The sequence below is a fragment of the Rhizobium sp. ZPR4 genome, from assembly GCF_040215725.1.
Classification (GTDB): domain Bacteria; phylum Pseudomonadota; class Alphaproteobacteria; order Rhizobiales; family Rhizobiaceae; genus Rhizobium; species Rhizobium rhizogenes_D.
The window spans coordinates 1368925-1426595 of sequence record NZ_CP157968.1 but is presented as its reverse complement, the minus strand read 5'-3'; the positions used below and the strand labels follow the sequence as shown (position 1 = coordinate 1426595).

Annotated in this window: 53 protein-coding genes (2 of these 53 only partly in view); 25 read left to right on the top strand and 28 right to left on the bottom strand. The window is 59.4% G+C overall.

Annotation, left to right across the window (positions count from 1 at the left end; genetic code table 11):
• The 7 genes from ABOK31_RS26160 to ABOK31_RS26130 form a co-directional block, all read right to left on the bottom strand.
• Positions 1–222, bottom strand: partial view of an ABC transporter substrate-binding protein gene (locus ABOK31_RS26160; protein WP_349961318.1) — the 5' end (the start) only. Its footprint begins 678 nt before the window's first position; only the first 222 of its 900 coding nucleotides appear in the window; its start codon is at positions 220–222; its stop codon lies beyond the left edge, outside the window.
• 116 nt (positions 223–338) lie between these two features.
• Positions 339–1283, bottom strand: coding sequence for an ABC transporter substrate-binding protein (locus ABOK31_RS26155; RefSeq protein WP_174173083.1), 945 nt, complete (start codon positions 1281–1283; stop codon positions 339–341).
• 92 nt (positions 1284–1375) lie between these two features.
• Positions 1376–3157, bottom strand: coding sequence for an amino acid ABC transporter permease/ATP-binding protein (locus ABOK31_RS26150; protein WP_349959648.1), 1782 nt, complete (start codon positions 3155–3157; stop codon positions 1376–1378).
• Positions 3158–3197: 40 nt separating this feature from the next.
• Entirely contained in the window at positions 3198–3758 is a 561-nt protein-coding gene (locus ABOK31_RS26145; protein ID WP_349959646.1) for a GNAT family N-acetyltransferase, read from the bottom strand.
• Positions 3755–4954 carry a M20 aminoacylase family protein gene (locus ABOK31_RS26140; RefSeq protein ID WP_349959644.1) on the bottom strand — a complete coding sequence of 400 codons (1200 nt, stop codon included), beginning with the start codon at positions 4952–4954 and terminating at the stop codon, positions 3755–3757. The genes ABOK31_RS26145 and ABOK31_RS26140 overlap by 4 nt, the downstream gene beginning before the upstream one ends.
• 15 nt (positions 4955–4969) lie before the next feature.
• The gene (locus ABOK31_RS26135) at positions 4970–6319 is read right to left on the bottom strand and encodes an LLM class flavin-dependent oxidoreductase (protein WP_349959642.1); all 1350 of its coding nucleotides are present in this window, start codon (positions 6317–6319) and stop codon (positions 4970–4972) included.
• A gap of 22 nt (positions 6320–6341) precedes the next feature.
• Positions 6342–7334: an LLM class flavin-dependent oxidoreductase gene (locus ABOK31_RS26130; protein WP_349959641.1), complete on the bottom strand. Its 993-nt coding sequence runs from the start codon at positions 7332–7334 to the stop codon at positions 6342–6344.
• A gap of 391 nt (positions 7335–7725) precedes the next feature.
• Between ABOK31_RS26130 and ABOK31_RS26125 the strand changes: the two genes are divergently transcribed.
• On the top strand, positions 7726–7935 hold the full coding sequence (locus tag ABOK31_RS26125; RefSeq protein ID WP_349959639.1) for a hypothetical protein: 210 nt from the start codon (positions 7726–7728) through the stop codon (positions 7933–7935).
• On the opposite strand, the gene ABOK31_RS26120 is transcribed toward ABOK31_RS26125, so the two are convergent.
• Positions 7932–8231, bottom strand: a complete 300-nt coding sequence (locus ABOK31_RS26120) for a hypothetical protein (protein ID WP_349959638.1) — start codon at positions 8229–8231, stop codon at positions 7932–7934. The genes ABOK31_RS26125 and ABOK31_RS26120 overlap by 4 nt on opposite strands.
• 3 nt (positions 8232–8234) lie before the next feature.
• On the opposite strand from ABOK31_RS26120, the gene ABOK31_RS26115 reads away from it, so the two are divergent.
• From ABOK31_RS26115 to ABOK31_RS26080, 8 genes are all read left to right on the top strand, one after another.
• Entirely contained in the window at positions 8235–8426 is a 192-nt protein-coding gene (locus ABOK31_RS26115) for a hypothetical protein (protein ID WP_174172941.1), read from the top strand.
• A gap of 268 nt (positions 8427–8694) precedes the next feature.
• On the top strand, positions 8695–9708 hold the full coding sequence (tauA, locus tag ABOK31_RS26110; protein WP_174173090.1) for a taurine ABC transporter substrate-binding protein: 1014 nt from the start codon (positions 8695–8697) through the stop codon (positions 9706–9708).
• Between the two features lie 55 nt (positions 9709–9763).
• On the top strand, positions 9764–10552 hold the full coding sequence (locus ABOK31_RS26105) for an ABC transporter ATP-binding protein (protein ID WP_174173091.1): 789 nt from the start codon (positions 9764–9766) through the stop codon (positions 10550–10552).
• Entirely contained in the window at positions 10549–11403 is an 855-nt protein-coding gene (locus ABOK31_RS26100; protein ID WP_349959635.1) for an ABC transporter permease subunit, read from the top strand. The genes ABOK31_RS26105 and ABOK31_RS26100 overlap by 4 nt, the downstream gene beginning before the upstream one ends.
• Positions 11404–11490: 87 nt before the next feature.
• The gene (locus ABOK31_RS26095; RefSeq protein WP_349959633.1) at positions 11491–12561 is read left to right on the top strand and encodes an LLM class flavin-dependent oxidoreductase; all 1071 of its coding nucleotides are present in this window, start codon (positions 11491–11493) and stop codon (positions 12559–12561) included.
• Positions 12562–12713: 152 nt separating this feature from the next.
• A complete protein-coding gene (gene mntR / locus ABOK31_RS26090) occupies positions 12714–13163 on the top strand; it encodes a manganese-binding transcriptional regulator MntR (protein ID WP_349959631.1) in 450 nt (149 codons plus the stop codon).
• Positions 13164–13380: 217 nt separating this feature from the next.
• Positions 13381–14850 (top strand): sensor domain-containing diguanylate cyclase, encoded by a 1470-nt coding sequence (locus tag ABOK31_RS26085; RefSeq protein WP_349959629.1) that lies wholly within the window; start codon positions 13381–13383, stop codon positions 14848–14850.
• 120 nt (positions 14851–14970) lie between these two features.
• On the top strand, positions 14971–15810 hold the full coding sequence (locus ABOK31_RS26080; protein ID WP_174173095.1) for a mechanosensitive ion channel domain-containing protein: 840 nt from the start codon (positions 14971–14973) through the stop codon (positions 15808–15810).
• A gap of 162 nt (positions 15811–15972) precedes the next feature.
• On the opposite strand, the gene ABOK31_RS26075 is transcribed toward ABOK31_RS26080, so the two are convergent.
• From ABOK31_RS26075 to ABOK31_RS26060, 4 genes are all read right to left on the bottom strand, one after another.
• On the bottom strand, positions 15973–16635 hold the full coding sequence (locus tag ABOK31_RS26075) for a hypothetical protein (RefSeq protein WP_174173096.1): 663 nt from the start codon (positions 16633–16635) through the stop codon (positions 15973–15975).
• A 417-nt stretch (positions 16636–17052) separates the two neighbouring features.
• Entirely contained in the window at positions 17053–18144 is a 1092-nt protein-coding gene (locus tag ABOK31_RS26070) for an LLM class flavin-dependent oxidoreductase (RefSeq protein WP_349959627.1), read from the bottom strand.
• Positions 18145–18272: 128 nt separating this feature from the next.
• Positions 18273–19022, bottom strand: coding sequence for a nucleotidyltransferase domain-containing protein (locus tag ABOK31_RS26065; RefSeq protein ID WP_349959626.1), 750 nt, complete (start codon positions 19020–19022; stop codon positions 18273–18275).
• Between the two features lie 129 nt (positions 19023–19151).
• Positions 19152–19622, bottom strand: coding sequence for an Lrp/AsnC family transcriptional regulator (locus tag ABOK31_RS26060; protein WP_349959624.1), 471 nt, complete (start codon positions 19620–19622; stop codon positions 19152–19154).
• 127 nt (positions 19623–19749) lie between these two features.
• Between ABOK31_RS26060 and ABOK31_RS26055 the strand changes: the two genes are divergently transcribed.
• Together ABOK31_RS26055 and ABOK31_RS26050 are read left to right on the top strand one after the other, a co-directional pair.
• Positions 19750–20976: an argininosuccinate synthase gene (locus tag ABOK31_RS26055; RefSeq protein WP_349959623.1), complete on the top strand. Its 1227-nt coding sequence runs from the start codon at positions 19750–19752 to the stop codon at positions 20974–20976.
• Positions 20977–21131: 155 nt separating this feature from the next.
• Positions 21132–22049 carry an ornithine cyclodeaminase family protein gene (locus ABOK31_RS26050; protein ID WP_349959622.1) on the top strand — a complete coding sequence of 306 codons (918 nt, stop codon included), beginning with the start codon at positions 21132–21134 and terminating at the stop codon, positions 22047–22049.
• Positions 22050–22086: 37 nt separating this feature from the next.
• On the opposite strand, the gene ABOK31_RS26045 is transcribed toward ABOK31_RS26050, so the two are convergent.
• The 3 genes from ABOK31_RS26045 to ABOK31_RS26035 all read right to left on the bottom strand — a co-directional run bounded on the left by ABOK31_RS26045 (position 22087) and on the right by ABOK31_RS26035 (position 24447).
• Entirely contained in the window at positions 22087–22692 is a 606-nt protein-coding gene (locus ABOK31_RS26045) for a nucleotidyltransferase family protein (RefSeq protein WP_350019287.1), read from the bottom strand.
• A gap of 81 nt (positions 22693–22773) precedes the next feature.
• Positions 22774–23343: an AAA family ATPase gene (locus ABOK31_RS26040; protein ID WP_174173103.1), complete on the bottom strand. Its 570-nt coding sequence runs from the start codon at positions 23341–23343 to the stop codon at positions 22774–22776.
• Positions 23344–23526: 183 nt separating this feature from the next.
• Positions 23527–24447, bottom strand: coding sequence for a LysR family transcriptional regulator (locus ABOK31_RS26035; protein WP_349959620.1), 921 nt, complete (start codon positions 24445–24447; stop codon positions 23527–23529).
• Positions 24448–24551: 104 nt separating this feature from the next.
• On the opposite strand from ABOK31_RS26035, the gene ABOK31_RS26030 reads away from it, so the two are divergent.
• From ABOK31_RS26030 to ABOK31_RS26015, 4 genes are all read left to right on the top strand, one after another.
• The gene (locus tag ABOK31_RS26030) at positions 24552–25946 is read left to right on the top strand and encodes a VOC family protein (RefSeq protein WP_349959617.1); all 1395 of its coding nucleotides are present in this window, start codon (positions 24552–24554) and stop codon (positions 25944–25946) included.
• A 57-nt stretch (positions 25947–26003) separates the two neighbouring features.
• Positions 26004–27536 (top strand): aldehyde dehydrogenase family protein, encoded by a 1533-nt coding sequence (locus ABOK31_RS26025; RefSeq protein ID WP_174173106.1) that lies wholly within the window; start codon positions 26004–26006, stop codon positions 27534–27536.
• A 5-nt stretch (positions 27537–27541) separates the two neighbouring features.
• Positions 27542–28777, top strand: a complete 1236-nt coding sequence (locus ABOK31_RS26020) for a pyridoxal phosphate-dependent aminotransferase (protein WP_349959615.1) — start codon at positions 27542–27544, stop codon at positions 28775–28777.
• Between the two features lie 135 nt (positions 28778–28912).
• Positions 28913–31948, top strand: a complete 3036-nt coding sequence (locus ABOK31_RS26015; RefSeq protein ID WP_349959613.1) for an FAD-binding and (Fe-S)-binding domain-containing protein — start codon at positions 28913–28915, stop codon at positions 31946–31948.
• An 83-nt stretch (positions 31949–32031) separates the two neighbouring features.
• Here the strand turns inward: ABOK31_RS26015 and ABOK31_RS26010 are convergent, their stop codons facing one another.
• Positions 32032–33135 carry a saccharopine dehydrogenase family protein gene (locus ABOK31_RS26010; protein WP_174173109.1) on the bottom strand — a complete coding sequence of 368 codons (1104 nt, stop codon included), beginning with the start codon at positions 33133–33135 and terminating at the stop codon, positions 32032–32034.
• A gap of 138 nt (positions 33136–33273) precedes the next feature.
• Between ABOK31_RS26010 and ABOK31_RS26005 the strand changes: the two genes are divergently transcribed.
• The gene (locus tag ABOK31_RS26005) at positions 33274–33705 is read left to right on the top strand and encodes an Lrp/AsnC family transcriptional regulator (RefSeq protein ID WP_349959612.1); all 432 of its coding nucleotides are present in this window, start codon (positions 33274–33276) and stop codon (positions 33703–33705) included.
• Between the two features lie 10 nt (positions 33706–33715).
• Here ABOK31_RS26005 and ABOK31_RS26000 read toward each other — a convergent pair whose 3' ends face one another.
• The 8 genes from ABOK31_RS26000 to ABOK31_RS25965 all read right to left on the bottom strand — a co-directional run bounded on the left by ABOK31_RS26000 (position 33716) and on the right by ABOK31_RS25965 (position 42938).
• Positions 33716–34540, bottom strand: coding sequence for an ABC transporter ATP-binding protein (locus tag ABOK31_RS26000; RefSeq protein ID WP_349959610.1), 825 nt, complete (start codon positions 34538–34540; stop codon positions 33716–33718).
• A complete protein-coding gene (locus tag ABOK31_RS25995) occupies positions 34537–35526 on the bottom strand; it encodes an ABC transporter ATP-binding protein (RefSeq protein ID WP_349959609.1) in 990 nt (329 codons plus the stop codon). The genes ABOK31_RS26000 and ABOK31_RS25995 overlap by 4 nt, the downstream gene beginning before the upstream one ends.
• A gap of 2 nt (positions 35527–35528) precedes the next feature.
• Positions 35529–36386: an ABC transporter permease gene (locus ABOK31_RS25990; RefSeq protein WP_349959608.1), complete on the bottom strand. Its 858-nt coding sequence runs from the start codon at positions 36384–36386 to the stop codon at positions 35529–35531.
• Positions 36387–36389: 3 nt separating this feature from the next.
• Positions 36390–37394: an ABC transporter permease gene (locus tag ABOK31_RS25985; RefSeq protein WP_113344779.1), complete on the bottom strand. Its 1005-nt coding sequence runs from the start codon at positions 37392–37394 to the stop codon at positions 36390–36392.
• A 117-nt stretch (positions 37395–37511) separates the two neighbouring features.
• Positions 37512–39410: an ABC transporter substrate-binding protein gene (locus ABOK31_RS25980; protein ID WP_349959607.1), complete on the bottom strand. Its 1899-nt coding sequence runs from the start codon at positions 39408–39410 to the stop codon at positions 37512–37514.
• Positions 39411–39598: 188 nt separating this feature from the next.
• A complete protein-coding gene (locus ABOK31_RS25975) occupies positions 39599–41107 on the bottom strand; it encodes an alpha-N-arabinofuranosidase (protein WP_349959605.1) in 1509 nt (502 codons plus the stop codon).
• A gap of 219 nt (positions 41108–41326) precedes the next feature.
• Positions 41327–42256 carry an ArsR family transcriptional regulator gene (locus tag ABOK31_RS25970; RefSeq protein ID WP_174173117.1) on the bottom strand — a complete coding sequence of 310 codons (930 nt, stop codon included), beginning with the start codon at positions 42254–42256 and terminating at the stop codon, positions 41327–41329.
• Positions 42257–42437: 181 nt separating this feature from the next.
• Positions 42438–42938 carry an invasion associated locus B family protein gene (locus ABOK31_RS25965; RefSeq protein ID WP_349959603.1) on the bottom strand — a complete coding sequence of 167 codons (501 nt, stop codon included), beginning with the start codon at positions 42936–42938 and terminating at the stop codon, positions 42438–42440.
• Between the two features lie 160 nt (positions 42939–43098).
• Here ABOK31_RS25965 and ABOK31_RS25960 point away from each other — a divergent pair, with 160 nt between their 5' ends.
• Both ABOK31_RS25960 and ABOK31_RS25955 read left to right on the top strand, forming a co-directional pair.
• Positions 43099–43521, top strand: a complete 423-nt coding sequence (locus ABOK31_RS25960) for a GNAT family N-acetyltransferase (RefSeq protein WP_349959602.1) — start codon at positions 43099–43101, stop codon at positions 43519–43521.
• Between the two features lie 283 nt (positions 43522–43804).
• Positions 43805–44827, top strand: coding sequence for an LLM class flavin-dependent oxidoreductase (locus tag ABOK31_RS25955; protein WP_174173120.1), 1023 nt, complete (start codon positions 43805–43807; stop codon positions 44825–44827).
• Between the two features lie 85 nt (positions 44828–44912).
• Here the strand turns inward: ABOK31_RS25955 and cml are convergent, their stop codons facing one another.
• Positions 44913–46115 carry a CmlA/FloR family chloramphenicol efflux MFS transporter gene (gene cml / locus ABOK31_RS25950; RefSeq protein WP_349959600.1) on the bottom strand — a complete coding sequence of 401 codons (1203 nt, stop codon included), beginning with the start codon at positions 46113–46115 and terminating at the stop codon, positions 44913–44915.
• A 337-nt stretch (positions 46116–46452) separates the two neighbouring features.
• On the opposite strand from cml, the gene ABOK31_RS25945 reads away from it, so the two are divergent.
• Positions 46453–47955, top strand: a complete 1503-nt coding sequence (locus ABOK31_RS25945) for a globin-coupled sensor protein (protein ID WP_349959598.1) — start codon at positions 46453–46455, stop codon at positions 47953–47955.
• 89 nt (positions 47956–48044) lie between these two features.
• Here ABOK31_RS25945 and ABOK31_RS25940 read toward each other — a convergent pair whose 3' ends face one another.
• The gene (locus tag ABOK31_RS25940) at positions 48045–48923 is read right to left on the bottom strand and encodes a LysR family transcriptional regulator (RefSeq protein ID WP_349959596.1); all 879 of its coding nucleotides are present in this window, start codon (positions 48921–48923) and stop codon (positions 48045–48047) included.
• Between the two features lie 170 nt (positions 48924–49093).
• On the opposite strand from ABOK31_RS25940, the gene bla reads away from it, so the two are divergent.
• Both bla and ampC read left to right on the top strand, forming a co-directional pair.
• Entirely contained in the window at positions 49094–49987 is an 894-nt protein-coding gene (gene bla, locus ABOK31_RS25935) for a class A beta-lactamase (protein WP_174173124.1), read from the top strand.
• Positions 49988–50081: 94 nt separating this feature from the next.
• Positions 50082–51275 carry a class C beta-lactamase gene (gene ampC, locus ABOK31_RS25930; protein WP_350019286.1) on the top strand — a complete coding sequence of 398 codons (1194 nt, stop codon included), beginning with the start codon at positions 50082–50084 and terminating at the stop codon, positions 51273–51275.
• A gap of 181 nt (positions 51276–51456) precedes the next feature.
• Here the strand turns inward: ampC and ABOK31_RS25925 are convergent, their stop codons facing one another.
• Positions 51457–52377, bottom strand: coding sequence for a dihydrodipicolinate synthase family protein (locus tag ABOK31_RS25925; RefSeq protein ID WP_349959594.1), 921 nt, complete (start codon positions 52375–52377; stop codon positions 51457–51459).
• 87 nt (positions 52378–52464) lie between these two features.
• A complete protein-coding gene (locus tag ABOK31_RS25920; protein WP_349961313.1) occupies positions 52465–53178 on the bottom strand; it encodes a FadR/GntR family transcriptional regulator in 714 nt (237 codons plus the stop codon).
• A gap of 219 nt (positions 53179–53397) precedes the next feature.
• On the opposite strand from ABOK31_RS25920, the gene ABOK31_RS25915 reads away from it, so the two are divergent.
• The 4 genes from ABOK31_RS25915 to ABOK31_RS25900 all read left to right on the top strand — a co-directional run.
• Positions 53398–55344 (top strand): ABC transporter substrate-binding protein, encoded by a 1947-nt coding sequence (locus ABOK31_RS25915; protein ID WP_174173127.1) that lies wholly within the window; start codon positions 53398–53400, stop codon positions 55342–55344.
• 86 nt (positions 55345–55430) lie between these two features.
• The gene (locus ABOK31_RS25910) at positions 55431–56417 is read left to right on the top strand and encodes an ABC transporter permease (RefSeq protein ID WP_113231102.1); all 987 of its coding nucleotides are present in this window, start codon (positions 55431–55433) and stop codon (positions 56415–56417) included.
• Between the two features lie 9 nt (positions 56418–56426).
• Positions 56427–57548, top strand: a complete 1122-nt coding sequence (locus ABOK31_RS25905) for an ABC transporter permease (protein WP_174173128.1) — start codon at positions 56427–56429, stop codon at positions 57546–57548.
• A 7-nt stretch (positions 57549–57555) separates the two neighbouring features.
• A protein-coding gene (locus tag ABOK31_RS25900; RefSeq protein WP_349959592.1) for an ABC transporter ATP-binding protein crosses the window boundary here: on the top strand, positions 57556–57671 show its 5' end (the start). Its footprint extends 1606 nt past the window's final position; only the first 116 of its 1722 coding nucleotides appear in the window; its start codon is at positions 57556–57558; its stop codon lies off the right edge, out of view.

Below are 57671 nucleotides of genomic sequence, written 5' to 3'. Positions count from 1 at the left end.
CACGACAGTCCTGGCATCCGTCGCATAGGTCGCAAGCGGCGGACCGCCTGGCGCAACCGCCACGGTGAACGTGCCGGGCGTGACGAACTTGAAATCCTTTGGAATAGCGACGATCGCCGCTTCGTCTTTCGCAGCGCGGATGCGTCCGGGCTGTTCCGGGCTCAGGTCGAAGTCTTCAGCTGCCATTGCCGGAGCAAAGCCTGTCAAGGCAATCGCCACCATGGCGGCAAGCGTAGTTCTGAAAATAGTAGGGATCGTCACGGAAACTGTATCTCCATTTGAGATGGACGGGAGCGGACCGGCGCGGGCCCCACCGGCACCGGTCCGCTCGACCAACTTTACGAACCGCTCTTTGGCAGGCCCGGTGGGTTGGTCTTGGATTGATCGACCCCTTCGGCAGTCAGGCTCCAGTGCTTCAGCACTTCGCCATACTTGCCGTCCTTGATACGATCATTGATGGCGAGCGTGAGGGCGTCGGCAAGGCCAGCACCCTTCTTCGTCGTGACGGCGATTTCGGCCGTCAGTGGCCAGCCGCCGGAGACGGTGCCGACAAGCTTCCTGGTGCCGTTGATGGCGGCCTTATAGGCTTGCGTCGCATTCGGATTGAATTCGACGTCGGCGCGACCGGACTGCAGCGCGAGATCAGCGGCGGCACGATCGTCGTAATACTGTATGTCGATCGGCTTCAAACCGGCCGCCACGTTCTGCCGGTCCCATTCGAGAATGATCTTCTCCTGGTTGGTGCCGGCGCCCGTGATCACCTTGAGACCAGCGACATCCTTGGGCTCCTTGATCGAGGTGATCTTGCTGTCGGCCTTCACGTAGAAGCCGAGCACGTCCCTGCGATAGGTGGAGAAATCGAATTTCAACTTGCGCTCTTCCGTGACTGTCACGTTGGAGATGACGGCGTCATATTTGCCGGAGGAGACGCCGAGCGGCCAGTCTTCCCAGGCGACCGGAACCAGCTCGAGCTGCAGGCCGAGGGAGTCGGCAAGCAACTGCGCGATATCGGGATCGGCGCCCACGACGGTCTTCGCATCGGTCGCATAAGTCGCAATCGGCGGGTCCCATGGATTGATGGCCACGGTGAACTTGCCGGGATTGACGAATTTGAAGCCCGGTGCGATCGCCTTGATCGCCGCCTCATCCTTTTCCGCCCTGACGCGATTGGACGTATCCGGGCTCAGGTTGAACTTCTCGGCCGCGTTCGTCGGTGTCCAACTGATCGCTACCGCCGTCAGAACGCCGGCAACAAGATACTTTGCTCTCTCAATGAATGTCATTTCCCTTCTCCATTTCAATTATAGGTTGTTTATGTTGTTATGATGGTCCGAACGCCTGCTGCCTCAGAGCGTCGAATGCATGCCTGCGACTGCTAGAGAACCTTTGCGAGGAAAGCGCGCGTTCGCGGATGTCTCGCATCATTGAGGATCTGTGTTGGTGAGCCTGCTTCGATAACGTGGCCGCCCTCCATGAAGACGATGCTATCGGCGACCTCACGCGCAAAGCCGATCTCGTGGGTGACGATGACGAGCGTCGTGCCGGTTCGGGCAAGTTCCTTGATCACATCGAGCACTTCGCCGACAAGTTCAGGATCGAGTGCTGAGGTCGGCTCGTCGAAGAGAAGGACTTTCGGTCGCAGCGCCAGGGCGCGAGCGATGGCGACGCGCTGCTGCTGGCCGCCGGAAAGCTGACGGGGATAGGCATCAATCTTGTCGCTGAGACCGACACGGGCGAGCAATTCCCTGGCGAAGACGATAGCTTCGTCCCGGCCTAATCCCCGCACCTGTATAGGCGCCTCGATAATGTTTTCCAAAACAGTGAGGTGTGGGAACAAGTTAAAGTTCTGAAAGACCATACCGATATCGGTCCGGCGCTTCAGAATGTCCTTTTCCTTGAGCTCATAGAGCACCTCGCCCCTTTGCGTGTAGCCGACGAGTTCGCCGTCCACGGAGATGAAGCCGCTATCGACACGCTCGAGATGATTGATGGCGCGCAGCAGGGTCGATTTCCCAGAGCCCGATGGGCCGATGATGGCCGTGACGCTGCCGGCAGGCAGGTTGAGCTCGATATCGTCGAGAACCTTCAGCGCGCCGAAGCTCTTCGAAATGCCATGGATACGCACCGCTCCGCCCTTGGCACGAAGATCTGTCACGCTGCGAAAAGCGGCGAGTGCTCCGGTGTCCGATCTACCGTCTGCCGTAGCGGGCAGCGGCCGATGGAAGCGGCGGAAGAATGCCTGAAATGGCAACGGCGTCGGATTGCGCACCGCGCCCTTGGAGAAATAGCGCTCGATATAATGCTGGGCGATCGACAGCACGGTCATGATGACGAGATACCAGACGGTTGCCACCATCAGCAGCGGAATGACTTCCAGATTGCGGCGATAGATGACCTGTACCGTATAGAAAAGCTCCGGCAGGGCCAGCACGTAGACCATGGACGTGCTTTTGGCGAGGCCGATGATCTCGTTGAAGCCCGTGGGAAGGATGGAGCGCATCGCCTGCGGCAGAACGATGCGGAACGCCTGGCGGCGGCGAGACAGGCCGAGGGATGCGGCCGCTTCCAGCTGACCTTGATCGACCGACAAAATGCCGCCGCGCACGATTTCGGCAAAGAAAGCGGACTGGTTCAGCGTCAGGCCGAGAAAGGCCGCCGCGAACGGCGTCAGGAGCTGCGTGGTCGGGTAATCGAACAGCACTTTATTCGTAAAGGGAACACCGATACTAATAGTTTCATAGAGATAGCCGAGATTGTTGAGAACCAGCAGCAACACGATCATTGGGATCGAACGCAGCAGCCAGATGTAACCCCAGGAGAGACTGGCAAGCAGCGGTGACTTCGATACGCGCGCCAGCGCCAATGCCGTTCCGAGGATGGAGCCTGACACCGCTGCAAGCGCTGTCAGAAGCAACGTCCTGCCAAGTCCCACAAGCACCGGCTCCGCAAAGAACCATTCGGCAAAGACACCCCAGCCCCAACGCGGATTGGTGAAGGTGGAGTAGAGGACGATCGCTATGACGAGCGCGGCAAAGATCGTGCCGGCCGCGCGTCCGGGGTGCCTCGCCGGCACGATGCGATAGCGTGAATAGTCAGTCTTGGCCTCGGTAGTTGTCGTGCCCGGATCGATACCCGCGAAATCTGTCGTTAGCGCCATGATGCTTACCCCTTATGATTGTCGTTGCTCCGGCTCGCCATTACCTGCCGGCGGCGACCAGACGTTGCCGGGAGCCCGAGACGTCAACGACATCGCGCAAAGCCAGATGACTGACATCCTTCTCGAAAGGCAGGATTTTATGGACTTCCGGATCGACCGAAGTATCGAAGAGCGCCGTGTAGCCATTATTGAGATAAAGACCGACGGCTTCCGGTTGGCGAAAGCCCGTCGTCAGATAGATGCGCCGATAGCCTTGCCGCACTGCTTGCGCCTCCAGTTCGACGAGGACCGCACGCGCCAGTCCCTGCCGGCGCAGGTCATGCCGTGTCCAGATGCGTTTGAACTCGGCTGTCCGATCGTCGTAGTGCTTGAACGCGCCGCCGCCGATCGCCTCGCCATTACGCAACAGGAGCAGGAAGTTGCCATGCGGCGGCGCAAAGGCTTCCGGCGGATAGCGATTGAGTTCGGCCGCAGCCCCCTCGGTACTGAAATAGCTGCCGTAGCGGCTGTCGTATTCATAGATCAGCTCGTCGATCAACGGCTTGGCGCGCGGGTCCAGCGTGGTCGTGTAAAGAAACGTGTCGCTCATGTCGTTCGTCACCCGTTGTCGTTCGCAAGGAAAGCTTCGGCGAGCCGCACCCAGTAGCGGGCTGCGGGCGCTATGATGGCGTCGTTGAAATCGTAGCGGGCGCTGTGCAGCGGCGCGCTGTCGCCATTGCCGACGAAGAGATAGCTTCCGGGCTTGGCCTGCAGCAGGAAGGCAAAGTCTTCGCTCGCCGTCCGCGGCCGGAAATCCGCCTCGACGGCAGAGGGCCCAAGCGCCTGCAAGGCGACATTGCGGGCGAATTCGGTTTCTTCGGCATGATTGAAGAGTGCGGGAAAACCGAGACGGTAGTCGACTTCGGCCGCAGCACCGAAACTTTCCGCCTGCGCCCGCGCCAAAGCAGGAATTCGTTCCTGCAGCCTGGTACGGACGGCCTCATTGTAGGCCCGCATGGTCAGCTTCATCTCCACGCTTTCCGGGATGACGTTGGACGCCGAACCGGCATGAATGGAACCAACCGTTGCGACCGCCATCTCCTGAGGATCGATATTGCGCGAGACAACGCTTTGCAGGGCCGTGATGAATGAGGCCGAGGCCAGCACCGGATCGACCGCACGATGCGGCTCGGCACCATGCCCGCCCTTTCCGACGATCTTGATGACCGCCTTGTCGACGGAAGCCATCGCCGGGCCGGCAACGAACCCCAACTGCCCCGTCGGCACGCCGGGCCAATTGTGCAGGCCGAAGACCGCATCGACCGGGAAGCGATCGAAAAGTCCCTCCGACAACATCTTGCGCGCACCTGCGCCAATCTCTTCGGCCGGCTGGAATATCAGCCGCAGGGTGCCGCTGAAATTGCCGCTTTCGGCAAGATAACGGGCAGCCGCCAGCAGGATCGATGTATGTCCGTCGTGTCCGCAGGCATGCATGACGCCGGGATTGGCACTCTGATACTCGAGCCCGGTCGCCTCCTCGATCGGCAAGGCATCCATGTCGGCGCGGATGCCGATACTGCGGTTGCCATTGCCCCGCCTCAGGGTTGCGACTACGCCGGTACCGGCGATACCTGTTGCGACTTCATAGCCCCATTCCGCAAGCAGCGAGGCCACCTTCTTGGCGGTGCGATGCTCTTGAAAGGCGAGTTCGGGATATTGGTGCAGATCGTGCCTGAGCGCGATGATCTCATCGAGATAGGCGGCGATCCCTGCCTCGATTTGATCTGCGGCTGAAGGGGTCTTGATGATGGCGTTCATGGTGATCGTCCTGGCTCAGGCGCCGACGGCCCGTGCGGGCTCGATGCCTTCGGCCTCCGCTGCATGGCGGCTTTCGCGGAACGGCAGGCCAAGGTGATCGCGCAGCGTCTCGCCTTTCAGCGCCGGATCGAAATAGCCGCGCTCCGTCAAGATCGGCAGGACATGCCTGGAGAAATCGTTAAAGCCTTCGCCGATGACCGGGAAGCCGAGGATGAAGCCGTCCGCGCCCTCTTCATCCACCCAGCGGATGATTTCGTCGGCAATGTGCCCGGCCGTGCCGATGAAGGAGGTGCGCGGCGTGGCTGCATCGAGCGCGACTTCACGTAAAGTCAGTCCCTTCTCACGTGCGGTCTTCTTGATGCGGTCGGTCGTGGCGCGGAAATTATTGCGACCGATGTCGCCGAGATCGGGAAACTGTTCATCCAGCGGATAGGCGCTGAAATCGTGATGATCGAAGAAACGGCCGAGATAGGCGAGCGCCTCCTCGATGGTGACGAGACCGCGGATCGCCTGATATTTGGCCTCCGCCTCCTCCTGCGTCGCGCCGACGATCGGGCCGATACCGGGGAAGATGCCGATATCGGCGGCACTGCGGCCATGCGCAATCGCGCTCTGCTTCACCTGCTTGTAGAAGGTCTTGGCATCTTCGAGCGGCCCGCCATTGGTGAAAACGGCATCGGCGTGCTTGCCCGCGAGCCGGATGCCGGAATCGGAGGCACCGGCCTGGAACACCACCGGCTGGCCTTGCTTGGAACGGCCAATATTGAGGGGTCCCTCGATGCGGAAGAACCGGCCCTTGTGGTCCAGGCGATGCAGCTTGGATTTGTCCGCATAAACGCCGGCCTCGCGGTCACGCACGAAGGCATCGTCGTCCCAGGAATCCCATAGGCCCTTGATGGCGTCCAGATATTCGTCGGCAATCTCGTAGCGCAGCTCGTGTTCCGGATGTTCGCGGCTGTAGTTGCGGCCGGAGCCTTCGAGCGGCGACGTCACCGCATTCCAGCCGGCGCGGCCGCCGCTGATAAGATCAAGCGAGGCAAACTGCCGTGCGATGGTGAATGGATCGCTATAGGAGGTCGAAACCGTACCCACCAGGCCGAGCTTCGTCGTAAAGGCAGCAAGCGCCGAAAGAATGGTCAACGGCTCAAAGCGATTGAGGAAATGCGGGATCGATTGCTCGTTGATATAGAGTCCGTCCGCGACGAAAGCGAAGGCAATACCGGCCTCTTCGGCCTTGCGCGCCGTCTTGACGAAGAAGTTGAGATTGGTACTGGCATCGGCCGGTACGCTCGGGTGTTTCCAGGCATTCATGTGGCCGCCGGGGCCTTGCAGCATGATACCGAAGGTGACGTGTTTTTGAACCATGATGATCCTCCTGGGATAGCGCTCAGGCAACGAGGGAAAGGCGCTCTTTGGCGAGCAATTCGATGGAGTTGAGCCGTTCGGCTGCGGTCAGGGCCGGCGTGTCGAGCACGAATTCCTCGACGCCGTAGCGACGATGGAGCGTGTCGAGTTCGTCGCGGATCTGCGCCGCTGTGCCATGCAGCACGCCCGGCACCTTCTCCTCGGTCCGGAAATCCGAAAAGCCCGCCTGACGCGCGAATTCCGCTGCCTGTTCCTGGGTGCCGACGTTAACGCTCTGGCCATTGGGCAGGAAGAGTTTGACGATGCGCAGCTGGCCGACGCGCTCGCGCGCATAAGCCTCGCTTTCAGCGGCGAAGGCTGCGAGCGCCAGGATCGGCACCTTGCCGCCTGTTGCATTCCCATAGGCTTCAAACGTCTTTTGCAGATTTTCCGGATCGCCGTTCAGATGCCCGGCAAAGACCAGCCTCCAACCCTTTTCCGCTGCAAGCTTTGCGCTTTCGACGCTGGCGCCAAGGAGGAAGCGCTCCGGCGAGCGCGGCGGAAAAGGCGTCGCCAGGGCACCGTCGGAATGAGGATCGGCCGCGAGATAGGTGTTGATGTCAGAAAGCTGATCCGCGAAATCGGGCTTCTTCTCGGGATCGAAGGAAAGCTGTAGCGCGCGGGTCGAGAGCGGAAATCCGCCCGGCGCCTTGCCGACGCCGAGATCGACACGGCCGGGTGCCAGCGAGGCTAGCAGATTGAAGGCTTCGGCGACCTTATAGGCGCTGTAGTGCTGCAGCATGACGCCGCCCGAGCCGAGGCGGATTTTCGAGGTCCTGGCCAGAAGATAAGCGATCAGAACTTCCGGCGCCGAACTTGCGAGGTTCGCCATGTTGTGGTGCTCGGCGACCCAGAAGCGATGATAGCCGAGCTCCTCGGCCCTGATGGCCAAACGTGTCGTGGCGCCGAGGGCGTCAGTGGCGCTGAGCCCCTGTTCGATCGGGCTCTTGTCAAGAAGGCTAAGAAGGTAGGTCATGCCGTTTCATCCATGTTTGCGCCCGATGCCGATCACGACGCCATAGTCTATAAAAAACATAGATTTTAAGTTATTTAAGAAACAGCTTTCTTTTTCTTCCGTCTGATGCGGAAAAAATCGGCAGTGGCCAAGAGAACCAGCGTAACGGCATCGAAGGACATCCCCTCCTGCAGGCTGCGATGACATGATCGATGCACCCGTTGAGACTATGCTTGGTAAAAGGAGAGCGCGGTGTCATGTAGCTAAGATGCAGACCACCGATCGTTTGACGGCTGCGACACCTCCGACTACGCAAAGAAAAGGCGCAATCGACAGCGATCGAACGCAATAGATTGCCAAAAACCGCAAATCAGTTCACCTTTCAGTCATGCCCGATATCGCACGACCATTCGTGACCGATGATGATCCCGACCGGGACGTCCGCTGCCAGGACGCACTACAAGCCGCTTTTCGCGAGTTGCTGAGTGCTGCGACCTTGGCTGGATGGGCGGAGCGTGAAGTTGCCTTGGCGATTGCCGAGCTTGCGGACAAGCATTTGCTCTCGCTTGAAACCCATGACAATACCGACGCGCTGATCGCGCTGTTGCGGCGGATGACCTAATCAGTCTGCCGTCTACATGCGGGAGGATCGATCTTGTGGCGCTCAATGCATACCGCTGCCCCGCCCTCCTTGAGATCGACATTGCTTAGGATCAGCGCAAGCGGAATGGCGCAGAGCACGATCAGCATCAGCACATGGAATACATCGATATAGGCGAGGAAGCTCGCCTGGGTTTGCACCTGCTGCCCTATCCAGGCCGCCGCCTGCGCCTGGGCATCCGCCGTGGTCGCGCCTTTCTCGGCAAAATAGCGCGTCATGGTTCGCAGCGTTTCTTGATAGGCCGGCGACGATGGCATGACATGCTCCACCAAGCGGCTCTGATGCCACTGCTCGCGGTACGCCAGGACATTCGATGCGATGCAGCCGCTCTCGAACGGGGACGGGCGCTTGTCACGGCGCAGGAAATGAACGAGGCACAGCATAATATCGCCCTGCCGATCCTGGCCGAAAAGGGCCAGATCGATCTCAACGAGCGCGAAAGCACCAGTTAGCCTGGGCGTGGCTCTTCGCTTTGCCCTTGTAGGAAAGACCAGTCCTCATCGGTATTCGGGGCCTGCGTAGTTTCGATTGGCGGCACGTCCGTTTCGTTCGCGGAAAGGCGTCAGCGCCGTTGTCTCTGTCAATTCAGACAAACAATTCCTATTATAATCTATAAAAATAGTTTGCTATTTCTATCGATCGTACCCCCGATTTCGCTAGGCTCTGCGCATTGCATTCAGGGAACCGCCGGAAAATCTGATCCGGCCAAGGGGACTAGTTATGAAATTCAACACACTGATCGCTGCGGCCGTCTTAGGCGTCGCCAGCATTTCGATGACGATCGGCGCGGCCGCAGCCGACAAGAAGGTCGTCGTCGCCTATCAGACCGATGCCCTGCCCTCCTCAGTCGCGATCGCCAACGGCGAATTCGCCAAGGATACCGGCTATGAGATCGACTTCCGTAAATTCAATTCGGGAGCCGAGATCTTCGCGGCTATCGCATCCGGCGACGTCCAGATCGGCTATGTCGGCTCAAGCCCGTTTGCCGCTGCCGCGTCGCGCGGGCTAGAGGTGAAGGCCTTCTACCTCTCGTCCATTTCGGGCGTTGATGAAGCTCTCGTGGTGCGCAATGGCTCCGGCATCAACACGCTCGCCGATCTGAAGGGCAAGAAGCTCGCGGCAGCACCGGTCTCTACCGACCATTATCAATTGCTCGCCCTCATCAAATCCCTTGGCCTGAGCGAAAAGGACGTGCAGGTCTTCGCCGTCCCGCAGCCGGAAATCGTCGCAAGCTACAATCGCGGCGATATCGACGGCGGCTTCGTCTGGGACCCGGCGCTGACCGAGCTGAAGAAGAACGGCAAGGTGCTGGTGACATCGAAGGATGTCGCCGACAAGGGCGCCCCGACATTTTCCGCCTGGGTCGCAACCTCGAAATTCGCAGCAGACAATCCGCAATTCCTGAAGTCTTACGCCTCGGTGATCAACAAATACTACGCCTCGTTCGCAGCCGACAAGGCGGCCTGGGGACCGGAGAGCGACAATGCCAAGGCGCTTGCCAAGCTTCTGGGCGGCACGGCAGACCAGCAGGCAGCAGCGCTCAAGAACCTGACGCTCCTAACCCCGGATGTACAGGCGTCGGCGGCATGGCTCGGCGGTGGCGACCAATCCGGCGCTTCCAAGATCCTAAAGGACACCGCGACTTTCCTGAAGAGCCAGGGAAAAGTCTCCGAAGTCCTGCCGAATTACGGCGCATTCGTCACTGCTGACGCGCTTGACCGCGCCAGCAACTGATCCTCCCTGACGCCGGCGCGCTGGTCGCGTCGGTGTCGCATTTCTTGAGGGCCTCATGCTTCAAGTCGACCATGCCAGCGTCTTCTTTGCGGCGCGTGACGGCAGAACCGTCCACGCGCTCGATCGCGTTTCCTTCAACATTCCCGAGCGCGGTATCGTCGTGGCGCTTGGTGCATCCGGCTGCGGTAAGTCGACCCTGCTCAATGCGATCGCCGGTTTCCTGCCGCTATCGGAGGGGAAGATCACGCTCGACGGCCGGCCCGTTTCCGGTCCGGGCGCCGACCGCGGCGTCGTCTTCCAGAAGGATTCGCTGCTGCCGTGGAAATCCGTCATCGATAATGTGGCGCTTGGTTTGCAATTTGCCGGATTGGGCAAGCGGGAGCGCCGGGAACGCGCATCCGAGCTTTTGCGGCTCGTCGGGCTGTCAGATTTTGCCAATGCCTTGCCCTATGAACTGTCGGGCGGCATGCGCCAGCGCGTCGGCATTGCCCGGGCGCTGGCTACGGATCCGGACATACTGCTGATGGACGAACCATTCGGCGCTCTCGACAGCCTGACGCGTGAGCAGATGCAGGAACTGCTGGTCTCGCTCTGGGCCAGAACCGACAAACGCATCTTCTTCATTACGCACTCGATCGAAGAGGCGTTGTTCCTTGGCACCGAAGTACTGGTCATGTCTCCGAGGCCAGGGCGTATCGTTGCCCGCTTCGAGCTTGATTTCGTCCATCGTTTTGCCGCCGACGGCGATACAAAGGAGATTGTCTCGTCGCCTGAGTTCAGTAGCCTGCGGGAAGAAATTCGCGCCATCCTCCACAGTGCTGACAACATCAGGAGCGCGGCATGAGCGACATCATCGAAACGCACTCTGTCACCGTTTCTCAAAGGGAAACGCAACCGAAGCTGGTTCGGGTTCCCGGCTTCGGCGTTGGCGACAAATCCACCATCGCCATCAGCATCGCAACTGCAATCGCCTGCCTCGCATTATGGTGGCTCGTTGCCAAGCTCGGCCTGGTATCTCACCTCTTCCTGCCTCGCCCCGACGAAGTGCTGACGCAGATCGGCGTCGTCTATCGCGACGGCTATGCCGGCGCCTCGCTTTCCGAGCACATTTTATCGAGCCTGTTTCGCATCGTCGTTGCCGCAGCCATCGCGATCGGGGTCGGCATTCCCGTCGGTCTGCTGATGGGCCTCAACCGATGGGCAAAGGGAATTCTGGATACGCCGATCGAATTCTATTGGCCGCTGCCGCCCCTTTCCTACCTGCCGCTGATGATCATATGGCTCGGCATCGGCGAGACCTCGAAGATCACGCTGCTCGTGCTCGCCATGTTCGCGCCGATCTGCCTGTCCGCCCAGGCCGGCGTCCGTTCGCTGCCGCTCGAGCGTGTCAATGCCGCGCGATCTCTCGGTGCAAACCGGCTGCAGCTTTTCTTCACGGTCGTCCTGCCCTCGGCCCTGCCGGAAATCCTTACCGGTATCCGGATCGCCTTCGGTATCGGCTGGGGAACATTGGTGGCAGCCGAACTCATCGCCTCGACCCGCGGCATCGGCTTTATGATTATGTCGGCATCACAGTTCCTTGCCACCGACGTCGTCTTCGTCGGCATCGGCATCATTGCGGCCTGTGCCTTCGCCTTCTCTACCGCCGTCCGTATCCTCGAGGCCGTCCTCGTTCCCTGGAAGGGCAAGCTTTAACAGCAACGGATTGTGAGCCGATGTGGCTCACGGTCTTCTTCACCGCGAAATCCGTCATTCGATCCAGAAAGACTTACAGGCGCAGGCATGAGCAGCAATTGCGAATTTCTTTGGTACATCCCCAATGATGTCAAACCGGGTCATCGCGGCGATTCCGCCGTCGAGAACCATAACAGCCTGGAAACGCTCACCAGCCATGCCAGGGCACTGGAAGATCACGGCTGGAAGGGCGCATTGATCGGTACCGGCTGGGGCCGACCCGACACCTTCACCGTCGCGGCCGCACTTGCTGCGCGCACCACCACCTTCGAGCCGCTCATCGCAATCCGCCCCGGCTACTGGCGCCCGGCGCACTTCGCCTCCGCCGCGGCTACGCTCGATCAACTGAGCGGCGGCCGCGTGCGCGTCAACATTGTTTCCGGCAAGGACAATCTTGCCGCCTATGGTGACAGCGAGGGCGATCAGGCCCATCGCTACGGCCGCACCAAGGAATTCATGCGGCTCACCCGCAAGCTCTGGACCGAAGAGAACGTCACCTATGAGGGAGAACACTTTCGCGTCAGCGACTCCACGGCAGCGCCACGCATTGAGCCTCGCGGTAAACGCCTGCACCCCCGGCTCTATTTCGGCGGCGCTTCGGATGCGGCAGAACGCGTTTCGGCCACGGAGGCCGATGTTCAGCTTTTCTGGGGCGAGCCACTCGCCGACATCGCCGAGCGGATCAGTCGGCTCAAAGCACTAAGCAGAGACCTTGATCGCGATCTGCCGCCGCTGGAGTTCGGGCTGCGCATTACGACGCTGGTGCGCGACACGACGGAGCAGGCCTGGACCGATGCCGAGGCGAAAGTCGCCGAGATGGCTGAGAATAAGGGTATCGGCTGGAACGATCACCGGCAATCGATCGCCGTGGGCCAGAAACGACTGTTCGATCTTGCCGCCCGTGGTGACGTGCTCGACGACAATCTCTATACCGCGCCGGGCAAATTTGGCGGTGGCGGCGCGGGCACCACCTGGCTCGTCGGCTCGCCAGAGGATGTCGCCAAGTCCCTGCGCAAATACCGTGATCTCGGCATCACGCATTTCGTTCTTTCGGACACGCCCTATCTCCCGGAAATCAAGCGGCAGGGTGAGCAACTGCTGCCGCTTCTACGCGCCTGAAGGCGCGGCGCGACGAGCCAATTGAAACGCGGGAATTTCGATTTCACGGCTGGCCGGGATCGGCAGCCGGGGTTTCATAACGTCGCGGAATTATTTATAGTCGAGGCTAAACATCATTACACGACTCTTAATCATAAGGGAGTTGAGCTGCCTTGACGAAATTGCCTGCCGCCCCGGAAAGCCGTCTTTCTTCAACCGAGATCGAGACACATGCCGAGGCATTCCAGAAAAGCCGCAACGACCGACGTACGGAATTGATGGAAGACTACATCGAACTCATCGCCGATCTGATAGAACATGCCGGCGAAGCGCGCCAGACCGACATTGCCCAAAGACTGGGAGTAACGCAGCCGACGGTTGCAAAAATGCTCAAGCGGCTCGCGGAGGAAAACCTGATCACGCAGCGCCCCTATCGCGGCGTCTTTCTGACCGGCGAAGGCCAGCGCCTTGCCGTGGCAACTCGCCGGCGCCATGAAATCGTGGAGGCGGTTCTCTGCCGTCTCGGCGTCGATCCAGACACCGCAAGGAATGATGCCGAGGGTATCGAACACCATGTCAGCGAAAAGACCCTCGAAGCTTTTGAGCGTTTTTTGAGGACATGACCGCTACACATCGGATAAATCCGATAACGATCGGCTAGAGAGCCATTTAGGGCACAGTTTCGGCAAGAATGAGTTGAAAAGAAGTGGACATTGACTGTCCGGCTTGACCCGCTACCTGATATCAACGCAAGGTTTACCAATGCTCGCTAAGCAGAACTTAGCGAGCTGCCGGTCTTTGCATTGCGCATACTGATTTTTATAGCCGGCGCAGGGAATCATGATGAACGCCCAGGACTTCAGCAGCACCATCTTCGATCTTGCCCCCGTCGCCATGTGGCTGGAGGATTTCAGCGGCGTTAAGGAGCAATTCGAACTCTGGCGCGCTGAAGGCGTAACGGACCTGCGTTCCTATCTGCTCGCCGACGTGCAGCGCGTCGCGGCCTGCTCGCAAAAGATCAAGCTTCTTGCCGTCAATGCCAGGACGCTGGAGCTTTTTGAGGCGCCGTCCTTCGAGGCGCTTGTCGGAAATCTCTCACGGGTCTTCCGGGACGAGATGCTGCAAAGCCATGTGAATGAGCTTGTGACGCTTTGGGAAGGCAAGACCGAGTTTTCAGGCACGGCCATCAACTACTCGCTCGGCGGCAAGAGGCTCGACATCCAGCTTCGCGGCGTCATCCTGCCAGGTCATGAGACCTCCTGGAGCAGGTTGCTGCTGACGACAGAAGACGTGACGGCCCGCGAGGAGGCGAGACGGCAGGAAGAGCGGCAACGCCGCTATGCGGAAGGGATGTTCGAGCATTCGCCCGTCTCCTTGTGGGTCGAGGATTTCAGCCGCATCAAGATCCTGCTCGATGAGATCCGCCACCGCGGCATCATCGACTTTCAGGTGTTTCTCGACGTGCATCCGGAATTCGTTCAGCAATGCATGAGCGAAATCAGCGTGCTCGACGTCAATCAGGCAACACTCGATCTCTTCTGCGCACCGGATCGCCAGACCCTGCATCAGCGGATCGGTGACGTGTTCCGCGATGACATGGAGAAGCATTTTCGCGGGCAATTGGTGGAATTGTGGAACGGCCGCCTCTTCCATCAGCGCGAAGTGCTGAACTATGCACTCGACGGATCGGAGCGCCACGTCCTCCTGCAGTTTTCAGTCTTTCCCGGTTATGAAAACGACTGGTCGCTGGTGCAGGTGGCGCTGACCGATATTACCGCGCGCAAGAAGGCGGAAGCCTATCTCGAATATCTCGGCAAGCACGATGTGCTGACCAGGCTTTACAACCGCGCCTTCTACATGGAGGAGCTCAACAGGCTGGAGCGCAAATCGCTTCGGCCGGTATCGGCCATCATTCTCGATCTCAACGGCCTGAAGGAGGCCAATGACGAAAGCGGCCATGACGCCGGCGACGCGCTGTTGCGCCGTATGGGCGAGGTGCTGAACAGCGTCGTCTCCCTGCCGAACCATGCCGCTCGCATCGGCGGCGACGAATTTGCCATTCTCATGCCGGGCGCGGATGAAATCACGGCCACCGCGATGGTCGAGACGATCAACGAACTGCTGAAGATCAACAATCAGTTCTATTCCAGCGCGCCGCTCAGCGTCTCCATCGGCGTTGCTACGAGCCTGCCCGGGGAAACCATGGAAGCCATGATCAAGCGCGCTGATCTCGGCATGTACGAGCAGAAAAAGGCTCATTACGCCGCGGCTGCCATCATGGGCCCGCACCAGGCAAAGCACGGCGCCTGACGCCCGGCGTAGAAACCGACCTGCACAATCCATTGAAACGGTTGAGTTTCATGCACCCGATAGTCGGGAACAAAAAACGCGACTTCTCATTTGGCTCTCTGGGAAAGATGGAGTTTTGACATGGAAGATCAAACGACCAATATCGTCGTCGCCACCCGGACTGCACTCGACCAGGCCTCGGCGCTCGCGGTTCAATATGGCTTCTCGCTTCTCGGCGCGATCATTCTCCTGATCGGCGGCTGGCTTCTTGCGGGTGTTATCAGCCGCTCGGCCTACCGCGTCATCTCGCGCATTCGCGGCATAGACGAAACGCTCGCAAGTTTCTTCCAGAACGTCCTGCACTACAGCTTGCTGATCCTCGTCTTCATCACCGTGCTTGGTCAATTCGGTGTTCAAACAGCCTCCATCATCGCTGCTCTCGGTGCTGCCGGCCTGGCGGTCGGCCTGGCCCTGCAAGGTACGCTTCAAAACATCGCCGCCGGCATCATGCTGCTGATCCTGCGGCCATTCCGGGTCGGCGAATATATCGAGACGGCGAATGTCAAAGGCTACATCAAGGAGATAGGGCTCTTTGCCACGGAGATGAAAACGGCGGACGGCCTCTATCTGATGGCGCCGAATTCGACGCTCTGGAATACGCCTATCATCAACCACAGCCGCGAACCGGATCGCCGCCAGCAATTGTCCGTCGCCTTGGGTGAAAAGGTCGACATCGATCTCGCCCGCAAAACAATCCTCGACATCTTGAAAGCGGATCAGCGCATCAAGACCGTGCCCGCGCCTAAGGTTTTTCTCGACGAATTGGCCGTCGACCAAGCCGTGCTCAACATCGAATATTGGGCGGTCACCTCATCCTGGTCGGATGTCCGGCACGATGTCGTGTTGAAGCTGAAGGCCAAGCTTGCCGAGCCCGACATAACGATCAAATCGCCTTCGGAAGCGATAGGAGCAGCCGACTGAACTCTCGATCGAACGCTAAGCCTGCCGCCGGCAGGGAGTTGAACCAGCGGCAGGCTTCGCGAGGTCATGACACCTCGAACAGGATCGATGTCCTGCCCGTTCTAAACTTCCATCAGGAGCATTTGTTCCCCGCTTCGATATGCAAAAGGCCAACTTAGCAATCTACCATTTGATGCGGTAGTCCACGCGCACATTGCCGGCTGGCGTCAGCGTCTGCGGGTCGGCAAAGGAAGCGGAGAAATTGAGGTTCGGCGCCAATGGCTGCTGAAACGAGACCGTGCTGGAAAAGGCGCTGCCCACGTCCTTCAGATTGCCGATCGCGGATATGGAGGTTCCCGTCCAGGGAACAGCAAGCGTAACGGCCTGCGTCGCGGTAATGGAGTTTGCCGCATTCCGCGATCCCGCATAGTTGACGTTCAGCGACCTCGAGGTACGCATGTCCAGATTTTCCGACACCGTCCAGCTCCGCGAGCGCTCGAGGCAAAGCGTTCCCGTGCTGTTGAGAGTGTCCACCCTCAAGGCGACTTCGCGACGCCAGACCGTCGAAAAACGCTTGTGATCGTCGATTGCGGTGCCCCAGAGCGTTGCCAGGCTGCTGCTGCGCAAGATCGCGCCACTGGCCGCTCCACCCAGGCCCAGATCCATGCCTGCACTGACTTCCCAAGCCATTGGCAGTCGAAAACCGAGCGTCGTCTTATATGTTCGCGGCGCCAATTTGACCGGCGACCAGATCATCAGATCGCTGGCTTTGGTAACCTGTGGCAAGCTGACACTCGCAAGAAGACCAAGAACGCCGCGAAGGACGCGTTTTGACTTGAAGCCCATGTTAAAGCTCGCATTTCCCTATACCCCGACCTCAGATGTTCGGGGCGCACCAAGACAACAGCCAGAAACGGAAGAACGCCGCATTCTGGCTTCGGATTGATTTTGTTCGGTTAAGCACCAGCAAAATTGCGGCGCATCGGAGCCAGGATTTACAGCATCCGGTTGAAGGGAATGGTGCCGCTTCAAATCAAGCAGCGCCCTTCGTCCAAAAGAATCCCATCCGGGGCCACGCTTGTAAACCCCTTGACCTCACGTTTTTTGCTGCGTTGCACACATGTCGCACCTGCGACGCCGCGGCATGAAAGCGACATCGCCGCGAGTAGCCTGAAAAACCGACCTTGGCCGGACAGCTATGTCGCCATCGAGGGATGATCACATTCCCGCGAGCGGCGCCGCCGCGAAGCATCGAAGCGGTGTTCACTCCACCCGGAGCCCAGCCTTCTTCAGAATCGGAAGCACCCGATCGCAGAAATAGGGCAGTTCCTGCGTATAGTTGACGAAGGACAGGGCGATGCCGGCATAGCCTTGCTCGGCGATGGCGATCATCTCTTCGGCGATGCGCTGCGGCGTGCCAACCAGCGGATAGCTGCCTGCTCCACCGGCAAAACGCTGGCGGTAGCGGTCATAGGCGTCACGATCATGGGATTGCGAGAACTCCTTCTTGCCAGCCATGTGCTGATCGACAGCGGCGTGATCGGCCATGGTGACGGCATAGCGGGTATAATAATCCTCCGCCTCGGCCTGGGTCTCGCGGCACACGACATGACAAACCGTGTAGACGCCGACCTGCCTGCCCGCGCCTTCCGCCCGCCTGGCGATGTCGGCCACGTGTTTTCCGGCTCCATCGATTTCGGTAAAGGTGGTGAAGAGATAATCGCAATGCGCGGCGGCGAAGTCTCGGCCGGGGCCGCCGAAAGCCGCATTCATCGTTACCGGCCGTGGTGCCTGCAGGCTTGCGGGACGGCTGACGGCTTCTTTCAGATTATAGTAGCTGCCCACATAGTCGATCGGCTCATCGGACGCATAGAGCCTCTCGACGATTTCGAGCCATTCGGCTGCCTGGTCGTAGCCCTTTTCGACCAACGGTACACCGAACATGCCGAATTCCTTTGGATTCCAGCCGCAGACGATGTTCAGTCCTGCCCGCCCCTGACTGATATGGTCGACCGTTGCGAGCGACTTGGCGGCATATAGCGGATGGACGAGCGGCACATGCACGGTCATGAACAGTCCGATGCGATCGGTCGCGGCGGAAAGCGCGGCCGCCCAGGTGAAGGTCTCGAACGACCATTCGCGCACGCGGTTCTTGCCGCCGAAACCGCGCCAGCGCGCAATCGGCAGAAAGAATTCGAGCCCCGCCCGGTCAGCGATTTGTGCCGCGGTCAGATTATCCTGCCAGCCTGCCGCCCAGCGCTCCGGCACATCGGTAATGGCAAGGCCGCCATCCGCATTGGTCGAGAAAACACCGAGCTTCAGCCGGTTCGGCCCCTTCAGCGGATGCGTCTTCATGGCGGCTTCCTCCTCCCTGAGTTCACCTCGCGTCTATCCTGCTGAAAATCTGCAGCGACCCGACAGGAATGTGTTAGCGTTGCGATGAAGAATTTCAAGCTTAAAATTTTTCGATCGGCACACAACAATCAACCCAGCTCCACAAGGCTCTTTCGTCTCGCCTGTTGCGATGCCATGCGCTTGTCACCTGCGAAAAACGGTCCACCATGCCGGTCCAGTTCGCTATGCGTCAGGTTGCACAGTGCCTCAACCTCTCCGACCGAGGCTCGCTTGAACGCGCCATCGAAGCTATCGGCCAGTTTCAGATCCACCTCTCGAAGCAGGCGGGGAATCCATTTGCCCTTGCCCGACCATCTTCCTCGTCCAAGCAGCATAAGGTCGGCCAAAGGCTGATAAAGTTGCGTGGCAATCGCGCATGCCTCTGGAGCCGCCGGCTCCCCACGCAGGTCATCGAGAAGATCGGTGATCTGATATTTCAAAGCATTCAGCTTCTCGCCTACCAACTCGGGCGGGCTGGCGTGGAGAATGCTGGCGGCATAGTCCTTCCAGACCTGTCCCTTGTCTAGATCTGGCCCGAGGATCTGGCCTGTCGCAACCATATGAATGATGACGGGATAGCCGCGCGCAATATCGCTCTCAAAGAACCAGCTGAGCGTCTCGGAGTCATGGACAAACACTTCGAATGGAAAGTCGCCCTCGATAAAGGTTTCGCGCCAAGCGGTTTCGAGCCGATCAAAGACCACGACCAGATCGATGTCAGAGCCCTTTCTTCCCTCGCCTCGTATGATCGACCCTGACGCAAAGGCATAGGAATAGCCCGGAAAGCGGCTTGCAAGAACCGAGCTGGTCGCCCGCGTTGCCGTTTCGAATATGCTCATCTTGCTCTCCAAACATCGATTGTCTTGCTGGTCCCATATGCCCGCCGAGGTCCGAGCAAATAGAAGTCGGCTCCGTAAGCTGAACGACGCTTCACTGCCGCCATAATTAGCCGACGGCTGGCTCCAATACTAAGAGGCCAGAGGTAACTCGAAGCTTCGCTTCAATGTTTCCATCGGCACATCGGTCTTGACGTTCAATACGCTCGGAATGCGAGTCAAATGGTCGGCCTGAAACCGCCAATAGCTGTGCAGATCAGCCGTGACGATGCGCAGGATAGCGTCGCACTCGCCAGTGGTCAGATAACATTCCATGACTTCGGGAAACCGCCTAACCGCTTCCGCGAATTGCAGGGTGACTTGCGCATCCTGTGTCTTAAACCAGACGCGGGCAAACACGGTGAGGCCTGCCCCCACCTTTGCCGGATCCAGAACGGCAACGTAGCGATCGATAATGCCTGCATCTTCCAGCAATCGCACGCGGCGAAGACAGGGTGATGGCGACAACCCCACTTCCCTAGCGAGATCCACATTGGAAATGCGTCCATCACGCTGCAGCACCTTGAGGATACGCCGGTCGATCTCATCCAAAGTCGGCGACACAATATAGCTCCGATTATCAATAAAGTAGTATAATGTGCCAAATTCTGTCGTATCCTTGAACTCTTTGCAAGCTCATTGCGCAGGGATTGGCCTATCGTTTCATGCATCAACATGGAGACGAAAGCTGATGTCGAAAAAGCTCAAGAAAGTCGTGCTCGCCTATTCCGGAGGCCTGGACACATCCATCATCCTGAAATGGCTGCAGCAAACCCACGGCTGCGAAGTCGTGACCTTTACTGCCGACCTTGGCCAAGGCGAGGAGCTTGAGCCCGCCCGCCGAAAAGCCGAGCAATTGGGCATCACAGATATTCGCATCGAGGATGTCCGCGAGGAATTCGTTCGGGATTTCGTCTTCCCGATGTTTCGGGCAAACGCGCTATATGAGGGGCAATATCTTCTTGGCTCCTCCATCGCCCGTCCGCTCATCGCCAAGCATCTCATCAATATCGCACGGGAAGTGGGTGCCGATGCCATTGCCCACGGCTCCACGGGCAAGGGCAATGACCAGGTGCGTTTCGAACTGGCGGCCAATGCCCTCGATCCATCGATCAAGATCATCGCGCCATGGCGCGAGTGGGCAATCCAATCTCGCACTCAGCTGATCCAATACGCCGAAGCGCATCAAATTCCCGTGCCGAAGGATAAGCGTGGCGAGGCCCCCTTTTCGACCGATGCAAATCTCCTACACACATCCACCGAGGGTAAGGTCCTGGAAGACCCCGCCGAAGTCGCACCATCCTATATCTATCAACGCACCGTCGATCCGCTGGACGCACCCGACGAGCCGGAGATCGTCATCATCGGCTTTGAAAAGGGCGATGCGGTTTTCCTGAATGGCGAAGCAATGGCACCTGCGGCGCTGCTGACGAAGCTCAACGAATTGGGCGGCAGGCATGGGATCGGGAGGATCGACCTTGTCGAAAACCGCTTCGTCGGGATGAAATCGCGCGGCGTTTACGAAACTCCCGGCGGCACGATCCTGCTCGCCGCTCATCGCGGGATCGAATCCATCACGCTCGACCGCGCCGCGGCACATTTAAAGGATGAGATGATGCCGCGCTACGCTGCGCTCATCTATAACGGATTTTGGTACTCGCCCGAGCGGGAAATGCTGCAGGCACTGATCGATCGGAGTCAAACGCATGTCAGCGGCGAAGTAACGCTGAGGCTCTACAAGGGTTCGGCCAGTGTGATCGCCCGCATCTCGCCTGCCTCGCTCTACTCGACCGATCTCGTTACCTTCGAGGAAAGCTCAGGAGCATACGATCACCACGACGCCGAGGGCTTCATCAAACTCAATGGCCTGCGCTTGAAGAGCTGGGCAATGCGAAACGCCAGAATAGCCGTATCATGAGAGCGGCTGTGAAGACGCAGATAGGTCCAGCAGCATAATTCATGCCCAACGGACACCCTGCGTCTATCGTTTTCAGACCTGCTGTTGCCGGCCGCTATTGACCTAAAGTGCGCTTGAGGTTGCAGAGTGGCCGGACACACGGAGGTCGACTAGCAATGAAGATATTGAAAGACGAGGATTTATCCCCTGTCGATATCATGCGTGGAGCAATCAATGCCTTGGAAACAGCCTTCCGGGCCAAGGCGGCGGGCGAGTTGGTATCGCCACCCCGGCATCACGTCTCCTTTCCCAAGCGTGGAGACGTCGTGTTTACGGTCGGCGGTATCGATGGCGAGCGACCGCTTGCCGGCTTTCGTGCCTACGAAACCTTTGCTGGCGGGCAGCATTCACAGGTCGTCGCCGTTTGGCGTGCTGACACTGCGGAGCCGCAGGGCATCATATTGGGCGAACGGCTCGGCCAGATCAGGACGGGGGCAATCGGAGGCGTGGCCATCCGTCACCTCAGCGCTCCGACCGCCCGCACGGTCGGCATCGTTGGCAGTGGCGCGCAGGCACGAACGCAGCTCATTGCCGCGGCCGCGGTTCGCAACATAAGCTCCGCCCGGGTCTTCAGCCGAAACTCGAGAAACTGCGCCGCCTTTGCTGAAGAGATGCAATTACAACTCGGCATTGCCGTTGAACCGGTCACGAGCGCCGCAAAAGCCGTGGCCGATGCTGATATCGTGTTATGCGCAACAAGCAGCGACATGCCGGTGATCGAAGCTTCGGAATTAAGAGCCGGCGTCCATATCAATACGATCGGCCCGAAGACGCTCAAGGGGCATGAACTCGGCCTGGATGTCGCGGACATGGCCAGCATCATCGCCACGGATTCTCCCGAGCAAACACGCGCTTATGCATCGCCATTTTTCCTTTCCGGGACCATGCACGAAGAGCGAATGCTCGATCTTGCGGCCATAATTGCCGGTCATGCCTCCGGCAGAACGTCGCCCCTCGACATCACGCTCTTCTGTTCGGTCGGCCTCGCGGGTACGGAAGTCATCGTAGCAGCCGCCATATTCGACGCGATCTGACATCTCATGGAATCGCGCGGCTGTGCCTCGAAATTCTTCAGCCGTCCCAGTCCATGACCGTTAGCCTCGGCCAGACTGCGGTCCAGCGATGGACTTTCTGCTCATAGATCGCCTGGGTTATCTGCTTCTTGTTGGGGCGCACGATACCATTCAGCAGATCGGAAAGACCGAATGGGGCGCAGCATTCCAGGCCCTCGCCATTGGGACGCAAGCCCACGGCGGTTGCCGTGGTCGGGAAAGTGGTGATGGCATCCAGGGTCGATTTGTAAGGCGGGATCGGGTATCCGAACTTCGCCTCGTACCAGCAGTGCACACGGGCTTCGTTCTTCACATCGATCCAGACCGGTAAATCGGAAAACATCTCTCGGACCCGAGTTGCATGGTCGGCCTCCGCTTGTTCAGACAAATCATCGGCGTCGAAATAAACGATATCGAGGTCATTGATCCCGTGAGACGAAGGCAATCCGAAGGCGTGGTTCCAAACGGTTTGGGCAATGGCTCCTGCCACCAGCCAGCAATCTGGCAGCGCAATCTCATCCCAGCGTTTGAGAAGCGGCATGAGCAAAGGGCTCTTGAAGACGATATCCTCCAATTCCGCTTGTTCGCTCATCCTCATTGCCCCCATCCTCTTGGAAACGACCATGCGGCCATGACTTTGCCTTCTGCATTCAAGCACGATTCTCGGCCGTAGCTGTAGACTTGGTCAGCGCATCACCGCTGCCCTTCATCTGCCGTTGCCTGCAAGCCGTAGCAGCCGGTTCATCTCACCGTGCGAATTCAAAAGGGCGACAGGTACTTGTGGTCCATGCAGGTCGATACTTCGAACGAACAGAGGCGCGTATTTTCTCTCGAAATTCCAGATATAGGATAAGAAAGCCCTGTCTGGCAGCGGTTCAGGACAACCTTCGGCCATCGCAGGTCGAACTGTTCCATAGTGCCGTGAAACCCGCTTAGCCAGACCAAATAATGCGACATGTCTCGGCACTCGAACCCAAAGGATGAGATCGGTACGCGGCAATCTTAGATCCAAAGCGGATGCACCGCTGCCATCCATGACCCACCTCTCCCGTCGCGCCAACTCGACGATAATCGACCGCTGCTCATCCCTTTCGCGCTCTTTCCAACCCGGTAGCCATCGGACATCTCGATCGAGCGATTGAAACTCCAAATCGAATGTAGCCGCGATCTTCTGTGAATAGGTCGTCTTACCGCCACCGGAGCAGCCGATGACAAGTACCCTTTTCGCGCCAGCAAGCAACGCGGCAGCCTCAGGTAGCAGAACGTAGTTTGGCAAAGCGTCCTCCCGTCCGATACGGATGTTTAATTCCTGCAACGCCGTTCTATCAGCGGAGCGATCGGGCCCAGCCGAATATCCTTGCACTACAAATGAAAATCACCTTGAATCTCCGGCGATTAAAATCCGTTCGGATTGGCTTCCCCGCGGCAATCCTTTTCGCCTCGCATCATTGGACGCAAATCAGCGCGGCGTCATCCCCTGCGATTGCGGCGTGACCTCGCTCAGCAACCAATGCTGAAATAATGTCGCCGTCTCGTTCGTCTGCTTCTTTTCCGGCATGACGACGTAGTAGCTGTTCTCGGTCGGCATCGGCAGATCAAACAGCGGCAGCAGCGTGCCGGCCTTGAGCTCATCCTCGATCAGATAGGTCGGCAGAAGCGCCACGCCGAGCCCGGCGATGGCTGCTGCGATAATCATGGAGAACTGGTCGAAGCGTGCGCCAGGATAGGCATTCTCCGTCGGCAGCTCCTGCAGATCGAACCATTGCGCCCAGAGCTTCGGGCGAGTCGTCAGATGCAGCAGCGGCGCTCCCGAGAGCTCCTCCGGCAATACGAGGCTCAGTCGCCCGGCAAGCACCCGACTGGCGACAGGCAATACGGTTTCGTTGCAAAGAAAGGTGGAAACCGCCCCGGCCCAGGCCGGCAGGCCATAGTGAATGGCGAGATCGAAATTATCCTCATCAAAATTGAAGGGCTTGGAGCGTGATTCCACCGTGACGGCAACGTCGCGATGCTCGTCCAGGAAACGGCCGAGGCGGGGCACCAGCCAGCGCGTACCGAAGGTCGGCAACGTCGCGACCTTCAATGATAGTTTCATCTGGCCGGCGGCGACGGCGCCAATCATCAACCGCTCCGAGCGTAAGAGCAGGTCCTTGACCTCCGGCAACAGCCGAAGTCCGGCCTCCGACAGCACGACACGCTGACGGACGCGCTCGAACAATTTCAAGCCCGTCTGCTGCTCGAGATCGCTGATCTGCCGACTGACGGCGCTTTGCGTGAGGTTTAGCTCTTCGGCCGCGCGCGAAAAATTCTGATGGCGCGCGGCGCATTCGAACGCCTGCAGATTGACGATGTCAGGGATGAGGCGTCGGCGCATATTCATTCCATTTCCGCATCAAGTTAGAATTCTCTCTCACAACACTGGCCATCAAACAAGAGATATCCTGCCAAATAGGAATGATATAGCCTTTCAGGAAGAGATCGCACATGAAGCCTGACCACGTTTCGACCAGCGATATTCGCAGCGCTTTTTCCGCCGCCATGTCGGCGATGTATCGCGAGGAAGTCCCCGCCTACGGCACGCTCATGGAGCTGGTCGCCCGCGTCAACGATGAAACGCTCATCGCCCAGCCCAAGCTGAAGGAGCGGCTGGAGGCGACCGATTATCTCGATCGCATTTCCGAGGAGCGCCACGGCGCCATCCGGCTCGGCACGGCGGCGGAGCTTGAGATGATGGCGCGCGTCTTCGCCGTCATGGGCATGTATCCGGTCGGTTATTACGATCTCTCGACCGCCGGCGTGCCGGTTCATTCGACGGCATTCCGCCCGACCGGCGATGCGGAACTGAAGCGCAATCCCTTCCGCGTCTTCACCTCGCTGCTCCGGCTCGATCTCATTGCCGATGAAGACCTTCGCAAGGCGGCTGCGGACATTCTCGCCGAGCGCCAGATTTTCACCGATGGCGCCGTTGCACTCACCGAAAAGGCCGAGCGCGAAGGCGGGTTGACCATGGCCGATGCGAGCCGGTTCGTCGACGAGGTGCTGGAAACCTTCCGCTGGCATGACGAAGCCAATGTCGATGCCGGCATGTACCACCGCCTCCACGATGCTCATCGCCTGATCGCCGATGTCGTGTCGTTCAAGGGGCCGCACATCAACCATTTGACGCCGCGCACGCTCGATATCGATCGCGTCCAGGCACTGATGCCGGATTACGACATCGCACCGAAGGCCGTCGTCGAGGGGCCGCCGACGCGCTCCTGCCCGATCCTGTTGCGCCAGACCTCGTTCAAGGCGCTTGAAGAGGCCGTTTCCTTCCGCAACGCCGATGGCGTCTGGGAAGACGGCTCGCACACCGCCCGCTTCGGCGAAATCGAGCAACGCGGCATTGCGCTGACGCCGAAGGGCCGCGCGCTTTACGACACGCTGCTGGATCAATCCCGCAAGATCGTCCGCCCGGCTGCCGACGGATCGAACGCACGCGATTATGAGGCAGCGCTTGCTCAGCGCTTCGCCGAATTCCCGGATGACTGGGCGGCAATCCGCGCCGAGGGCCTCGGCTATTTCACCTATTCGCTGACGGCCAAGGGCAAGACTGCCACAACGAACCGTGGCGATATCGACGCGCTGATCGACCAAGGCCTGATCCAGTTCGATCCGATCGTCTACGAGGATTTCCTCCCCGTCAGTGCCGCCGGCATCTTTCAGTCCAATCTTGGCGATGGCGCACAGCAGGATTTTGTCGCCAGCCCGAACCAGCAACGCTTCGAAGCCGATCTCGGCATGAAGGTGCTGAACGAATTCGACCATTACGCCGGCATCGAACAGGCATCGATCGACGCCTGCCTGCGGGCACTTTCCAAACAAGACGCCGCCGAGTGAGGCGTAGCGACGCCAACAATCGCTCGCCGGGATCAAAGACAATTGGAGTTTCATGAGATGAATATCGCAGCCAAGACCCCTTCCGTTGCAGCCGAAGCTGCCGCCATTCTCGAAAAGCTCGGCGTCGACAAGGCGCTCTATAATGGGGGCGACATGCCCTCTTACTCCCCGGTCACCGGCGAAAAGATCGGCAGCCTCAAGACCGTTTCGGCCGACGAAGCGGCAAGCAGGATCGAGAAGGCTCACGCCGCATTCCGCGCCTGGCGCCTTGTGCCAGCCCCGAAGCGCGGCGAACTGGTGCGCCTGCTCGGCGAAGAGCTGCGAGCCGCCAAGGACGATCTCGGCCGCCTGGTTTCCATCGAAGCCGGCAAGATCCGTTCCGAAGGCCTCGGCGAAGTCCAGGAAATGATCGACATCTGCGATTTCGCCGTCGGTCTTTCCCGCCAGCTTTACGGCCTGACGATCGCGACCGAACGTCCGGGCCATCGCATGATGGAGACCTGGCATCCCCTCGGCGTCGTCGGCATCATCTCGGCCTTCAACTTCCCGGTCGCGGTATGGTCGTGGAACGCAGCACTCGCGCTCATCTGCGGCGACGCCGTCATCTGGAAGCCCTCGGAAAAGACGCCGCTGACGGCGCTCGCCTCGCAGGCGATCCTCGATCGCGCGCTTGCCCGCTTCGGCGATGCACCGGAAGGCCTGTCGCAGGTGCTGATCGGCGATCGTGCGATCGGCGAAATCCTCGTCGACCATCCGAAGGTGCCGCTCGTTTCGGCAACCGGCTCGACCCGCATGGGTCGTGAGGTCGGACCGCGGCTTGCCAAGCGCTTTGCCCGCGCCATTCTCGAACTCGGCGGCAACAATGCCGGCATCGTCTGCCCGTCGGCGGATCTCGACATGGCGTTGCGCGCCATCGCCTTCGGCGCCATGGGCACGGCCGGCCAGCGCTGCACGACGCTCCGCCGCCTCTTCGTTCACACAAGCGTCTACGACCAGCTCGTGCCGCGGCTGAAGAAGGCCTATCAGAGCGTATCGGTCGGCGACCCCCTGCACTCCTCCGCTCTCGTCGGCCCGCTGATCGACAAGGCCGCCTTCGACAACATGCAGAAGGCGATTGCCGAAGCGAAGGCCCACGGCGGCTCTGTCACCGGCGGCGAGCGGATCGACGTCGGCCATGCCGACGGCTATTACGCAAAGCCGGCGCTGGTGGAAATGCCGAAGCAGGCAGGCCCGGTCATGGAAGAAACCTTCGCGCCGGTCCTCTATGTCATGCCCTATGACGATTTCGACGCCGTCATCGACGAGCACAACGCCGTTGCCGCTGGCCTGTCGTCCTCGATCTTCACGCGCGACATGCAGGAATCGGAGCGCTTCCTCGCAGCCGACGGTTCCGATTGCGGTATCGCCAACGTCAATATCGGCACCTCGGGTGCTGAAATCGGCGGCGCATTCGGCGGCGAGAAGGAAACCGGCGGTGGCCGCGAATCCGGCTCGGATGCCTGGAAGGCCTATATGCGCCGGGCGACCAACACGGTGAACTACTCCAAGGCCCTGCCGCTGGCGCAGGGTGTCTCCTTCGACATCGAGTAAGCTCCATGACGATCGCCACGAAAATCGAAGAGGCGGGCTTCAAGCCCGCTTCGCGGATCGCCTCCATCGGCGTTTCCACCATTCTTCAGATCGGCGCGCGCGCCAGCGCGATGAAGCGTGACGGCCTGCCCGTTATCATTCTCGGTGCGGGCGAGCCGGATTTTGATACGCCTGACAATGTGAAGGAAGCGGCCAAGGCCGCCATCGATCGCGGCGAAACGAAATACACCGCGCTCGACGGCACGCCGGAGCTGAAGAAGGCGATCGCCGGAAAGTTTCAGCGCGAGAACGGCATCGACTACGCGCTCGACGAAATCACCGTGGCGACGGGTGCCAAGCAGATCCTGTTCAACGCCTTCATGGCCTCGATCAATCCGGGCGACGAGGTCATCATCCCGACGCCCTATTGGACCTCCTATTCCGATATCGTCGAAATCTGCGGCGGCGTGCCAGTTTTGATCCCCTGCGACGCCAAGGCCGGTTTTCGCCTGAAGGCGGATCAGCTCGAAAAGGCGATCACGCCGAAGACGCGCTGGCTGCTGCTCAACTCGCCATCGAACCCGTCGGGTGCGGCCTATTCCAAGGCCGATTATCTGCCGCTGATCGAGGTGCTGCTCCGCCATGCGCATGTCTGGCTGATGGTCGACGATATGTATGAGCACATTGTCTATGACGGGTTCGAGTTCGTCACGCCCGTCGCGATCGAGCCCAGCCTCAAGAGCCGAGCCCTGACGGTGAACGGCGTTTCCAAGGCTTATGCCATGACCGGCTGGCGCATTGGCTATGCCGGCGGTCCGAAGGCTCTCATCAAGGCCATGGCCGTTATCCAGAGCCAGGCAACATCCTGCCCCTCCTCCATCAGCCAGGCGGCGGCCGTTGCGGCGCTCAATGGCCCGCAGGATTTTCTTGAGGGTCGCAAGGCAAGCTTCCAGCGTCGGCGCGATCTGGTGGTTAACCGGCTGAACGCCATTGAAGGGCTGGATTGCCTGGTGCCGGAAGGTGCCTTCTACACCTTCTCCGGCTGTGCCGGCGTGCTCGGAACGACGACGCCATCCGGAAAGACGATTGCCACGGATGCGGACTTCTGCGCCTATCTGCTCGATGAAGCCCATGTCGCCGTCGTACCCGGCTCCGCCTTCGGCCTGTCCCCCTATTTCCGCATTTCCTACGCGACGTCGGAAGCCGATCTCGTTGAAGCCCTCGATCGTATCGAGCGGGCTTGCGCAGCTCTTAGACGCTAAAGCAATTCCAGCCGAAGCGCAAAGCAGTCATGCATCCGGAATTGCGTGAAAACAAAGAGATAGAGCATTTCCGTAATTCTGTTTAAAAACAGGAACGCTCTCGTCATCGCGTAAAACGCCGGAAGTCTTCGCATCATGATACCACGCCTCGTTTCGGCGAAAGACAGTTCGCAACATCAGATCGGCGCCTTCGGCCGCCGACTGGCCGCACTTGGCTTTCAAGGCGATGTTGAGACGGATGACGGCGCGCGGACGGTCGCCTCGACCGACAACTCCATCTATCAGGTCAAGCCGGCCGCCATCCTCTACCCACGCGGCAGCGATGATCTGCAAATCATCGCCAGAGTCATATCCGAGCCTGCCTTTTCCGATCTCGCCATCGCCCCGCGCGGCGGCGGAACCGGAACCAATGGTCAGTCCCTAACCTCGGGCATCATCGTCGATTGCTCCCGGCATATGAACCGCATTCTGGAGATCGATCCGGTTCGAGGGGTCGCCCGTGTCGAGGCTGGCGTCGTCAAGGATCAGCTCAACAAGGCGCTGAAACCATACGGGCTGTTCTTCGCACCCGAACTTTCCACCTCCAATCGTGCCACCATCGGCGGCATGATCTCCACCGATGCCTGCGGCCAAGGTTCTTGTCTTTACGGCAAGACCAGCAACCATGTTCTCGGCCTGCATGTGGTGCTCTCGGATGGCAGCGATTGGTGGTCGCGCCCGCTTGCCGGGACCGAGCTGGAGGAGATCAAGGCGCGTGACGATCGGATCGGTGAAATTCATCGCGTGGTCGATGCGATTGCCCGGGACAAAAGCGAGCTGATCGCCGCGACCTTCCCGAAGCTCAACCGCTACATGACCGGCTACGACCTCGCCCATATCAGGCGTGAGGACGGCCGCTTCGATCTGAACGCGGTGCTGTGCGGCTCGGAAGGCACGCTGGCGATGATCGCCGAAGCCGAGCTCAACGTGCTGCCGATCCCGGCACAATCGGCCCTCATCAACATCCGCTATGACAACTTCAACACCGCGCTTGAGGATGCGCGGCGGCTGGTGGCGCTGAAGGTCGCTTCCGTCGAGACGGTCGACGAGAAGGTGCTGGGTCTGGCAAAGGGCGATATCGTCTGGAGCGGCATCGCACGCTTCTTTCCCGAGGATGCTTCCGGCGCCGCCAATGGTATCAACATCGTCGAGGTGCTGGCCGACAATCGCGACGAGCTGGAACGGAAGCTGGCGGATGTGACCGCCGCTCTTGATGACCTCTCGTCGGCACGCCACAAGGGCTATACGGTCGCCCGCGACAAGGCCGAGATCGAGGCGATCTGGTCGATGCGCAAGCGCGCCGTCGGTCTGCTCGGCAATGTCGAGGGACCGGTGCGGCCGGTGCCCTTTGTCGAGGACACCGCCGTTCCACCTGAGAATCTGGCTGCCTACATAGGCGAATTCCGCGCACTTCTCGATGCCGAGGGGCTGGACTACGGCATGTTCGGCCATGTCGACGCCGGCGTTCTGCATGTCCGCCCGGCGCTTGATCTCACCCGCACCGACCATCAGCCGCTCGTCCGCAAGATCAGCGACGGCGTCGTTGCCCTCACCCGCAAATATGGCGGCGTGCTCTGGGGGGAACATGGCAAGGGCGTGCGCTCGGAATATGTGCCTGATTACTTCGGCGACCTCTATCCCAGCCTGCAGGATATCAAGCGCGCTTTCGATCCCGGCGATCGCCTCAATCCTGGCAAGATCGCCTCGGGCGCATCGCGTCCGTTGCTGAAGATCGACGAGATATCACTGCGCGGTGACTTCGATCGTATCATCGGCAATGATATCCGCGCTGCCTTCGACAATGCTGCTTATTGCAATGGCAATGGCGCCTGTTTCGATTTCGATGCCACAAGCCCGATGTGTCCCTCCTTCAAGGCAACGGGCGATCGGCGCTATTCGCCGAAGGGGCGCGCGGCGCTGATGCGTGAGTGGCTGCGCCTGCTTGCCGAGCGGAAGGTCGATTCCCGGCGAGAGGCGGAAGCACTGCGCCGCGCCAATCCTTTCGGCAATCTCCTGCAGCGGGTGGCCAACTCCCTCAATCCGGCCAATCGGGACGACTTTTCTCACGAGGTGCGGGCAGCAATGGATACCTGCCTCGCCTGCAAGGCCTGTGCTGGCCAATGTCCCGTCAAGGTCAGCGTGCCGGCGTTCAGATCGAAATTCCTTGAGCTCTACTACGGTCGATACCTTAGGCCGCTCAAGGACCCAATCGTCGCGGCCATCGAAACGACTTTGCCGCTGATGGCGCGTTTCCGGCCCGGCTACAATCTGCTGACCGGATCGGCCTCCGGCCAGGCCTTGATGCGGCTTGCCGGCCTGACCGCGCTTCCGGCCATGCCGGCGATATCGCTCGAACGGGAGGCCGCTCGGCTCGGTGTTCGGATCGCCACGCCAGAGCGTCTGGCGAAGCTCTCGGAAAACGAGCGCGCGCAAGCTGTCGTCATCATTGCTGATGTCTTCTCCACCCATTTCGATCCGGGTGTCGTTATCGCAACTCTCAAGCTTGCACTGAAAATGGGCTTCAAGCCGTGGCTTGCCGTATCACAGAACAACGGCAAGGCCCTGCACGTGCATGGCTATCTTGGCCGCTTCGAGAAGGTGGCGGCGAAATCGCGCGACTATCTCGATCGCATGTCGCAAATGGGCATCCCGCTCGTCGGCATCGATCCGTCGATGACGCTGACCTATCGCAGCGAATATGCGGCCCTGCCGTCTGCTAGGCTACAGGTGCCGGTGCTGCTGCTTCAGGAATGGCTCGCGACCAATCTCGACCGCTTGTTGCCAGCACGGGCCTTGCCGCAGGAGCGTTTCGCACTGCTTGTCCATTGCACGGAACGGACGAATGCGCCGGCTGCCCTTAAGCAATGGTCTGATCTCTTCGGGAAATTGGGTATCAAGCTCGATATGCCCGATGTCGGCTGTTGCGGCATGGCCGGCACCTTCGGTCATGAGGTGCGCAATCGCGCCATCTCGGAAGAGCTCTACGAAATGAGCTGGCAGGACCGGATCGCTGAGAACGGCAATCAGACCGTGGTCATGGCAACCGGTTTCTCCTGTCGCTCTCAGGTCGCCAAGATCGATCGCCAGACCATCCCGCACCCGGTCGAGATCCTCGTGCGACTGATTGGCTAGTCGCCGAGGAGCCATTTCCAAGGGCCAAAACACATGTGGCGCCCGAAGGCGCCACATATAAAAACAACAGGAAGAATAGCCGCTTAGACGGCTTCTCTCATCCTGATTTTCTCCAGGCTGTAGACCTGCCCGAAGCGATTGGCGAGGAAATCGCCGAGATCGATTTCTTCCTGGCAGACGAAGCCCTTGGCGGGCAACTTGCCTTGAGCGAGCAGATCGAGAACGGTGGTGATGCCAGCGGCCGTGGTGATCTGGATGGCGCTCATCTTCTTGCCCGCAACGATGCCGGCATAAACCTTGTTCGCATAGGTCTCCTGCATGTAGCGGCCCTCGCGCCAGCCGCAGACAGTGACGAAAACAACGACCACGTCCTGCATGGTGGCGGGCAGTGCGTTTTCGAAGAGATCCTTCAGCACGTCACGGCGGTTCTTGAGGTTCAGGTCGTTGAGCAGCGCCTTGATAATGGCCTGGTGACCGGGGTAGCGGATAGTGCGGTAGTTCATCGTACGCACGCGGCCGGCCAGCGTCTTGGCAAGCGTACCCAGGCCGCCCGAGGTGTTGAAGGCCTCATAGGTGACACCGTCGAGGGAGAACTCTTCGCGCTCTTCCATAGCCGGCACGGTCACGAGCTTGCCCTCAACGATCGCCTCGCACGGCTCGATATATTCGTTGATGAGGCCGTCCGTGCTCCAGGTCAGATTGTAGTTCAGGGCATTGGACGGATATTGCGGCAGCGCGCCGACGCGCATGCGGACGCTGTCGAGGCTGTCGAAACGCTTGGCGAGATCATTGGCGACGATGGAGATGAAGCCCGGCGCCAGGCCGCATTGCGGGATGAAGGCGGTGTTTGCCCCCTGAGCCAGCTCTTCCACCTTCTTCGTGGTGGCGACGTCTTCGGTGAGGTCGAGATAATGCACGCCGGCTTCAAGTGCCGCTTCCGCAACGAAACCAGTGAGATGGAACGGTGCGGCCGACAGGACGGCAAACTTGCCCTTCAGAACGCCGACAAGCCCGGCCCGGTCGGCAATGTCGACGGCGGCGATGGAAATTGCAGGGTGACGATCGATCTTATCGAGCTGTTCCTGGCTACGGTCGGCGACGACGACCTTGTAATCGCCCGTTTCGGCCAGCATCAGAGCGATCGCCCCACCGATCTTGCCTGCGCCAATGACCACTATGTCTTTCATATGACTCCCCTGCATTTCATTGATAAGATTTTTATAAGTGTAGGCAGGAGTTGAACGATTCATAGCGACAAAAAACGCATTTCGTTGTATAAATATAAGCAAAATGACGAAGCAATTTTGCAAAATGTAGGAAACGCCATGCAGGTTACCGATAAGGATCGCGAACTGATCGCCTTGCTCGGACAGAATGCCCGTATGCCGGTCGCGACGCTCGCCAAGAAGCTGTCGCTGTCGCGCACCACCGTTCAAGCCAGGCTTGAGCGGCTGGAGCGAGAAGGCGTGATTGCGGGCTATGGTGTGCAGCTCTCGGAGACCTATTCGTCCGGCCTCATTCGGGCGCATGTGCTGATCACGATCGCTCCGAAAGCACTGTCAGCCGTGACGGCGTCACTGGATGCCATCCCTGAGGTAACGACGCTACATTCGGTGAGCGGCACGTTCGATCTGATCGCGATCATCGCGGCGCCGTCGATCTCCCAGCTGGATCAACTGATCGACGGAATCGGCACCATTGATGGCGTCGAGCGCACCTTGTCGTCCATCATCCTTTCGACGCGGATCTCGCGTTGAAGTCTGCAGATCAGCTAAGCGCCGCCGGCTCCATCTCCGGCGTCGTGGAAAGCACGGCTTCCTTCAAAGCCTGCGAATAAGGATGCTGCGGATTGTCGAGGACGGCACGCGCGCCGCCCTGCTCGACGATCTCACCCTTCTTCATGATGATGATCCGATCGCTGATGTAATAGGCGGTTGCCAGATCATGGGTGATGTAGATGATCGACAGCCCAAGGTCCCTCTTCAGCTGGCCGAAGAGATTGACGATCGCCATTCTAAGCGAAGCGTCGACCATCGAGACGGGTTCGTCGGCAACCAGCAAGCGTGGCTGCGGGATGAGTGCCCGCGCGATGGCGGTTCGCTGTAACTGGCCGCCTGAAAGCTCATGCGGAAAACGCCCCTTTATCTCGGCAAGCGTCAAGCCAATATGAGCGAGCGCCTCGTCGGCCATGCGCTCGACATCAGCTCGGCTCGGCCGTGCGCCCGTCGGTGCAAAACTTTTCGCTGTTTCAAAGAGATATCGATCGACCCTCTTCAGCGGGTTGAATGCCTCGAACGGGTTCTGAAGAACCGGCTGCACTTCGCGCATGAAGGCGCGGCGCTCGGACCGTCCGTGAATGGCGACGGGTTTGCCGCGAAAGGTGAGATCACCCGATGTCGGCGCCGTCTGGCCGAGGATCATCGAGGCAATGGTGGATTTGCCGGAGCCTGACTCGCCGACGATGGAGAGGATTTCCGGCTCCTCTCCCAAGCTCAGACTGACATCGTTTACCGCCACGATCTGGCGACGGCTGAGCATCCCGCCCTGCCGGAAGATTTTGCTGACATGCGAGAGGGCAAGAAGATCGCTCATCGCGCGCCTCCCGTCACCGCGAAGCAGGCGACACGCCGATCCGGCTCGACAGCCACCATAGGCGGCGCTTCGCGGCTACAGATATCCATGCGCTTCGGACAGCGCGGGTGAAAGCGGCATCCCTCCGGTGGCATGGCGAGATTGGGCGGCCTGCCTTCGAGCGAGGGGCGCGTCGAAACATCCCCGATCCGCGGCAGGCTTGAGACCAGATGCTGCGTATAGGGATGCAGCGGTATTTGAAAAAGCTTGCGTGTCGGAGCTTCCTCCACCAGCCGACCGGCATAGACGATACCAATGCGATCGGAGACGGCGGCGTGAACGCCCATGTCATGGGTAACGAACAAGAAAGAGGAGCCCATTTCGCGCTGTATCTCGCGGATCATCGACAGCACGTCGCGCTGGACGATGACATCGAGCGCTGTCGTCGGTTCGTCGGCAATGATGAATTCCGGCGTGAGGATGGTGGCGAGCGCGATCGTCATGCGCTGACGCATGCCGCCGGACAATTCATGCGGATAGGCATCGAGCAGGTGGGCATCCAGCTTCAGCCGCTGGAGATGTGTACCAACCCGATCAAAGAACGTGCCGCGATCGGCTTTCATGTGGCGGAAAGCAAAATCCGTGAACGAGTGCCGGATGCGCCGCACGGGATTGAGCACATTCATCGATCCCTGCATGATGTAGGAGAGATGGCGCCAGCGAAGCGACGCCCGCTGCTCCGGCGTCATGGCGTAGATATCCTGCGTGCCGCTGTTGAAGTGGAACTTGACAGCGCCGGAGACGACGCGAAGCGGCGGCCGGATGGCGCCCGCGATGGTCTTGATCAGCGTCGTCTTGCCGCTGCTTGATTCACCGGCAACCCCGTAAATCTCGCCGCGGCCGATCGACAGGCTGACATCGTCAACCGCCCGCACTTCGCGATCGACGCCGTAAAGGAAGGCCCGGTAATAGGCCTTGAGGTTGTTGACTTCGACGACAGCCTCCATGCCTAGCCTCCCATCCTGTTCAAGCGACTGCGGGGATCGTTGTATTCATTCATCGACATTGACAGCAGGAAGAGCGCCATGAACAGCACGACGATGGCGGCCACCGGCGCTGCGACCCACCACCATGTACCGGCGATCAGGGCCGAATGCGCGTTCGCCCAATAGATCATCATGCCCATGGTCGGTGTCTCGATATCGGTGAAACCGAGCACCGACAGGGTGATCTCCATGCCGATCGACCAGATCATGTTATTCATCGTCGTGGCAAAGACGATCGGCAGCACATAGGGCAGATGCTCCTGGACGAGGATCTTGGACATGCTCATGCCGGAATAGACGCTCTGCGTGGTAAATGGCCGCGTCTTGAGGCTGATTGCCACCGAGCGGATCAAGCGCGCATCGTAGGACCAGCCGAGCGAGGCCATGACGACGATCAGTACCGTCCACGTCATTTCGTCCTTCAGCACGAAATAGAACAGGATCAGCAGCGGAAATTGCGGAATGACCATGATGCTGTCATTGATCGCCATCAGCACGCGATCGACGACCCCGCCGGCATAGCCCGCCACCAGCCCCACAACCAGCGAGATGATGCGCGACAGAATGGCGACGCCGATGCCGAAATAAAGCGTGTTGCGGAGCGCTGTCGTGAGCTGCCAGAAAACATCCTGACCGCGCGATGTCGTACCCAGCCAGTATTGCCCATCCGGCGGCATATCCGGCGGCAACAGATAGAGATCTGAAGGGCCATAGGGCGAAAAGTAGGACAGGATCACCAGCCCGACGATGATTGCGAGCAGCAGGAGACCAAAAAGGAATTCCATATTCTGGCGAGCAAGGTCGCGAACGATCGTCAGCATGGCCTACTCCACCTTGATGCGCGGGTCGATCAGCGGACCCAATATGTCGATGATGAAGACCGCGGCGGCGACACCGGCGATCGAGAGCGCGCTGAGCCCCAACACGAGGCTGTAGTCGCCGGCATGCACGGCCGAAATCAGCAGATTGCCGATGCCGGGATAGCCGAAGACGATCTCCGTAATGACCGTGCCGTTGAAGACGGCGCCGAGCGACATGGCAAGGCCGGTAAACTGCGGCACCATGGCATTACGGGCGATATAGGAGCGCAGGATCTTGCGCTTCGGCACGCCGCCCAGCTCGGCGAAAACCACATAGTCCTCGGTGATGATATTGGAGACGAGCGCCCGCATCCCGATCAGCCAGCCGCCCGTCCCGACAAGGATCAGCGAGAGCGCCGGCAGGATGGAGTGGCGCAGAATATCGAGCACCAATGCAAAGGACAGCTGCAGATTGGTGTTCATCTCATAGCCGCCATTGATCGGCAGGATCGGCCAGACATAGCCAAAGAGGATGATGAGAACGAAGGCCAGGATATAATAGGGGATCGGCTGCATGGCTATGAAGACGAGGCTGACGGCCTTCAGCACCATGCTCTTGCGGTAATAGCCCGCGAGCGCGCCGATCATGTTGCCGAGGAGGAATGTGATGATGACGGAAACGGTCATCAGGCCGATCGTCCAGGGCAGTGCCCTCATGATGATGGCCGAAACGGGCGTGGGAAATGCAGAGAGTGACGGCCCGAGATCGCCGGTCGCAAGCCGCCCCCAGAAATGCAGATATTGCTGCCAGATGGAGCCCTCGAGACCATAGAGTTCTCTGAGCGACTGGCGCATCAGCTCGACGGCACGGGGATCGGATGCCCCCATTTGCTGAATGGCGCCGATGCTTTCCTCGACGGGATCGATCGGCGTCATATGGGTGATGAAGAACGTCGCGGAAATGCCGAGGAAGACAACGAGCAGGAATTGGCCAAATCGTTTCAATACGAAAACTGGATAGGACGTCATGCCGCCGTCTTCCTCGCTGCTTGCGCTTCATCATCAATTCAAAAGATTCGCCGGACGTGCCTAGTGTCCGGCGAAAGGTGCCCGATGCGGCGATTGCCGCATCGGGGTCGGGAGAAATCAGGGCTGGGCCGGCTTCAGCTTGACCATCATCAACCGGGAGTTCGCCCAATTGGGAACGGGGTCCGTATAGGGGTCGGCAATGGTCGGATAGCCCTTCCAGTAGGTCGTATCCATCGAGGTGAAGACGTTATAGGACATCAGAGGAATGGTCGGCATTTGCTGCGCTACCAGCTTGAGATAGTCCTTGCCGAGTTCGATGCCCTTCGGATCATCGGCACTGACGCGGCGGATGTTCTCGATGATTTTGTCGAGATCCGGATTGGACCAGCGCTGCCAATTGCGCGGCGCCTGGTTCTCACCCTTCTTGGCAACGAAATCCGAATGCCAACTGTCCAAGAAGAAGGACAGATCGGGATCGCCGCCCCAGGTCTCGACGCTCCAGGCGATGGCGCACTGGAAGTCACCGGTTGCCAGCCCTTGCCAGACAGCCGAAGAGGGAACGGCCTTGGCGTCGATGCCGAAGGCGGCCCATTGCTGTGCAATCAAAGTGCCGGCGCGGGTGAAGACCGAGCGGGTGTCGCCCTCGACCGTCATACGGATCTTGAACGGCTGGCCGTCAGGCGTCATCCATTTGCCGCCTGACTTCTTGAAGCCGGCCTTTTCCAGGAGCTCGGCGGCGGCCTGCGGATCAGGCTTCCACCAGCCGTAGCCGAAGGCGCTGCTGATCGCTGCCGGATCGGTCGGGATCTGATCCTTGTACTTCGGCTGTTTGCGCAGCAGGTCGGCGATCTGCTGGCCGATCGTCGGATCGTAAGGCCTGATCTTGCGCTTGCCGGTATCGATCTCGAAATTCTTCAGCCAATCCTGCATCGGCGCCTGATAGTCCGTCATCGCGATTGCCGTCGGCGGAACTCCGAGTGCCGATAGCGTCGCGGCCCCACGATAGCTTGCCATGTCGACGGCCTTGATATCGATGAGCAAAGCCAGCGCCCAGCGTACGTCAGGATTCTGGAACAGCGGGTCCTGCGTATTGAAGATCACGGCCGGCAGCGTCGGATCGGGATGAGCGAAGGGGAAGCCGGGGAACCAGCTTTCGACCGTCTTCGACTTTTCCTTCAGCGTGAACATGCCCTCGGGCGTGTTGTCATGAATGATATCGAGATTGTGTTCGAGCTGCGCAATCGTGCGCTTATCCGGCGGACCGGGATCGACATAGCTCACATATTTCGGAGCCGGCTCGCCGAAGCGGGCAAGCGAGGTGCGCTGCCAGTCGTCGCGCTTCTCCCAGGTGTACCATTTGCCTTGCGGGTCGAACGCCTTCAGCTTGTAGGCGCCGAGCGAAACGGGATTGGCAAAATCATAGCGAACCGGATCGGCAACCTTTTCGAAGACATGCTTCGGCATGATCCAGGCGCCATTCCAGCGAACGGTGAAGATCGCATGGAAGCGCGAATTCGGCTTCTTCAGCTTGAAGACGACCGTATAGGGATCCGGCGCTTCGACACTCGCGACCTGGACCGAGAAGGCCGCGCTCCAGTTCATGCCCGGATGGTCCATCTGTGTCTTGACGGTGTAGACCACGTCATCGGCGGTGAATTCGACGCCGTCGCTCCAGTAGATGCCCTTGCGCAGTTTCACCGTCATCTGGGTGAAATCGTCATTATATTGCGGCTTGTCTGCAGCAAGTGAGTTGTCCCAGGCCGAACCGCCCAGGCCCTTCTCCGGATCGATGTACCAGAGCGTATCCATGGTCAATTGCTGAATGCCGGTCGAAACGCCGCCACCGCCATTGACCCAGACGTTGAACCAGCCAGGATTCTTGATCGTTCCCTCAGGGTTTTCAACGATCAAGGTCTCCTTGCGCGGCAAGGCGGTATAATCTTGGGCCTTGGCCGCCGCAACGAGGCCGAACGTGGCCAGTGCGACGCCGAAGGCAAGCTTCTTCCACTGCTGCATGATCTCCTCCCATTTTTATCGACTGCGCGGCGCACCCAAGCGATGGTGAGCAGACCGCGATTTCACCCCTTTTCCCGGCTGGCCACGCAAGCTGCGTGCGGTCCGGGCCTGCAAAAGGCCGCCGGCCGCCTCCTCGCGACCGTTCGACCGTTTTCGATGCTGGAGCGCATGGCCCCAGCGGCAAGGCGTTACACCGCTAGCCGGATCACCGTGTAGGATAGCGGCTTCAACGTCGCACGAAGCCGGCCATCCTCGATCTTGGCATCGCCCGTCTGGGTCGGAACGACAGCATTCGGCTGCGCTGCCGTGTTGACTGCCCGCAGATCGCTGTGGACCATCTCATGCTGTTCGACGACACGGGCTCCGGCAAAGCCTTCGAGACGCGTGTCGAGATCGAGCGCGCTGTCGGGATGGCGGTTAACGGCAAACAGCGTGACCATCTTGCCGAGGTCATCGTGAACGGCCGACACATCGAGATAGGGTACGTCATCGGCCTCGTCGCTGTCATAGGTCGGGCCGTCGGTGACCAGGCGCAGCGCGTAGCCGCGGCCGTATTTCGAGGCGAAATAAAGCGGATAGTAGATCGTCTGCCGCCATGCCGGGCCGCCGTCCTCGGTCATGATCGGCGCGATCACGTTGACGAGCTGGGCGATACAGGCAATGCGCACGCGATCGGAGCGGCGAATGAAGGTGTTGAGAATGCCCCCGACCTGCAGCACGTCCTCGAAATTATAGACATCTTCAAGCAGATGCGGAGCATCCGGCCATTCGTTTCGCGCCAGAATCTCCTTGTCCTGCTGGTTGGAATGATACCAGACGTTCCACTCGTCGAAGGAAATGCCGATGGTCTTCTTTGAGCGCTTCTTCGCCTTGATATAGTCGATGACGCCGCCGATGGTGACGATGTAGCGATCGAGCTTCTCGGCCTTGGCCAGATAGTTGAGCGTGTTTCTCTCGCGATTGGCGAAATACATGTGCAGCGAAATATGGTCGGCGCTGTCGTAGCACTGATCCAGGACCTCAGCCTCCCAATCGGGATAGGTCTTCATATCGGAATTGGACGAGCCGCAGACGACGAGTTCGAGCGACTTGTCGAAGCCGCGCATCGCCTTCGCGGTTTCATCTGCCAGGCGTCCATATTCATAGGCAGACTTGTGACCGACCTGCCAGGGGCCATCCATTTCATTGCCGAGGCACCAGAGCTTCACCCCATGCGGATCGGCCCAGCCGTGCTTGCGCCGCAGATCCGACCAATAGGTACCGCCCGGATGATTGCAATATTCGAGGAAGTTTCTCGCCGCATCCAGGCCGCGTGAGCCGAGGTTGACTGCAAGCATCGGCTTGGTGTTGGCCTTCTTGCACCAATCGACGAATTCATTGACGCCGATCTGGTTAGCCTCGCGCGTCCGCCAGGCAAGGTCGAGACGCACCGGTCGCTCGGAACGAGGCCCGACGCCATCTTCCCAATTATAGGCGGAAACGAAATTACCACCCGGATAGCGGCAGTAGGGCGAGTTGAGCTCGCGTACGAGCTCAATCACATCCTTGCGAAAACCGTGCTCGTCAGCCGTCGGATGGCCCGGCTCATAGATGCCGCCATAAATCGCCCGGCCCAGATGCTCCAGAAAAGAGCTGTAAAGCCGATCATCGATGTCGGCAATTCGGAAATCACGGTGGACGATCACATGCGCCTTCACGGCCTTCCTCCCATATATATCAGATATTTCGTTCTTATACCTTGATCTTGATACACTTTTGGAAGGTCGTCAACGCGCCCAAAACAGAAAATAGCGCAAAAGTCATCGGGACAGCACCCAGAACGGCACAAAATTTCCCGCAAAAACAGCTATTTACAAAAAAATATGACTTATCGGAATTTCGCTCCGATCATATGCTATATATCATAAATCGAGATATTATTGCGCCAAGTCGATACGCATAAGGATATCGCGGCCATAATTGCCGAAGCCTCGGCCGAAAATATTGATGCCGCCGGTGTTGCGCGCATCCTCGGCGATCCCGATCCGCAGGCGGATCGAGGAATGCTGGCCGATGGCGAGATCATCGATCGTCACATCGGAAGCGGCAACCCCATCGATGAACGTGCCCTTCTTGGAGATTCGCCAAGTCTTGAGCTTGCCATATTGTGAGCCTTCCAGCTTCCACCAGCTTGGCGTAAAGGCTCCGCGCTTGTCGCCGTAGTCGCCGGGAGAGGTCCATGTGCCCACAGCAACACCGTTGATCCACACGGTAATGTCGGACGGCCAGTCCGGATTGGTGCCGGGCACTTCGGATGAGAGCTCCATCGAGAATTCGATGGCATTGACATTCCTGTTCAAGATCTTGGCATTGTTCGGGAATTTATATTCGACATGGCCGCGGCCGAACCAGAGAAGACCTGCCTGCATGCGCTGCGGATCAAGGAAATAGTCGGGAACATCGAGCAGACCGATGACGCCTTCGGTGGAACACAGACCACATGGCGCGTGTGTCTCGCAGCTCGTATAGAGGCCGATCGGCATGGCGACTTCGATCACGTCCTCATCATGCTTGAAGGCCTGATCCTCGAAGCTCAACAGGATTTCGTCGTAAAGCGCGGTGCAGATCTTCTGGTAGCCTTTGCGCGCTTTTGCGGCCTTGGTCTCGACAAGACCGGCCTCTTCCAGGATCATGATGCCTGTTGCGACAGTGGATTGCGGCAGGTCCAGTTCCCGGGCGATCTCGTTGACATTCAGCGAACCCCTGGCGCAGAGCAGCTTCAGCATGTCAACGCGCGCCGGCGCCGAAAGCGCCCTGAAGACCGCAGCATTCTCACCCGCATAAATTGTCAGAAAGCCGCGCTTCATCGAATCCTGAATTCCCCATCAACAGGTTTCATTTATATCAGGATTTTTGATTTCACAAGAGATATCAGTTCGAAAGCCCCGGCTGACGCCTTCTCCGCGGAATGAGAAGACGCCAATCCGCCCGCTAGCTACACAACTCGCCGCAGCGAAAACCCCGGCCTATCCCCAAAAGCCGCCGATCTCACTGGCAAGTCTCTATCCGCTTCAACGCGGCCGTAATGCCGGAGAGAGAGTAGGAATAGCTCGTCTCGGTGCCTCGCTTCGAGGTTGCCTGCAGCTGCAGCTGTGCGCCGCCCTTCATGGCGTTGACCATGGTCGGCTCCTGCGCCTCGTTCCTTACCCAGCCGTGCCGGTCTTTCGTAAACATCGGGAACGTCTTGTCGCCAACCGTCGCCGTCATCTGCGCACCGTCTTTCAGGTCATAGCCCATCGCGGCCTCGGGAACCAGTTTGTCGCCGGGAGACAGGCGCGAGACGATGAAGAAGTTATCGCCGTGGTCGACACTGGCGGGCTGCTGCGCAACCGGTTTCGATAAAACATAGCAACTGACGTCGTCGCCGGATTTATAAGAATATGCACCCCAATGATCGAATTGATCGATACGGACGGGCACTTCCGCATGCGCAATACCGGCGCTGAATGCGACGAAGACCAGAACGGGGGCGAAATTTCTTGCAAACATAGTTTCCTGCCATTTCTTGTTTCAAGGACGTTGAAAGCGAGAGATGCACTCACACACGCGGCAGTTTCGGTGCGGTGCGTTATCCGATTGTTAACGTGTTCCTTAAAATTTGTTCATGTTAGAAAACACGCAGGAAATCATATCGGAGAAGAATGCAACCATGTCGAGCGCCACAATTTCGGTCCTGGACAGCCCGACGGACGCCGACCGCCGCGCGATTCTTGCACCTCTGGACGCCTTCAATAAGACGAAGGCGGGCAATGAGAATTACGAGCCGATTGCCGTCGTGCTGCGCGACGAAACGGGCAATATCGTTGGCGGCATCTGGGCGCAGCTTTATTTCGATTGGGCTTTTATCGAACTGCTTTTCGTGCCCGAAAGCCTGCGCGGCGGGGATTTCGGATCGAAACTGATCCGCGAAGCGGAAGAGATCATCAGGGCAAAAGGCGCCGTCGGCGTATGGCTCGATACATTCAGCTTTCAGGCTCCCGGCTTCTATGAGCGCCAAGGCTATGAACGTTTCGGCACGCTCGAAAACTATCCGAAAGGCATGACGCGCTTCTTTTATCGCAAGATCTTCTGATCCTCGGCACCGAAATCAAACAGTTGCATCCGAAACGAGCAGTTTGAACCCACAGAATAGTCAGGGCCTCATCCGCTGCCTCTATCGTCATTGACGATCAGTTCACAAATTGTGCTGTTCCATCCAGTTACATCCATGCACATATAGGCGCATAAACTTGCGGCTTTTGCGAGCCATGGCATGAAGACGGAGCAACGGAGCAAAAATGCATTCAGCTTGCATCTTCGTAGACGTGCATGACGCAAAATCGAGCCGTGTTAACCGGATATAGTAGGATAACACCATGAAGAAGATCGGTTTCCTTTCCTTCGGCCACTGGACGCCCTCACCGCAATCGCAGACGCGCTCGGCAGCCGATACACTGCTACAGTCGATCGACCTTGCCGTCGCCGCCGAGCAATTGGGTGCGGATGGCGCCTATTTTCGCGTGCATCATTTTGCGCGTCAGCTTGCCTCCCCCTTCCCTCTGCTGGCAGCGGTCGGTGCCAAGACCAGCCGCATCGAAACCGGCACCGCCGTCATCGACATGCGCTATGAGAACCCGTTCTATATGGCCGAGGATGCGGGCGCTGCCGATCTCATCGCCGGCGGGCGACTGCAGCTCGGCATCAGCCGCGGCTCGCCGGAACAGGTGATCGATGGCTGGCGCCACTTCGGCTACACGCCGATGGAGGGCGAAAGCGACGCCGACATGGGCCGCCGGCACGCCGAAGTGCTGCTCGATCTCTTGCGCGGAGAGGGATTTGCACAGCCAAATCCGCGGCCGATGTTTCCCAACCCTCCCGGGCTCCTACGCCTGGAGCCGCATTCCGAAGGCTTGCGCGACCGGATCTGGTGGGGGGCATCCTCCAATGCTACGGCCGTATGGGCAGCAAAACTCGGCATGAACCTGCAAAGCTCGACGCTGAAGGATGATGAAAGCGGCCTGCCCTTCCACGTCCAGCAGGCCGACCAGATCCGTGCCTATCGCGAAGCCTGGAAGGAAGCCGGGCACAAGCGCGAACCGCGGGTCTCGGTCAGTCGCAGTATCTTCGCGCTGGTGAACGATCTCGATCGCGCCTATTTCGGCCGCAGCGGCCAGGATGACGACAAGGTTGGCTTCATCGATGAGAAGACGCGCGCCATCTTCGGCCGCAGCTATGCCGCCGAGCCGGATGTGCTGATCGAGCAGCTAGCGAAAGACGAGGCCATCGCCGCCGCAGATACGCTGCTTCTGACCGTGCCGAACCAGCTCGGAGTCGATTACAACGCCCATGTCATCGAAAGCATCCTCACCCATGTCGCGCCGGCCTTGGGGTGGCGCTAAATCGTTTGCTAACGGCAGCAGACAAAACGAACGCTGAAACCCAGCCTGAACTGCCCGCGAAATCTGGCTTTCGCGGGCAGTTGTTTCAGATGGATGCCTTCTCAGGCAGTCGCATCAAGACATGAAGCGCTGCCAGTACCAGCAATGGCATCAGGGTCGAGAACGCCACCAGAGGCCATGCACTGTCACCATCCAGCGCCGTTACAGCCAGCGTCCCGACGAGGCTTACGATCAGGCTCTGGATGCAGAAGTAGAAGGCCACGGCCGATCCGGCGATATCGCCAAATTCCGCGAGCGCCCCGTTCGCCGTCACCGATGCCGCAAAGACAATGCCGACAGCCATGATCCACATCGGCAGCACGAAGTTCCCAAAAGACGGCGATCCATAAATCTGGCCGATCGCAAGCATGGCTGCACCGGCAAGAAGCAATGCCATACCCCGCCCAACGCAGCCGGGGATACCCCACCTCCCGACGAACACGCCGGCAAAGCGCGCCGTCGCGATCATCACAACGGCGACCGTTGCGAATGCCATGCTGAAGCCAAATTCCGAATAGCCGGCCCGGCCGATCAACACGCGTGGCGCGGTCGAGAAGAACACGAAGAACGTGCCCATGCACGCACTGAAGGCCAGCGTGTAGGTCCAGAATGGAAAGCTTGCGAAGATTGGCCAGATGGAGCGACGCAGCCCGGCCGAAGCTGCCGGTCGCGTTTCGTGCCAGCATGCCATGGCGTTGACCGTTGCGACCAGGGCAAGGAGCGCCAACAGCATGAAGATCGCTCGCCACCCGAAATGATCGGCAATCATCGCCCCGGCGATCGGCCCAAGCGCCGGTACGAAGGAGAGGATCGAGCCGAAGGCGGCATAGATGATTGCCTGCTCCGGGCGATTGCCATAGACATCCCGGACGGTCGCAAAGGTCGCGACCAAAGCCGCTGAGGCGCCGGTCGCTTGCAGCAATCGGCAAAGTACGAAGGCGGTCGCATCCGATGAAAGCGCCGCTCCAAGGGATGCGGCGGCGAACAGAAGCGCACCCGACAGCAGGACGGGACGACGCCCGATGCGATCCGAAAGCGGGCCGAACGCGACCTGGCCGAGACCCAGCATGACCATATAGAGGCTCAACGTCAGCTGAACTATCGGCGGCGTCGTGTTCAATATGCCCGGCATCGACGGGACGACGGGAAGGTAGATATCCATGGCCAGCGAGGCGAGGATGTCAAAAGGCGCCATCAGCAGCAGTGCCGCCGGCAGCGAGTAGGCCCAGGATGGGCGTATATCAGACATGAGAAAAATCCGCTCGAAAGAGAGTTCGGGCGGCGTCTGCCACTGGCTTCAATTGCAATGAATTCGACAGCACGCCGCAACAACAAAAAGCTGTTGCGGCTTATCTATCTGCTGACTTGGAGTTCCCCATGCCAATTGCCCCATGGCGAGATACGTAATGATCACCAGCCTTTAGCAGATGCCGGCAAGGCGAGCAATGACATTGCAACGCGCCAGCGGCTGCAACCCGGCCATGTGGGGCCGCGACAATCATGCCGCGAAAATAGGCTGATATTCTAATAAATTTTTAACCATGCCCATGCCCTAACTGCTTGTAATTTCTTCATCGGAGCAGGTTATGGTACGCGCATCGAAAATGGACGAGTTGAATGATCGGCTCGACTTTGTTGGACTGGGGCAGGATGCCCGACAGGCTCTCTCGGAACTGCAGCCAACCATCGAATCTGCCGTCAAAGGCTCCCTCGATGTTTTCTACCAGAGGATCGTCAAACATCCGGAAATGTCGAAGTTCTTCTCGTCGCAGCAGCATGTGGCGCATGCCAAATCCAAGCAGCAGGATCATTGGAAGACGATCGCATCAGGCAAATACGGACCCGACTATGTCGAGGCGGTCTCGGCCGTCGGCAGAACCCATGCGCGCCTGGGGCTGGAACCGCGCTGGTACATCGGTGGTTATGCGCTGATCCTCGAAGGCATGGTACGCTCGATCGTCGCGCAGCAGCTGTCGGGCTTCATGCAGCGCAAGCACGAGCAGGCCCTGTCGCGTCGGCTGTCGGCGATCGTCAAGGCCGCACTCGTGGATATGGATTACGGCATTTCCGTCTATCTGCAGGTGCTCGCCGATGAGCGCGACCGCGCCGAGGCCGAGCGGGCCGCCGCACAGCACGAGCAGGAGCGCGCGCTCAATGCGCTCGGCATCGCGCTGAACGGCCTTGCGAACGGCGACCTGACGGCTGACATCACGGAAGCCCTTTCCACCGAGTTCGAAGTTCTGAAGAGCAATTACAACGAATCGCTCGCATCCCTCGGCACAGCAATGCAACGCATCGAGGATTCGGTGACGCGCGTTCGCGACGAAGCCGGCTCGATCTCGTCTGCCGCCGACAACATGGCGCGGCGCACGGAGCAGCAGGCATCCGCGCTCGAGGAAAGTGCAGCTGCGATCGACCAGATCACCACCATTTCCGAACAGACGGCCGAGCGGACACGCGAAGTGCAGGCGATCGTCAAGGAATCCGCCTCGGAAGCAGAGCACTCCCGCGAAGTCGTTCAGCAGGCCGTGTCCGCCATGGGCGATATCGAAACCTCGTCTCGCAAGATGACCGATATCATCTCCGTCATCGACGACATCGCGTTCCAGACCAACCTTCTGGCGCTGAACGCCGGTGTCGAGGCGGCAAGAGCCGGCGAACAGGGCAAGGGCTTTGCCGTCGTCGCCCAGGAAGTCCGCGAGCTGGCGCAGCGCTCGGCAACGGCGGCAAAGGAAATCAAGGATCTGATCGACAGGTCATCCAACGACGTTCGTCGCGGCGTTGAGCTGGTCAACAGAACCGGCGAGGCACTCGCCCTGATCGGTAATCAGGTCGCCTCCATCGACCGGAATGTCGGCGCCATCGCGCGCTCGACGCAGGAACAGGCCGTTGGCATCAGCGAGATCAACTCCGCAGTGCGCAACATGGATCAGATGACCCAGCAGAACGTGGCGCTGATGGAAGAGACGAATGCCTCGACACGGCACCTCGCCGATATCAGCAACGAGCTCGCCGGCCTGGTCGGCCGGTTCAAGACGGTGCGTTCGGGAACGCGGACTGGGGCCGTGAGGTTAAAGCTCGCGAGCTGAGACAGCCAACCTCCGTCATCGTTTGCATTCTAGCCGGTTCATTTCAATCGGCTCCAGACGCAAGTCCGGGGCCGCTTTGGCTGAGCAGTCTACCCCGGCATATTCTCGATTTCCGCCAGCAGCCACTGGCGGAACACTTTCATTGACGCCGTCTCGGCCCGCGATTTCAGCCGTGTCAGCCAGTAGCTTCCCGTCATCGCGGTGATTTGGAACGGCTGCATGATCCTACCGGCCTCGATGTCATGGGAAAACATCGCGACCGGCACGAGCGCGACGCCGACGCCGCGCGCTGCGGCCTCCACCAGCGTGAGCGAGGAATCGAACATCCAGCCGCGAAGATGGGGAGGCTGCAGGCCCGCAGCCCTGAACCAGAGCGCCCATTCATCGACCCGGTAGGATCGCAAAAGCTCAACATCGGCAAGATCGGCGGGCGTACGCAATCGCTTGCCGATATCGGGCGTGCAGACCGGGGAGAGCGGCGCGTCCATCAGATGGATCGCCTCCGTTCCATGCCAGGCGCCATCGCCGAAGCGCAGGAAGAAATCCAGCCCGTCGAGCACCATGTCGGCGCGATTGTTATTAGTCTTTAGGCGCAGATCGACGTGCGGATGCTGCGCCTTGAAGCTCGCGAGACGCGGCATTAGCCAGCCGATGGCGAAGGTGCCGACGACACCGATCGTCAGGATCTCGGCGAAATTCCCCTCCTCCAGCTGGCTGAGCGTGGCGCTCATGCGTCGAAAGGCATCCGTCAGCACCGGCAGCAGCGCATGCCCTTCATCGGTCAGCGCAAGACCGCGCGGCAGGCGCTTGAAGAGGGTCACACCCAACACGTCTTCCAGCGCCTTGACCTGATGGCTGATCGCCGTCTGCGTGACCCGGAGCTCCAGGCCAGCCCGCGTAAAACTGCAATGTCGCGCCGAGGCCTCGAAAACGCGCAGCGCGTTCAGCGGCAGCTGTGAGATGTCCATTTATGTCCTAAGGCCAAGTTTTTCTCATGTCTAAGCCCAGAATTGATCGTTTGTCTAGGGTAGGAAGCGGAGCCATAGTCTGCCTCGCAAGGTGATTTGCCTGATCCCAACGACATCCACGGGGCCAAAAGGCGCACCTTTGCCCAACGTAAAATCGAAGTGGAAACAAGATGACGATCTTATTGTCGCGCCGGCAAAGCCTTGCCGGCAGCTTGCTTGCGCTGCCTGTTCTGGCAGGGCTCAGCGCAGTTGGACGCACTGCAGACGATAATGCCGGGGAGGCGCAGCTTGCCGCACTCGAAAGCAGGCATCCGGGCCGCATCTGCGTCAGCATTCTCGACATGGCAAGTGGCAAGCGCATCGAGCACCGCGCCAGCGAGCGCATCCTGATGTGCAGCACCTTCAAGATGCTGACGGCAGCTCTCGTGCTTGCCCGCGTCGACAAGGGAGAAGAGAAGCTCGATCGACGTATTCGCTACGCGAAAAGCGAGCTCATCGACTATTCCCCGGCAACCGCGCCCAACGCCGGAGAAAATGGCATGACCATCGGCGAACTTTGCGCTGCGGCAGTGACGCTCAGCGACAATACCGCGGCCAACCTACTGCTTGCGAGCTTTGGCGGCCCGGAGGCAATCACGACCTTTTGCCGCAGCATGGGCGACGAGATCACCCGCCTCGACCGCACCGAACCCACGCTGAACTATCACGACACTCCGGACGACCAGCGCGACACGACGACGGCTTCGGCCATGCTGGAAAACCTGCGGCGGCTCCTGTTCACTGATGTGCTGACAGCCGCCTCGCGATCGCAGCTGGCCGCTTGGCTGATCACCAACAAGACGGGCGACACCCGCCTGCGCGCCGGCCTTGCGAAGGATTGGCTGGTTGGCGACAAGACGGGAACAAACGGCGACAAGGCCGGCAATGCCAATGACATCGCGGTGCTGTGGCCATCGAACCGCGCGCCCATCATCGCGACGGCCTATTGCGAGATACCGGAAATCGCAACCGATGAACGCAATGCCATCATTGCCGAGATCGGCCGGATCGCTGCGGCGATCTGAGATCATGCGCGCCGGATAACAACCGCCACCAATCATCGCCTCCTTTTCGACCGTACGATCCTGCACGGTCGATCATCATAATGAGGATATCATCTTGAATATACGTAGCAATTCTCTGCAGAAGCTCAGTATCGTCGCTGGCTGCCTTTTCTATGGGATCGGTGCCCACGCCGCCGAAGGCAATGACCGGGATCAGCTGGAGCGAGCCGTCAACGAGATCATTCGTCCCCTCATGAAGGATAACGATGTGCCGGGCATGGCAATCGCGATTACCGTCAAGGGCAAGCGCTACATCTTCAACTACGGCGTCGCCTCGAAGGAGAGCGGCCAGAAGGTGACGAACGACACGATCTTCGAACTCGGATCCATCAGCAAGACCTTTACGGCAGCGCTCGGCTCCTACGCTCAGATCAGCGGAAAGCTGTCCTTCTCCGACAAGGCGACGAAGTACATGCCGGAACTTGCGGGCAGCACTTTCGACAGGATCAGCCTTCTCAATCTCGGCACCTATACAGCAGGCGGGCTGCCTCTCCAATTCCCCAATGGCGTGACGGATCAGGACAAGATGGTTGCCTATTATCGCAATTGGCATCCGTCCTTTGCGCCTGGCACGTATCGGCAATATTCCAACCCCAGCATCGGCCTGTTCGGCTACCTGGCAGCGCAGGTCATGGGCCAGCCGTTCGATATGCTGATGCAGGAAGAAATTCTTTCCGGCCTGGGCCTCAGCCACACCTATGTCCGCGTTCCGCCGGCTGAGATGGGCAACTATGCCTATGGCTATTCGAAGCAGGGCAAGCCGATCCGCGTCAATCCCGGCGTTCTCGACACGCAGGCCTATGGCATCAAGACCACCGCCTCGGACATGCTTGCCTTTCTAGAAGCGAATATGGGCGAAGCAAAGCTCGACGGCAGACTTCAGCAGGCGATCGATGCGACGCATGTCGGCTACTACCGCGTCGACAATATGACACAGGCGCTCGGTTGGGAAATCTATGCCTATCCAACGACGCTCGCCAGGCTGCTTGCCGGTAATTCATCCGACATGGCACTGGAGCCACACAAGGTCACCCGCCTCGATCCCCCGCAGCAGCCGCGCAAGGATGTCCTGCTAAACAAGACGGGTTCGACGAACGGCTTCGGCGCTTATGCGGCCTTCATTCCCGCGCGGCAGGTCGGCATCGTCCTGTTGGCGAACAGGAATTTTCCGATCCCTGCGCGCGTTTCGTCGGCCTACAAGATCCTGACCACCGTAGAAAACCTGCCAGGATCGAATGAGGCGAAGTAGAGACCGGGCTTGAAGATTGGTCCGCTTCAGCGAACGGCCGCCCCGCAGCAAAAGCCGCCGGGGCGACCAACATTATCTTACGGATCGCCGCAAGGCCGACCGATCTCAATCAAATCGCCAAGCCGCTGAAATATATGACAATATCCTTTGTCACATATATCAAGCACGCCTGATACCGGCATCAGGCGGTGGACAGTTCGCCTGCTTCCTGCCAATTGCGCAACAACGCAAACAGCTCCTCGCGGTCCTTCGCATCGAGTTGCGGCACGCCTGGAACGCGAACAGGGCCGACCTTCAGGCCGGAATAGGTGACGGCTTCCTTGACGACGGTAACGTTTGTTCCATTGCGGAACTTGGTGCGCATGCGTTCGAAAGGCTCGAGCTTGTTGACGATGGCGCGGGCAGCGGCGAAATCGCCTTTCTCCAAAGCCGCATGCACGGCAAGCGACAGCTTCGGAGCAACATTGACGAGGCCCGAGGTGAAGCCCTTTGCGCCCGCAGCGGCGAATGTCGGAGCCCAGCTTTCGGCGAGACCGCAGACGAATAGCGCGCCGTTCGGATCGGAAGCCGCGATCGCCCGTGAAAGCAGCATGAGATCCGTCGTCGCAAACTTGATACCGGCAATATTGCCGTGACCGGCCAGACGGACCATATCGTCGACGCTGAAGCCTTCGGCACGGACATAGGCGACGAGCGGGAGCGGCGAGGCCTCCGCCAGATCACGAAAATAATCGATCTGCGAACCAGGTGCGGCGAATGGGTCCACCGGTTGATGAGACATGACAGCCGAAGCACCAATCGAAGCAGCGTCCTTCGCCATCTGGATCGCCTCCCGTAATGAACGGCCGATTGCCGCCGTCACGGGCGCCTTGCCATCGACACCGGATATCGCCGCATCATGGACGCGGCGGATCTCTTGCGGAGTGAGTGCGTAGAACTCACCCGTATTGCCCGCCGCAACGATATTGTGAATGCCGGCAGCCGCTACCCGCTGATAGACTAGAGCGGTGACGCGCGGTTCCACCTCGCCACTTCCATCATAGGCCGTGACTGGAACGCCAGAGACGCCGGTCAGCACCTGCCGCATGGTTTCAATGCTCATCTTCCTACCCTTACCTTCATCATCCATCGAAACACAAACGAGGAGGCGTACAGAAGCCGTCACCTCGCCCTCGTCTCATCCAATTCCCTATACGCCCTGGAACATGCGGGCACGTGCATTCAAGATATGTCGCTTCATGGCATCGTGAGCCTCGGTCTCCTGACGCGCGAAAATCGCCTGCACGATAACGGCATGCTCATCCTGAACGCTGCGGATCTGCTCGGGCGTCCGCTTGAGGCTGAGGCTGCGGGTCACGGAATGACCGATGGCGAAATGCGGCCGGAACAATTCACGGGCAGTGATATGGAACTGATTGCCTGTCGCGATCGCAATGGCATCGTGCAGTTCCTGATCTTCCTCGGCACCGAGGCGGCCTTCGTCAAGACACTGTTCGATCTTCTGGAGCGCTGCCGTGATCCGTTCCTTGTCGGTCGGCTGCCAGTTGCGCGCTGCGAGTTCGGCTGCTTCGGCCTCAAGCCCGGCACGAAATTCGAAAAAGCGCTGGACATCCGCAAGCGACCCTACAGGTACCATTTTCAGGACAGAGGAATCCGGCCTTTGCCTGACATAGGAACCCGACCCCTTGCGCGACACGATCAAGCCGTCCATGCGCAGCCGCTCCAGAGCGTCGCGCACAACGGGTCGTGACGCGCCGAACATCTCCGCGAGCTTCGCTTCCGCCGGCAGTCGCTCATTCACCGGAAAGGTTCCATCCGCAATCATGGCGACGATCTTCTCATAGATGATGTCGCCGAAGCGCGTCGCGCCCATACCGGAATCATTGGCGACAGAGAGTTTCATCATCATCCTTTGTAAATGCCGACAGGCGACAGGCGACAGCCATAGTGCATTTCCTGCGCGACAGGGCTACTAAATCTGTAAAAATCTGTCAACTCTTGTAATTATCTGAGAACGTAATATGGTCTCGACGCTGCGCCAGAGGGGTGCATGGCGACGGGACGGGAACCTGTCGCATCGGCCGAGGCAAAGCCCGGCCAAAGTCAAAACGGGAGGGATTCGATGCGTGATGAAATATTGTCCCGCGGCGTGAGCAGGCGTGCCGTCCTCGGCGGCATGGCGGGAATGGCAGCCCTGTCTCTGGCCGGTCGGGTCAACGCCGCCGACCCAGGCGGCGAGGCGCCCGCACTGGCGCAGCTCGTCAAGGACGGCAAGCTGCCGGCACTTGCCGACCGACTGCCGAAGAAGCCTATGGTCGTTACCCCTTACGAAAAAGTCGGCACTTACGGCGGCACCTTACGACGCGGCCTGCGAGGCTCGTCCGACCATAACGGCATTCTGCGCATGGTGGGCAATCAGAGTCTGGTGCGCTGGAACCTTGAGTTCACTCAGGTCCTGCCGAACCTCGCCGAGCGCTGGGACGTCAATGCCGACGCCTCGCAATTCACCTTCTACCTTATTCAAGGTGCCCGCTGGTCCGACGGCCAGCCGTTCACGGCAGATGACGTCGTTTTCGCCATCGAGGACTGCGTCAAGAATACCGATCTCTACAGCGCGACGCCGGCCCAGTTGTCCGTTGCCGGCAAGGCAGTCGATGTCACGAAGATCGACGACTATACGGTGAAATTCACCTTTGCCGCACCGAACGCGCTTTATCTGGAAAATCTCGCAACCCCGCTCGGTCAGCATCCGACGCTGTTTCCGAAGCACTATTGCAGCCAGTTCCTGCCGAAATACAATCCGAACGTCGCCGAGGATGCGAAGAAGGCTGGCGTCAGCAGTTGGCCCGAACTTTTCCGCGCCCGCTGCGGCGACATCGAAATTCCCTCGCGCTGGGGCAATCCGGATAAGCCGACGCTCGATCCCTGGGTCGTCAAGGAACCCTATACCGGTGGTGCGACCCGCGTCGTCATGACCCGCAACCCATACTTCTGGCAGGTCGATACATCAGGCAACCAGCTTCCCTATGTCGACGAGATCAATTTCGGCATCTCGCAGGACGTGGAATCGCTGATGCTGAACGTCATTTCCGGCAAGATCGATATTCAGGAGCGCCATATCAGCGTGCTCGCCAACAAGCCCACGCTCTCGCAAAACATGAAGAAGGGCGACTATCGCCTTCTAACTCTTGTCCCTTCCACCTCGCAGCAATGCCAGATCTACTTCAATATCACCCATAAAGATCCAGCCATGCGCAAAATGTTTGCCGACAAGTCGGTCCGGCAGGCGCTCTCGCTCGGCATCAATCGGCAGGAAATAATCGACATCGTCTATTTCGGCCAGAGCGAGGGATATCAAGCCGGACCGCGGCCGGAGCATCCCTGGTACAATGAAAAATATGCCCGCCAATTCACCAACTACGATCCAGACAAGGCCGGCGCCATGCTCGATCAGGCCGGCTACGGCAAGAAGGACGCGAACGGCTTTCGGCTGAGACCGGACGGCCAGAAGGTCTTCTTCGCCGTCGACGTCATTCCGACCCTCTATCCCGATCTGGTCGATGCCCTTGAACTGGTGAAGGCGCATTGGGCCCAGATCGGCGTCGACATGAAGGTCAACACGATCGAGCGCGCGCTTTACTACACCCGTGGCGACGACAACGCTCACGATGCCCAGGTCTGGCCAGGACCTGGCGGTCTCGACCCCATGCTCGATCCGCGTGACTTCTTCGCCTTCCATCCGCAGGGTTCGCGCTACGCCATTCCGTGGTCGGTCTGGTACACATCGAACGGCAAACAGGGCGAAGAGCCGCCGGAAAGCCAGAAGAAGCGCATGAAGCTCTTCGATGAAGCGCGCTCGACGGCCGATCTCGACAAGCGCGGCGCCGTCATGAAGCAGATTTTTGACATCGCGGCCGAAGAATTCGAAACCGTTGGACTTTGCCTTGCCGTCGGCGGCTTCGGCATCATCCGCAACAATCTGCACAATGTTCCCGAAAAGCAGCCGGACAGCTGGTCCTGGCCCAATCCGGGACCGGCCATGCCACAGCAATTCTTCTTCACCAGCTGATTACGCCGATCAAGCGCCGCCTTTCATGGGCGGCGCTATCCTTCATGCGGAGCTGCCCGTGGCAGCACTTACTGCGAGAAACAGCCATGCTGGCCTTCATCGGTAAACGCCTTTTGTGGATGATCCCATCCCTTTTCGCCATCAGCTTCCTTGCCTTCGTGCTGATCCAGCTGCCTCCCGGCGACTACGTGACGACCTATATCGCCACGCTCGCCTCCTCGAATGAAGTGGTCGACCAGAATACGGCCGCACAATTGCGCGAACGCTTCGGCCTCGATCAGCCGATGCTCATCCAATATCTGAAATGGATGTGGGGCATTCTCTCGCGCGGCGATTTCGGTATCTCGTTCGAATGGCAGCAGCCTGTCTCCGGCCTTATCTGGGAGCGCATGGCACTGACGCTCATTCTGGCGCTTGCGGCGCTGATCGCGACCTGGGCGATCGCGCTACCGATCGGCGTCTACTCCGCCGTCAAGAAATACTCGATCGGCGATTATTTCTTTACCGCCTTCACGTTTTTAGGCCTTGCCATTCCCTCGTTCCTGCTGGCGCTCGTGCTGATGTATGTCGCCGCCGTCGAGTTCGGCCAGGATGTTGGCGGTTTGTTTTCCTCCGAATTCGAGACGGCTCCCTGGAGCATCGCCAAGATGCTGGATCTCCTGTCACATTTGTGGCTGCCGGTCGTCATCCTTGCCGTTTCTTCAACCGCAAGCCTCATTCGCGTCATGCGCGCCAACATGCTCGACGAGCTGCCGAAACCCTATGTGACAACGGCGCGGGCAAAAGGCCTCTCCGAGTTTCGGCTGCTCGTGAAATACCCGCTGCGTATCGCGCTCAATCCGTTCATCTCGACGATTGCCTGGTTGCTGCCCAATCTCATTTCCGGATCCGTCGTCGTTGCAATCGTTCTCAATCTGCCGACGGCGGCGCCATTGCTGCTCCAGGCCCTGATGGCGCAGGACATGTATCTTGCTGGCGCCTTCGTGCTTTTGATCTGCGCGCTGACGCTGATCGGGTCACTTATCAGTGACATTCTGCTTGCCCTCGTAGATCCCCGCATCCGGTTGGAATAGGAGCAGCCCATGGCCGATATCGCCGTCACAAACCTGCGCCCTGACCGCAACGCGGTCGCCTCGCAATGGCAGTTGATCTGGTGGGCATTCCGTCGCCATAAGCTCGCGATGGTCGCCCTCGTCGTTACCGTGCTGATGTACATCGTGGCGATCGTGCCAGGATTCTTTGCCATCAACGATCCCAATCAGCAAAATGCGCGTGCGACCTTCCACCCGCCGCAAAGAGTGCATTTCATCGATATGGAGAACGGCTTCTCCATTGGGCTACACTATTACCCGCTGAAGCTAACCCGCGATCCCGAAACGCTTGCGGCGATCTTCAAGGAGGACACGACGAAGCGTGTCTCCATCAGCCTGTTCGGTCGCGGCTACGAATATTCCGTGCTCGGTCTCTTCACGAGCAACATCCATCTGCTGGCATCCTCGGACAAGTCGACGCCTCTGCTTCTGTTCGGCGCGGATCGGCTCGGCCGCGACGTCTTCAGCCGCACGGTCCAGGGCGCGCAGATTTCGCTGTCGATCGGCCTCGTCGGCGTGTTCTTTTCGCTTCTACTCGGCATCGTTCTTGGAGGAATTTCAGGCTATTACGGCGGAAAGCTCGACTTCTTCATCCAGCGCCTGATCGACTTCGTGCTATCGCTGCCGACCATTCCGATCTGGCTCGCCATGGCGGCCGCCCTACCGCAAGGCTGGCCCGCGGCGCTGCAATATATGATGATTACCATCATCCTGTCGCTGACCGGCTGGGCGCAGCTCGCCCGTGTCGTGCGCGGCCGCTTCCTGTCGCTGCGCACGGAAGAGTTTGTTGCCGCGGCCAGGCTCGACGGCGCCAGCGAGGCGCGGATCATCTTCCGCCATATGCTGCCAAGTTTTGCGAGCCACATCATCGCCTCCATCACGCTTGCCGTGCCGGCGATGATCCTGGCCGAGACATCCCTCTCCTTCTTAGGCCTCGGCCTGCAGCCGCCGACCATTTCCTGGGGGGTACTGCTGCGCGAGGCACAGAACATCCGCTCGATCGCAACCGCACCATGGCTCTTTCTGCCGGGCGTCGCCGTCGTCATCGCCGTCATGGCGCTGAACCTTCTTGGCGATGGCCTGCGCGATGCGGCCGATCCCTACAACAAATGAGGTGGGCATGACCGATATCGTTTCCATGAATACCGCCCGCCCGCTGCTGCAGGTCAAGAACCTCACCGTCGACTTTCCCTTAAGAACCGGCACGTTTCGCGCGGTCGATAATCTCTCCTTTGC

Coding starts and splice junctions, on each gene's coding strand:
- ABOK31_RS26155 (WP_174173083.1), bottom strand. CDS start 1,283: ATGACATTCATTGAGAGAGCAAAGTATCTTGTTGCCGGCGTTCTGACG.
- ABOK31_RS26150 (WP_349959648.1), bottom strand. CDS start 3,157: ATGGCGCTAACGACAGATTTCGCGGGTATCGATCCGGGCACGACAACT.
- ABOK31_RS26140 (WP_349959644.1), bottom strand. CDS start 4,954: ATGAACGCCATCATCAAGACCCCTTCAGCCGCAGATCAAATCGAGGCA.
- ABOK31_RS26135 (WP_349959642.1), bottom strand. CDS start 6,319: ATGGTTCAAAAACACGTCACCTTCGGTATCATGCTGCAAGGCCCCGGC.
- ABOK31_RS26130 (WP_349959641.1), bottom strand. CDS start 7,334: ATGACCTACCTTCTTAGCCTTCTTGACAAGAGCCCGATCGAACAGGGG.
- ABOK31_RS26120 (WP_349959638.1), bottom strand. CDS start 8,231: ATGCCATCGTCGCCGGCCTATCAAGAAACGCTGCGAACCATGACGCGC.
- ABOK31_RS26115 (WP_174172941.1), top strand. CDS start 8,235: ATGCTCCACCAAGCGGCTCTGATGCCACTGCTCGCGGTACGCCAGGAC.
- tauA (WP_174173090.1), top strand. CDS start 8,695: ATGAAATTCAACACACTGATCGCTGCGGCCGTCTTAGGCGTCGCCAGC.
- ABOK31_RS26105 (WP_174173091.1), top strand. CDS start 9,764: ATGCTTCAAGTCGACCATGCCAGCGTCTTCTTTGCGGCGCGTGACGGC.
- ABOK31_RS26100 (WP_349959635.1), top strand. CDS start 10,549: ATGAGCGACATCATCGAAACGCACTCTGTCACCGTTTCTCAAAGGGAA.
- ABOK31_RS26095 (WP_349959633.1), top strand. CDS start 11,491: ATGAGCAGCAATTGCGAATTTCTTTGGTACATCCCCAATGATGTCAAA.
- ABOK31_RS26085 (WP_349959629.1), top strand. CDS start 13,381: ATGATGAACGCCCAGGACTTCAGCAGCACCATCTTCGATCTTGCCCCC.
- ABOK31_RS26080 (WP_174173095.1), top strand. CDS start 14,971: ATGGAAGATCAAACGACCAATATCGTCGTCGCCACCCGGACTGCACTC.
- ABOK31_RS26075 (WP_174173096.1), bottom strand. CDS start 16,635: ATGGGCTTCAAGTCAAAACGCGTCCTTCGCGGCGTTCTTGGTCTTCTT.
- ABOK31_RS26070 (WP_349959627.1), bottom strand. CDS start 18,144: ATGAAGACGCATCCGCTGAAGGGGCCGAACCGGCTGAAGCTCGGTGTT.
- ABOK31_RS26065 (WP_349959626.1), bottom strand. CDS start 19,022: ATGAGCATATTCGAAACGGCAACGCGGGCGACCAGCTCGGTTCTTGCA.
- ABOK31_RS26055 (WP_349959623.1), top strand. CDS start 19,750: ATGTCGAAAAAGCTCAAGAAAGTCGTGCTCGCCTATTCCGGAGGCCTG.
- ABOK31_RS26050 (WP_349959622.1), top strand. CDS start 21,132: ATGAAGATATTGAAAGACGAGGATTTATCCCCTGTCGATATCATGCGT.
- ABOK31_RS26045 (WP_350019287.1), bottom strand. CDS start 22,692: ATGGTCGTTTCCAAGAGGATGGGGGCAATGAGGATGAGCGAACAAGCG.
- ABOK31_RS26035 (WP_349959620.1), bottom strand. CDS start 24,447: ATGAATATGCGCCGACGCCTCATCCCTGACATCGTCAATCTGCAGGCG.
- ABOK31_RS26030 (WP_349959617.1), top strand. CDS start 24,552: ATGAAGCCTGACCACGTTTCGACCAGCGATATTCGCAGCGCTTTTTCC.
- ABOK31_RS26025 (WP_174173106.1), top strand. CDS start 26,004: ATGAATATCGCAGCCAAGACCCCTTCCGTTGCAGCCGAAGCTGCCGCC.
- ABOK31_RS26020 (WP_349959615.1), top strand. CDS start 27,542: ATGACGATCGCCACGAAAATCGAAGAGGCGGGCTTCAAGCCCGCTTCG.
- ABOK31_RS26015 (WP_349959613.1), top strand. CDS start 28,913: ATGATACCACGCCTCGTTTCGGCGAAAGACAGTTCGCAACATCAGATC.
- ABOK31_RS26010 (WP_174173109.1), bottom strand. CDS start 33,135: ATGAAAGACATAGTGGTCATTGGCGCAGGCAAGATCGGTGGGGCGATC.
- ABOK31_RS26005 (WP_349959612.1), top strand. CDS start 33,274: ATGCAGGTTACCGATAAGGATCGCGAACTGATCGCCTTGCTCGGACAG.
- ABOK31_RS26000 (WP_349959610.1), bottom strand. CDS start 34,540: ATGAGCGATCTTCTTGCCCTCTCGCATGTCAGCAAAATCTTCCGGCAG.
- ABOK31_RS25995 (WP_349959609.1), bottom strand. CDS start 35,526: ATGGAGGCTGTCGTCGAAGTCAACAACCTCAAGGCCTATTACCGGGCC.
- ABOK31_RS25990 (WP_349959608.1), bottom strand. CDS start 36,386: ATGCTGACGATCGTTCGCGACCTTGCTCGCCAGAATATGGAATTCCTT.
- ABOK31_RS25985 (WP_113344779.1), bottom strand. CDS start 37,394: ATGACGTCCTATCCAGTTTTCGTATTGAAACGATTTGGCCAATTCCTG.
- ABOK31_RS25980 (WP_349959607.1), bottom strand. CDS start 39,410: ATGCAGCAGTGGAAGAAGCTTGCCTTCGGCGTCGCACTGGCCACGTTC.
- ABOK31_RS25970 (WP_174173117.1), bottom strand. CDS start 42,256: ATGAAGCGCGGCTTTCTGACAATTTATGCGGGTGAGAATGCTGCGGTC.
- ABOK31_RS25965 (WP_349959603.1), bottom strand. CDS start 42,938: ATGTTTGCAAGAAATTTCGCCCCCGTTCTGGTCTTCGTCGCATTCAGC.
- ABOK31_RS25960 (WP_349959602.1), top strand. CDS start 43,099: ATGTCGAGCGCCACAATTTCGGTCCTGGACAGCCCGACGGACGCCGAC.
- ABOK31_RS25955 (WP_174173120.1), top strand. CDS start 43,805: ATGAAGAAGATCGGTTTCCTTTCCTTCGGCCACTGGACGCCCTCACCG.
- cml (WP_349959600.1), bottom strand. CDS start 46,115: ATGTCTGATATACGCCCATCCTGGGCCTACTCGCTGCCGGCGGCACTG.
- ABOK31_RS25945 (WP_349959598.1), top strand. CDS start 46,453: ATGGTACGCGCATCGAAAATGGACGAGTTGAATGATCGGCTCGACTTT.
- ABOK31_RS25940 (WP_349959596.1), bottom strand. CDS start 48,923: ATGGACATCTCACAGCTGCCGCTGAACGCGCTGCGCGTTTTCGAGGCC.
- bla (WP_174173124.1), top strand. CDS start 49,094: ATGACGATCTTATTGTCGCGCCGGCAAAGCCTTGCCGGCAGCTTGCTT.
- ABOK31_RS25925 (WP_349959594.1), bottom strand. CDS start 52,377: ATGAGCATTGAAACCATGCGGCAGGTGCTGACCGGCGTCTCTGGCGTT.
- ABOK31_RS25920 (WP_349961313.1), bottom strand. CDS start 53,178: ATGAAACTCTCTGTCGCCAATGATTCCGGTATGGGCGCGACGCGCTTC.
- ABOK31_RS25915 (WP_174173127.1), top strand. CDS start 53,398: ATGCGTGATGAAATATTGTCCCGCGGCGTGAGCAGGCGTGCCGTCCTC.
- ABOK31_RS25910 (WP_113231102.1), top strand. CDS start 55,431: ATGCTGGCCTTCATCGGTAAACGCCTTTTGTGGATGATCCCATCCCTT.
- ABOK31_RS25905 (WP_174173128.1), top strand. CDS start 56,427: ATGGCCGATATCGCCGTCACAAACCTGCGCCCTGACCGCAACGCGGTC.